This is a genomic window from Nocardia niigatensis NBRC 100131 (assembly GCF_000308655.1).
Lineage (GTDB): Bacteria > Actinomycetota > Actinomycetes > Mycobacteriales > Mycobacteriaceae > Nocardia > Nocardia niigatensis.
Window position 1 is genome coordinate 115343 of record NZ_BAGC01000044.1, and the last position, 56885, is coordinate 172227.

Annotated in this window: 58 protein-coding genes, 1 tRNA gene and 1 pseudogene (2 of these 60 running past the window's edge); 26 read left to right on the forward strand and 34 right to left on the reverse strand. The window is 68.2% G+C overall.

Going from position 1 to position 56885, the window contains the following annotated elements; genetic code table 11:
* From ON33_RS21300 to ON33_RS44275, 4 genes are all read right to left on the reverse strand, one after another.
* Window positions 1-318, reverse strand: the 5' portion of a protein-coding gene (locus ON33_RS21300; protein ID WP_040860770.1) for a DNA polymerase domain-containing protein. It extends 645 nt beyond the left edge of the window; 318 of the gene's 963 nt are visible here — the first part of the coding sequence; its start codon is at window positions 316-318; the stop codon falls past the left edge of the window.
* 71 nt (window positions 319-389) lie between these two features.
* Window positions 390-1619: a vWA domain-containing protein gene (locus ON33_RS21305; RefSeq protein ID WP_040860771.1), complete on the reverse strand. Its 1230-nt coding sequence runs from the start codon at window positions 1617-1619 to the stop codon at window positions 390-392.
* Entirely contained in the window at window positions 1616-2860 is a 1245-nt protein-coding gene (locus tag ON33_RS21310) for an AAA family ATPase (protein WP_051152590.1), read from the reverse strand. The genes ON33_RS21305 and ON33_RS21310 overlap by 4 nt, the downstream gene beginning before the upstream one ends.
* 38 nt (window positions 2861-2898) lie before the next feature.
* On the reverse strand, window positions 2899-3510 hold the full coding sequence (locus ON33_RS44275) for a hypothetical protein (RefSeq protein ID WP_306307521.1): 612 nt from the start codon (window positions 3508-3510) through the stop codon (window positions 2899-2901).
* Window positions 3511-4934: 1424 nt separating this feature from the next.
* Here ON33_RS44275 and ON33_RS21320 point away from each other — a divergent pair.
* The 6 genes from ON33_RS21320 (at window position 4935) to ON33_RS21345 (ending at window position 12908) form a co-directional block, all read left to right on the forward strand.
* Entirely contained in the window at window positions 4935-5444 is a 510-nt protein-coding gene (locus ON33_RS21320) for a hypothetical protein (protein WP_083869165.1), read from the forward strand.
* Window positions 5444-6820, forward strand: coding sequence for a hypothetical protein (locus ON33_RS21325; protein WP_040860772.1), 1377 nt, complete (start codon window positions 5444-5446; stop codon window positions 6818-6820). The genes ON33_RS21320 and ON33_RS21325 overlap by 1 nt, the downstream gene beginning before the upstream one ends.
* Window positions 6817-8181, forward strand: a complete 1365-nt coding sequence (locus tag ON33_RS21330) for a vWA domain-containing protein (protein WP_040860773.1) — start codon at window positions 6817-6819, stop codon at window positions 8179-8181. Before ON33_RS21325 ends, ON33_RS21330 begins: the two co-directional genes overlap by 4 nt.
* 9 nt (window positions 8182-8190) lie before the next feature.
* Window positions 8191-9309, forward strand: a complete 1119-nt coding sequence (locus ON33_RS21335; RefSeq protein WP_040860774.1) for an ATP-binding protein — start codon at window positions 8191-8193, stop codon at window positions 9307-9309.
* Window positions 9306-12122, forward strand: coding sequence for a DUF5682 family protein (locus tag ON33_RS21340; RefSeq protein WP_040860775.1), 2817 nt, complete (start codon window positions 9306-9308; stop codon window positions 12120-12122). Before ON33_RS21335 ends, ON33_RS21340 begins: the two co-directional genes overlap by 4 nt.
* Before the next feature lie 156 nt (window positions 12123-12278).
* Window positions 12279-12908 (forward strand): hypothetical protein, encoded by a 630-nt coding sequence (locus ON33_RS21345; protein ID WP_157184654.1) that lies wholly within the window; start codon window positions 12279-12281, stop codon window positions 12906-12908.
* A gap of 1366 nt (window positions 12909-14274) precedes the next feature.
* Here the strand turns inward: ON33_RS21345 and ON33_RS21355 are convergent.
* Entirely contained in the window at window positions 14275-14958 is a 684-nt protein-coding gene (locus ON33_RS21355; protein WP_040860777.1) for a hemerythrin domain-containing protein, read from the reverse strand.
* A 104-nt stretch (window positions 14959-15062) separates the two neighbouring features.
* On the opposite strand from ON33_RS21355, the gene ON33_RS21360 reads away from it, so the two are divergent.
* Complete coding sequence (locus ON33_RS21360; RefSeq protein ID WP_040860778.1) at window positions 15063-18356, forward strand: ATP-binding protein; 3294 nt, start codon at window positions 15063-15065, stop codon at window positions 18354-18356.
* A 73-nt stretch (window positions 18357-18429) separates the two neighbouring features.
* On the forward strand, window positions 18430-18885 hold the full coding sequence (locus ON33_RS21365; RefSeq protein ID WP_040860779.1) for a nitroreductase family deazaflavin-dependent oxidoreductase: 456 nt from the start codon (window positions 18430-18432) through the stop codon (window positions 18883-18885).
* Window positions 18886-19076: 191 nt separating this feature from the next.
* Here the strand turns inward: ON33_RS21365 and ON33_RS21370 are convergent, their stop codons facing one another.
* The 3 genes from ON33_RS21370 to ON33_RS21380 all read right to left on the reverse strand — a co-directional run bounded on the left by ON33_RS21370 (window position 19077) and on the right by ON33_RS21380 (window position 19915).
* On the reverse strand, window positions 19077-19520 hold the full coding sequence (locus tag ON33_RS21370) for a type II toxin-antitoxin system VapC family toxin (RefSeq protein ID WP_051152592.1): 444 nt from the start codon (window positions 19518-19520) through the stop codon (window positions 19077-19079).
* A complete protein-coding gene (locus ON33_RS21375; protein WP_040860780.1) occupies window positions 19517-19747 on the reverse strand; it encodes a ribbon-helix-helix domain-containing protein in 231 nt (76 codons plus the stop codon). Before ON33_RS21375 ends, ON33_RS21370 begins: the two co-directional genes overlap by 4 nt.
* Window positions 19748-19842: 95 nt before the next feature.
* Window positions 19843-19915, reverse strand: a tRNA-Ala gene (locus tag ON33_RS21380).
* Window positions 19916-20044: 129 nt separating this feature from the next.
* Between ON33_RS21380 and ON33_RS21385 the strand changes: the two genes are divergently transcribed.
* Both ON33_RS21385 and ON33_RS21390 read left to right on the forward strand, forming a co-directional pair.
* A complete protein-coding gene (locus ON33_RS21385; RefSeq protein WP_083869167.1) occupies window positions 20045-21841 on the forward strand; it encodes a DUF222 domain-containing protein in 1797 nt (598 codons plus the stop codon).
* A 231-nt stretch (window positions 21842-22072) separates the two neighbouring features.
* A complete protein-coding gene (locus ON33_RS21390) occupies window positions 22073-22393 on the forward strand; it encodes a hypothetical protein (RefSeq protein WP_040860782.1) in 321 nt (106 codons plus the stop codon).
* 26 nt (window positions 22394-22419) lie between these two features.
* Here the strand turns inward: ON33_RS21390 and ON33_RS21395 are convergent, their stop codons facing one another.
* The 7 genes from ON33_RS21395 to crcB (ON33_RS21425) form a co-directional block, all read right to left on the reverse strand.
* Window positions 22420-22854 carry a DUF4352 domain-containing protein gene (locus ON33_RS21395; protein WP_051152593.1) on the reverse strand — a complete coding sequence of 145 codons (435 nt, stop codon included), beginning with the start codon at window positions 22852-22854 and terminating at the stop codon, window positions 22420-22422.
* A 199-nt stretch (window positions 22855-23053) separates the two neighbouring features.
* Window positions 23054-23791 carry a DsbA family protein gene (locus tag ON33_RS21400; protein ID WP_040860783.1) on the reverse strand — a complete coding sequence of 246 codons (738 nt, stop codon included), beginning with the start codon at window positions 23789-23791 and terminating at the stop codon, window positions 23054-23056.
* A gap of 83 nt (window positions 23792-23874) precedes the next feature.
* Window positions 23875-25098, reverse strand: a complete 1224-nt coding sequence (locus ON33_RS21405; protein ID WP_245550644.1) for an MFS transporter — start codon at window positions 25096-25098, stop codon at window positions 23875-23877.
* A 203-nt stretch (window positions 25099-25301) separates the two neighbouring features.
* Window positions 25302-26942, reverse strand: coding sequence for a phosphoglucomutase (alpha-D-glucose-1,6-bisphosphate-dependent) (gene pgm / locus ON33_RS21410; protein WP_040860950.1), 1641 nt, complete (start codon window positions 26940-26942; stop codon window positions 25302-25304).
* A gap of 47 nt (window positions 26943-26989) precedes the next feature.
* The gene (gene crcB, locus ON33_RS21415) at window positions 26990-27352 is read right to left on the reverse strand and encodes a fluoride efflux transporter CrcB (RefSeq protein WP_040860784.1); all 363 of its coding nucleotides are present in this window, start codon (window positions 27350-27352) and stop codon (window positions 26990-26992) included.
* Window positions 27349-27693: a DUF190 domain-containing protein gene (locus ON33_RS21420; RefSeq protein ID WP_040860785.1), complete on the reverse strand. Its 345-nt coding sequence runs from the start codon at window positions 27691-27693 to the stop codon at window positions 27349-27351. Before ON33_RS21420 ends, crcB (ON33_RS21415) begins: the two co-directional genes overlap by 4 nt.
* The gene (gene crcB, locus ON33_RS21425; RefSeq protein WP_245550645.1) at window positions 27686-28111 is read right to left on the reverse strand and encodes a fluoride efflux transporter CrcB; all 426 of its coding nucleotides are present in this window, start codon (window positions 28109-28111) and stop codon (window positions 27686-27688) included. The genes ON33_RS21420 and crcB (ON33_RS21425) overlap by 8 nt, the downstream gene beginning before the upstream one ends.
* 311 nt (window positions 28112-28422) lie before the next feature.
* Here crcB (ON33_RS21425) and ON33_RS21430 point away from each other — a divergent pair, with 311 nt between their 5' ends.
* On the forward strand, window positions 28423-28632 hold the full coding sequence (locus ON33_RS21430; protein WP_040860786.1) for a lipase family protein: 210 nt from the start codon (window positions 28423-28425) through the stop codon (window positions 28630-28632).
* Window positions 28633-28900: 268 nt separating this feature from the next.
* Here ON33_RS21430 and ON33_RS21435 read toward each other — a convergent pair whose 3' ends face one another.
* Window positions 28901-30397: an MFS transporter gene (locus tag ON33_RS21435; RefSeq protein WP_040860787.1), complete on the reverse strand. Its 1497-nt coding sequence runs from the start codon at window positions 30395-30397 to the stop codon at window positions 28901-28903.
* A gap of 118 nt (window positions 30398-30515) precedes the next feature.
* Between ON33_RS21435 and ON33_RS21440 the strand changes: the two genes are divergently transcribed.
* The 5 genes from ON33_RS21440 to ON33_RS21460 all read left to right on the forward strand — a co-directional run bounded on the left by ON33_RS21440 (window position 30516) and on the right by ON33_RS21460 (window position 35324).
* Complete coding sequence (locus ON33_RS21440) at window positions 30516-31190, forward strand: TetR/AcrR family transcriptional regulator (RefSeq protein ID WP_040860788.1); 675 nt, start codon at window positions 30516-30518, stop codon at window positions 31188-31190.
* 33 nt (window positions 31191-31223) lie between these two features.
* A complete protein-coding gene (locus tag ON33_RS21445; protein ID WP_040860789.1) occupies window positions 31224-32522 on the forward strand; it encodes a D-arabinono-1,4-lactone oxidase in 1299 nt (432 codons plus the stop codon).
* Window positions 32523-32709: 187 nt separating this feature from the next.
* On the forward strand, window positions 32710-33075 hold the full coding sequence (locus ON33_RS21450; protein WP_040860790.1) for a hypothetical protein: 366 nt from the start codon (window positions 32710-32712) through the stop codon (window positions 33073-33075).
* A gap of 190 nt (window positions 33076-33265) precedes the next feature.
* Window positions 33266-33667, forward strand: a complete 402-nt coding sequence (gene mscL, locus ON33_RS21455; protein ID WP_040860791.1) for a large conductance mechanosensitive channel protein MscL — start codon at window positions 33266-33268, stop codon at window positions 33665-33667.
* A 106-nt stretch (window positions 33668-33773) separates the two neighbouring features.
* On the forward strand, window positions 33774-35324 hold the full coding sequence (locus ON33_RS21460) for an MFS transporter (protein ID WP_245550646.1): 1551 nt from the start codon (window positions 33774-33776) through the stop codon (window positions 35322-35324).
* 390 nt (window positions 35325-35714) lie between these two features.
* On the opposite strand, the gene ON33_RS21470 is transcribed toward ON33_RS21460, so the two are convergent.
* Window positions 35715-36401: a GAF and ANTAR domain-containing protein gene (locus ON33_RS21470; RefSeq protein ID WP_051152594.1), complete on the reverse strand. Its 687-nt coding sequence runs from the start codon at window positions 36399-36401 to the stop codon at window positions 35715-35717.
* 117 nt (window positions 36402-36518) lie between these two features.
* Window positions 36519-37886, reverse strand: a complete 1368-nt coding sequence (locus tag ON33_RS21475) for a YhgE/Pip domain-containing protein (protein ID WP_083869168.1) — start codon at window positions 37884-37886, stop codon at window positions 36519-36521.
* A 76-nt stretch (window positions 37887-37962) separates the two neighbouring features.
* Here ON33_RS21475 and ON33_RS21480 point away from each other — a divergent pair, with 76 nt between their 5' ends.
* Complete coding sequence (locus ON33_RS21480) at window positions 37963-38583, forward strand: TetR/AcrR family transcriptional regulator (RefSeq protein ID WP_051152634.1); 621 nt, start codon at window positions 37963-37965, stop codon at window positions 38581-38583.
* Window positions 38584-38660: 77 nt separating this feature from the next.
* Window positions 38661-39260, forward strand: a complete 600-nt coding sequence (locus ON33_RS21485; protein ID WP_245550647.1) for a TetR/AcrR family transcriptional regulator — start codon at window positions 38661-38663, stop codon at window positions 39258-39260.
* A gap of 61 nt (window positions 39261-39321) precedes the next feature.
* On the opposite strand, the gene ON33_RS21490 is transcribed toward ON33_RS21485, so the two are convergent.
* A complete protein-coding gene (locus ON33_RS21490; protein WP_245550648.1) occupies window positions 39322-41430 on the reverse strand; it encodes a prolyl oligopeptidase family serine peptidase in 2109 nt (702 codons plus the stop codon).
* A gap of 22 nt (window positions 41431-41452) precedes the next feature.
* The gene (locus tag ON33_RS21495) at window positions 41453-41644 is read right to left on the reverse strand and encodes a hypothetical protein (RefSeq protein WP_040860794.1); all 192 of its coding nucleotides are present in this window, start codon (window positions 41642-41644) and stop codon (window positions 41453-41455) included.
* An 89-nt stretch (window positions 41645-41733) separates the two neighbouring features.
* On the opposite strand from ON33_RS21495, the gene ON33_RS21500 reads away from it, so the two are divergent.
* Window positions 41734-42909, forward strand: coding sequence for a DUF4132 domain-containing protein (locus ON33_RS21500; protein WP_157184655.1), 1176 nt, complete (start codon window positions 41734-41736; stop codon window positions 42907-42909).
* Here the strand turns inward: ON33_RS21500 and ON33_RS21505 are convergent.
* Genes ON33_RS21505 through ON33_RS21520 form a run of 4 tightly spaced genes read right to left on the reverse strand, consistent with a single transcriptional unit; the run spans window position 42885 to window position 46241 of the window.
* Window positions 42885-44342: an FAD-binding protein gene (locus ON33_RS21505; RefSeq protein WP_040860796.1), complete on the reverse strand. Its 1458-nt coding sequence runs from the start codon at window positions 44340-44342 to the stop codon at window positions 42885-42887. The genes ON33_RS21500 and ON33_RS21505 overlap by 25 nt on opposite strands.
* On the reverse strand, window positions 44339-44839 hold the full coding sequence (locus ON33_RS21510) for a VOC family protein (RefSeq protein ID WP_040860797.1): 501 nt from the start codon (window positions 44837-44839) through the stop codon (window positions 44339-44341). Before ON33_RS21510 ends, ON33_RS21505 begins: the two co-directional genes overlap by 4 nt.
* Before the next feature lie 57 nt (window positions 44840-44896).
* Window positions 44897-45556: a TMEM175 family protein gene (locus ON33_RS21515; protein ID WP_063711048.1), complete on the reverse strand. Its 660-nt coding sequence runs from the start codon at window positions 45554-45556 to the stop codon at window positions 44897-44899.
* Entirely contained in the window at window positions 45549-46241 is a 693-nt protein-coding gene (locus ON33_RS21520; protein ID WP_040860798.1) for a VC0807 family protein, read from the reverse strand. The genes ON33_RS21515 and ON33_RS21520 overlap by 8 nt, the downstream gene beginning before the upstream one ends.
* Window positions 46242-46673: 432 nt before the next feature.
* On the opposite strand from ON33_RS21520, the gene ON33_RS21525 reads away from it, so the two are divergent.
* Entirely contained in the window at window positions 46674-47465 is a 792-nt protein-coding gene (locus ON33_RS21525) for a VOC family protein (RefSeq protein WP_040860799.1), read from the forward strand.
* Between the two features lie 122 nt (window positions 47466-47587).
* Here ON33_RS21525 and ON33_RS21530 read toward each other — a convergent pair whose 3' ends face one another.
* From ON33_RS21530 to ON33_RS21560, 7 genes and pseudogenes are all read right to left on the reverse strand, one after another.
* Complete coding sequence (locus tag ON33_RS21530; protein WP_083869194.1) at window positions 47588-47761, reverse strand: fumarylacetoacetate hydrolase family protein; 174 nt, start codon at window positions 47759-47761, stop codon at window positions 47588-47590.
* Window positions 47762-48039: 278 nt separating this feature from the next.
* Window positions 48040-48591: pseudogene (gene pucL / locus ON33_RS21535) on the reverse strand (factor-independent urate hydroxylase); the annotation flags it as partial.
* 6 nt (window positions 48592-48597) lie between these two features.
* Window positions 48598-48942 (reverse strand): hydroxyisourate hydrolase, encoded by a 345-nt coding sequence (uraH, locus tag ON33_RS21540; protein ID WP_218001490.1) that lies wholly within the window; start codon window positions 48940-48942, stop codon window positions 48598-48600.
* Window positions 48930-49427, reverse strand: coding sequence for a 2-oxo-4-hydroxy-4-carboxy-5-ureidoimidazoline decarboxylase (gene uraD, locus ON33_RS21545; protein ID WP_040860802.1), 498 nt, complete (start codon window positions 49425-49427; stop codon window positions 48930-48932). Before uraD ends, uraH begins: the two co-directional genes overlap by 13 nt.
* Window positions 49428-49633: 206 nt before the next feature.
* On the reverse strand, window positions 49634-49873 hold the full coding sequence (locus tag ON33_RS21550) for a hypothetical protein (RefSeq protein ID WP_040860803.1): 240 nt from the start codon (window positions 49871-49873) through the stop codon (window positions 49634-49636).
* Between the two features lie 95 nt (window positions 49874-49968).
* Complete coding sequence (locus ON33_RS21555; protein WP_218001483.1) at window positions 49969-50340, reverse strand: helix-turn-helix domain-containing protein; 372 nt, start codon at window positions 50338-50340, stop codon at window positions 49969-49971.
* Between the two features lie 10 nt (window positions 50341-50350).
* Window positions 50351-50590 carry a thiamine-binding protein gene (locus ON33_RS21560; protein WP_040860805.1) on the reverse strand — a complete coding sequence of 80 codons (240 nt, stop codon included), beginning with the start codon at window positions 50588-50590 and terminating at the stop codon, window positions 50351-50353.
* 98 nt (window positions 50591-50688) lie between these two features.
* Here ON33_RS21560 and ON33_RS21565 point away from each other — a divergent pair, with 98 nt between their 5' ends.
* Window positions 50689-51453, forward strand: a complete 765-nt coding sequence (locus ON33_RS21565) for an IclR family transcriptional regulator (RefSeq protein WP_040860806.1) — start codon at window positions 50689-50691, stop codon at window positions 51451-51453.
* Between the two features lie 25 nt (window positions 51454-51478).
* On the opposite strand, the gene ON33_RS21570 is transcribed toward ON33_RS21565, so the two are convergent.
* Window positions 51479-51898: a hypothetical protein gene (locus tag ON33_RS21570; RefSeq protein WP_040860807.1), complete on the reverse strand. Its 420-nt coding sequence runs from the start codon at window positions 51896-51898 to the stop codon at window positions 51479-51481.
* Between the two features lie 128 nt (window positions 51899-52026).
* Between ON33_RS21570 and ON33_RS21575 the strand changes: the two genes are divergently transcribed.
* Together ON33_RS21575 and ON33_RS40605 are read left to right on the forward strand one after the other, a co-directional pair.
* On the forward strand, window positions 52027-52422 hold the full coding sequence (locus tag ON33_RS21575; protein ID WP_245550649.1) for a CD225/dispanin family protein: 396 nt from the start codon (window positions 52027-52029) through the stop codon (window positions 52420-52422).
* 206 nt (window positions 52423-52628) lie between these two features.
* Window positions 52629-53294, forward strand: coding sequence for a hypothetical protein (locus ON33_RS40605; protein WP_157184656.1), 666 nt, complete (start codon window positions 52629-52631; stop codon window positions 53292-53294).
* A 20-nt stretch (window positions 53295-53314) separates the two neighbouring features.
* On the opposite strand, the gene ON33_RS21585 is transcribed toward ON33_RS40605, so the two are convergent.
* Window positions 53315-53497 (reverse strand): winged helix DNA-binding protein, encoded by a 183-nt coding sequence (locus ON33_RS21585; RefSeq protein ID WP_040860808.1) that lies wholly within the window; start codon window positions 53495-53497, stop codon window positions 53315-53317.
* Between the two features lie 225 nt (window positions 53498-53722).
* Here ON33_RS21585 and ON33_RS21590 point away from each other — a divergent pair, with 225 nt between their 5' ends.
* The 3 genes from ON33_RS21590 (at window position 53723) to ON33_RS21600 (ending at window position 56283) form a co-directional block, all read left to right on the forward strand.
* Window positions 53723-54877, forward strand: coding sequence for a serine hydrolase domain-containing protein (locus ON33_RS21590; protein ID WP_040860809.1), 1155 nt, complete (start codon window positions 53723-53725; stop codon window positions 54875-54877).
* Window positions 54878-54975: 98 nt separating this feature from the next.
* On the forward strand, window positions 54976-55500 hold the full coding sequence (locus ON33_RS21595; protein ID WP_040860810.1) for a phenolic acid decarboxylase: 525 nt from the start codon (window positions 54976-54978) through the stop codon (window positions 55498-55500).
* Window positions 55501-55593: 93 nt separating this feature from the next.
* Window positions 55594-56283 (forward strand): DUF899 domain-containing protein, encoded by a 690-nt coding sequence (locus ON33_RS21600; protein WP_040860811.1) that lies wholly within the window; start codon window positions 55594-55596, stop codon window positions 56281-56283.
* A 489-nt stretch (window positions 56284-56772) separates the two neighbouring features.
* Here the strand turns inward: ON33_RS21600 and arsA are convergent, their stop codons facing one another.
* Window positions 56773-56885, reverse strand: the 3' end of a protein-coding gene (gene arsA, locus ON33_RS21605) for an arsenical pump-driving ATPase (RefSeq protein WP_051152598.1). 1666 nt of this gene lie beyond the right edge of the window; only the last 113 of its 1779 coding nucleotides appear in the window; its start codon lies off the right edge, out of view; it ends in the stop codon at window positions 56773-56775.

The following is a 56885-nucleotide window of genomic DNA, read 5'->3' on the forward strand; positions in this document are numbered from 1 at the left end:
CCGCTGGTTCCCGAACCACAGCAGTGTCCGCACGTCCTCGCACAGCGCGTAGGACACCTCGCGTTTCGAGCTGCCCGCCCACAGCGTCACCCGCGGCACCCAGTCCGGTGTGTACTTGGGCAGGTTCTTCTGCATGAACGATTCCTGCCCGGGCCGCACCCGCACCACCGATAGCGGCCGCTCGCGCAGCGATGGCACCATTCGGTCCCCGACCGCCTCGAGGTAGGCGATCAGATCACCCTTGGTGGACTCGGCCCCGTCGAACAAGGGACTGTCGAGACTGGAGAATTTCAATCCGGCCCGCACGTCATCGCCCATCGGCCCACCATGCGTCACACCGGTACCGGCGTCAACCGTCACCGCCGTAGGGGCCCGCGCCGGGTCCGCCCTCACCCGATGTCGACGACCCGCGCCCAGGCGGGCGGGCGGTCCGGGACGTAATCCGGATCGTCCTCCCGCACCAGGGGCGCCCGGCGGAACAATCCCACCACCGTTCGGCATCCGGGTCGGGCGGAGGGCCAGGGGGTCTGGCCGTCGGTCAGGGCGACGATCACGTCCGGGCGGGGTTGCGCGCGTAGGGCTTTGGCGAATCCGGTGCGCAGATCGGTTCCGCCGCCGCCGATCAGCGGGATCCCTTCGGCACGGCACAGTGGATCCGCGATCCGGGCGGCGGCGTCGCAGGAGAGCACGGTGACGGCGTCGCGGCGGCCGCCCACGGTCCGGGAGATGGCGGCGGTTTCGAGCAGGGCGCTGCCCAGTTCGGCGTCGCTGACCGAACCCGAGGTATCGATGATCACGCTGACCCGGGGTGGGGTGCGCCGCAGACTCGGCAGCACGACGCCGGGCAGCCCGGCCGAGCGTCGTGCGGGCCGGCCATAGGTGTAGTCCTCGCCGACACCGGGAGCGGAGGCCGCGGAGCGAATCGCGGCGCCCAGCAGCTCCCGCCAGGGCTGTGGCGGGTGCACGGCGTCCTCCGCCCATCGGCGCCACCCCTCGGGCGCGTTGCCCGGATGGCCGATGATGCCCTGCGCCACGCGGAATCGGACGGCGTCGCGTTCCTGCTCGCTGAGGCCGTCCGCGCCGTCGGGGCCCAGGTCCCAGGCGCGGTCGAGGCCGTCGGCGCCGCTGCCGCAGTCCAGCCAGGCCAGCTCCTGGGTGCGTGGGCTCAGGCGGAACTGACGCAGGTAGTCCTCCATGAGTTCGCCCGGGCGCAAGCCCAGTGTCGTCGGTGTGACCGCTCCCTCCGGCAGGACCAGGCCGTCGCCGAACGCGTCATCGTTGATCTCGGCGTCCGCGGCGATGTTCATCCGCAGTCGCTCCGCCTGGCCGGACAGGTCGTGCTCACGCGCGAATCGGTCACTGCGGCTGTGGTGTTCGCGCAGCAGATGCGACACCTCGTGCACGAGAACAGACGCCAGTTCTTCGACCGGCGTGTAGTTCACGAACGCCGGCGACACGTAGCACCGCCAGTATCGGTCCACGCCCATGGTCGGCACTCGCTGAGACTCCACTACGTGCAGGGCGTAGAGCGCGGTCGCCAGGTAGGGCCGGGCCCGGACGGCCAGGAGTCGGGCGGCGCAGAGTTTGTCGAGGTCGAGGTGTGCGGTGTCCGCTGTCATCGGGCCACCTGCGCGGCGACGCGGGCCGCGGCGCGATCCGCGCCCTGCGACACCGACACCATGCCGGCCAGTCGTTCGATGGACGCGGGTACGTCCCAGTTGTCCCGGCGCAGGGTGGCGAGGGTCGTCGCGGGGACGACCACCAGGTCCGGTGCACCGGTGTCGACGGCCTTGACCAGCAGCGCCCAAGCCGCATCCCAGCGGGATCGCTCCGGGCGCTGCCGCACCGCCGCCACCACGCTGTCGAGCACGGCCTGACGCAGATCGCCACGCTCGGGCAGTTCGGCGGTGTCCGGATCGGCGAGCAGCGCTTCCGGGTCGGGCAGGTCCATCCGGTCGATGCTGGTCAGCAGTTCGAAACCGGGACCGTCTCCGACCGCGCCCCGGACCAGCAGGGACAGCACATCCCGACCGGCGCCTGCCGCGGTGGCGAAGGCGATCAGCCGAACCGTCATCTCCCAGCTGCGCGGTGACGGCCACGCGCCACCCCGGCGCGTTTCGGAGTTTGGCAGTTGGTGCACGAGTTTGGGTCGGGCCGCCAGCAGGATGCATACCGCGCGGCGAGCGAAAGAGACTGCCTCCGTCAGCTTTTCGGGCGCGAGTACGGGCAGGGTCGCATGTGGCCAGGTGCCGCCGAGGCCGCGGACGACCACGTCGTGATCGTGGGTCCACTGCAGGTGCACGAAGCGGTTGGCCAAGGGCGGGCTCAGCTCCCAGCCGTCGGCCGCCGAGGAGCGCGGGTTGGCGGCCGCGACGATGCGGACCCCGGGCGGCAGGCGCAGGGCGCCGATCCGGCGTTCCAGGACCAGGCGGAGCAGGGCGGCTTGCACGGCGGGCGGGGCGGTCGACAGTTCATCGAGGAACAGCAGACCGCGACCGGCGCGCACGAGACGCACCGCCCAGTCCGGCGGCGCCATCGGCACGCCGTGTGCGGCGGGGTCGTCGCCGATGATGGGCAGGCCCGAAAAGTCCGATGGCTCATGCACACTCGCGATCACCGTGGTCAGTGGCAGATCCAGGGACTGGGCGAGCTGGGTCAGGGCCGCGGTCTTGCCGATCCCGGGCTCACCCCACAGCAGCACCGGCAGGTCGGCGGCCACCGCGAGCGTCAGCGCCTCGAGTTGGATGTTGGGGCGGGGCTCAGTGGTCACCGTGCCCAGCAGGTTGAGCAGTTCGGCGGCAACGTCGAGCTGGGAAGCGGTGTGCTCGGCGGTCGGGGCGCACAGAGTTTCGACAGACATGCGTGAATCACCTTCGGGTGTCTAGGAATTGGGAAGTATCAGCGAAATGCCGCGTTGCGTGGATGCGCGCGGACACCACTACGCCGGCGGCGGGAGTGATCGCGGCCGGGAATCGGAACCAAGGCCGGTGTGGTCAGTCCGGCCCGGAACAGGCCGTAGTCGATCCGGCGTTGCGCGGATGCCTCCAGTTCGTCGCGCAGCGCTCCCGCACGCAGCAGCGCATCGGGACCGAGCAGGCCCTCGACAATGGCCAGCGCACCGGCAGTGTCGCCATGGGCCAGCCGTTCGCTCACGCCGGCAAGACAATCCGGGTGACGATGGGCCTGGTCGATGGCCTGTAGGCAGGGCAGCGGAGTGCCGGTCAACGCGACCAGCAGCTCCTCGCGCCTGACCTCGGCGGGGTCGTGGTCCAGGGCGGCCAGCACCCCGTTCACCAGTCCGATTCGGTGCAGCTCGCCCCGGCATTCCACCAGGTGTGGCCGACCTGCGGAGTCGGCAGTCGGAGCCGAAACAGGGCGCGCCCGGTCCCATCCACATGCCGACGCGACAAGTGGATGCAGCCTATCGGCCGTAATGGCGCCGGCCCGGATCAATTCCAGATCGGGCAGCACCCAGGTCGCCGCATCGGGCAGCACGGGCAGCGCGGACATCCCACTCCGCGGAGGCGCCACCCCGATTCGCAGCAACGGCGAATCATCCTCGGGCGCAGCCACATCGACAACAATTCGCCGACGCGCTCCGCACCGAACGAGGACAGGACCGGCCCGACGCCCGTGGGCGTGCAGCAATATCCCGGCCTCCGCCGCCCACCTGTCGATGGCACACCCGTGCGGCACCAGCTCGGACCACGTGGGATCGGACACCGCATTGTCGAATTGCGCTGCGCCCGAACGTATCCACAGCTCATCACTGCGACTCGCGTCCCACAGATGACGGTGTAGATCGAGCCGGAACCGCCGGTCGGGGCGGGGATGCGGGTGCAGATCGGCACCAGGCCCGGATATCGACCCGTCCCATAACGCGAGGCTGATTCGTTGCCCGGCATCCGCCCAAGCAGGCGCGGTCCGGACGACGAGATACACGGAATCCGCACTACCGCAATGACTTCCGCAATCAGCAGTACGGTACCCGGCCAAGGCCATGGTCAACCCAGGCCGCAGCAGGCCGTCGGGAGCAATCCGAGGCATGTGCCAGCGCAGGAGATCCGGTGCCAGATGACGAAGATCAGCTCGCACCCGGGCGGCAAGTCCCCGGCCGTAGCGCCGCGTCAGCGACCGCAAATCGATATCGACATCGAAACCCGCTGCGGCACAAGCGCCGGCCCAGTCCCCGACTTCACGGCGGGCGGTAGCGGTCTCGATCATGGACGGCGGCACAGCGAACTCACGCACGCGCAGCCAGAGGGAAAGGCGGGAATCATCCCTATTCGTACTCGAAGTGCGCATCAGCACTCACCTGGCACGAACGGGACCCCCAATCTTTGATCGGAAGGAGTCGTCACCCGCCCGAGCGTATCGCCTTCCGCTGATCCGGTCCACCCGCATTCCGCCACACCCAGGTTTCGCCGACGAATTGCCCCAGCTCGCCAGGTGCCGATCAGCCAGGCAAATCGAACGCACCCTCACCGATCCGGGCAGCCAAGGCATCCCACTCACCAGGGGCGAGCACCAGCGCCGGACCGGTCGGGTTCTTGGACACCATCTTCGACGGCACCGAAACGGCTCATGACGGCGAATCCGGGCGACCGGTTGACGAGGTTATCAGGCGACACATGGCGAATTCAATTGCATCTCACGACCGGAGTCGAATTGACCGCATCGGCCTCGGCCCCGGTCACACCGAGCAGTATCGGATATTTCTCCGATCGGGCGTTGGCGTCAATCACGTTGCAGAGAGCAGTAATACGACCGACTGGTTCTCGGCGGGGTTCGGTCCATGGGGCCGCCATGACCCTCGGACGGGCTTGGACAGTCGCCGCAAAAGTAGCTTTCACCAGCAGTTTCTTGGTCGGGTCGGGACTTGTCGGTGGCGTCACATACCTTGGCTACATCGTGATCGACCGGGAGGGAGAACGATGGTCTCGAATCCGAGTGCCATGCCGGATGAACCGGCTTGGGAAAGCGCTTCTGTGGTGCGGGTTTTGCCTGCTGTCGCACCGCGGAAATTGAACAAGGTGCCCTTTGTGGAGCTGGCCGACGGCCGGTTGCAGGGGGTGGTGTCGAGTGGCTCCGATATTTCACGGGTATATGTGGCTTCGGTGACCGCGGGGACGCACGGATTGAGTTGCAGCACCAATAACAATCGGCCGTGTGGCGGGTTGAATCAAGGGTGGGGTTGCAAGCATCTGGACGCGCTCATCGATGAGGCGGTGCTGCAGTACGGGCAGGATCGGGTGGCGCGGTTTCTGCGGGTCGAGGTGCCGGAGGGCGGCCGACTTGCCGTCTTTCTCAAGGGAACTCGCGATCCTGCTCCGGCTGCGGCCGTCTTCAGCCGGTTCCTGCGGCATCTGACCTACCTGGAGCTGCCGGGTAGCGCGACACCGATCCCCGAGCTGCACTGGTTTCCGGCGGGGGTGGGTCGCTGATGCAGGCAGTACAACTGGCCGCGCTGGCGGATGCGCCGGCCGGCGTCGAGGCGGCCCTGGATGCGGTGAGCGGCTTCGACACCGCGCTGGTCAACGGCTTCGCCCGAGTATCCGAACCGCAGAGCGTGGCGCTGACGGCGTTGGCCGGAGCCGTGGCGGGTTCGCCACTGGCCGAGGCGGTCTCGGCGGCGGTGTCGAAGGTGAGCACCGGTGCGATCGGCACCGACGAACTGTCGGCCCTGGCCGCCGCACGGGCCGCGCTGCTGGGCGCGGTGCACGACGCGTTGGTCGATCAGGCCGATACAGCCCTGGGCCGCAATCGATCCGAGTGGACGACTACGGCGGACGCCGCCGCTCCGAGCCCGCTCGCGGCGGGTTCCCGGGCTTGGCTGGGCGAATTGGCCATCGCCGGATGGCGCGGTGTGGACCACGACCTGGTGGCGGCCGCGGATCAAACCGTGGAGTCGCTGCTGGCCGAACCCACGCTGCGACGGCTGGCGATCCTGCTGGACGGCTTCACCGCCGAACTGAGCGCCTCCGCGCCGATCGCCACCATGGATCGGGTGCCCGCGCGGCGCTGGGCCGACCTGTGGGCACGTGCCCTGCTGCTGTCCTGGCGTGGCGCGGAATCACCTGCGATGGAATCGATTTCGGGTCGCTTTTTGCCGCTGGGCGTGGACTTGCACGAGCACGGGACCGCCGTGCAGGCGCAGGTGCACGGCGTGCTGGAGGTCGCGGGGGCGCCTGTCCGCCTGGTGCGAGTGTCGGTGGCGGCGGCCAAGGTGGACACCATTGTCGGACCGGCGGTGTGGCAGCTCCTGGGCACGCATCACCAGTTGCTCACCGCGCTGGCCGAGCACCGCGCGCTGGAACTCACCGATATGCCGCTGATGGCGACCGGTGACCTGCTGTGGGATGACGATCGGGCGAAGGCTGGGGAGGCCGCCGATCCATTCTTCACCGCCACTGTGCAACTGCCGCAGGCGCAGGCTCCGGCCGTCGCGCCGCTGGATCGCGATCCGGTGCACATCGCCGAACCGGTTGTGCTCGAGGGGTACCGGTTCCGCGAGGGCGCACTGGAATTGGGCGATCAGCGGATTCGGGTCGAGCTGGACGCGCTGCCGTCGTCCGGTCCGCTCACCGCGACCGGAGTGACCGGTTCCAGCAGCATGATCGGGCTGCTGCGCTGGGAGGCCGGTGGCTGGTCGGTGCGGCCGTTGGCCGTGCAGCGCAAGGTCAAGAGCGTGCTCACCGCCTTCCACAACGGCGACTGGGCGCTCGGTCCCACCGATCCGAAAGTCGCCAAGGCACAGGCCAAGTCGGGCGACGCGGTGGCGGTACTGCGGGAACGCGCGGGACGGTTGCTGCGCAAATGACGAATCACGAGACCCGACGCCAGATCCTGTACTGGCGTCTCCTGGCCGGTGTCTTCGCCGGCGATCAGCAGCCGACCCTGGAACAGGCGAGCGCGGGCATCGTCGGTGATCTGGGACTGCCGCTGGCCGTGCTCGATCCGGGCATCTCCATCGACAATGTGGTGCAACGCTATCCGGAGATGAAGGACGAGTTCGAAACCCTCGACTTCTCCGAAGCCGAGGATTCCACTACCGCGCCCGGTGACTCCGCGACCGAGCTGGGCGCCTCCACGCCCGACGACACCGAGAACGAGGCCGACGCGTCGCCCCGGCCCATCGGCGCGGCCGATGTCCGCACCGCCGCATTGGTTTCCAAGCTGCTGCTGAACGTCTTCGCCACCGGCTCCGGCCAGGTCAGCGCGACCCAGCTGGCGGGCTGGCAATCCGATGCCAACTGGCTGCGCCGCTGTCTCGGTGAGGAGCAGGCAGGCGCCGTGCAAGGCGTGCTCACCGGTCTCGAAGGCGAACTGGTGTCCCGCATGCGGCTGCGCGAGGTGCTGGCCGATCCGCACCTGGCCGCCCAGCTCACCCCGAGCATGTCGCTCATCGAACAGTTGTTGCGCGACAAGCACAATCTGTCCGGTGTGGCCCTGGCCAATGCCAAGCGCCTCATCCGCCGTTACATCGACGAGGTCGCCGAGGTCCTGCGCACCCAGGTGCAACAGACCAGCGTCGGCACCATCGACCGCTCGGTCCCGCCCAAGCGCATCCTGCGCAATCTGGATGTGGACCGGACCATCTGGAAGAACCTGCCCAACTGGAACCCTCAGGACGAGCGCCTCTACGTCGACCGGCTCTATTACCGGCAGACCGCCAAGCGCACCGTCCCCGCCCGCATGATCGTGGTGGTGGACCAGTCCGGTTCCATGGTCGACTCCATGGTGAACTGCACCATTCTGGCGTCGATCTTCGCGGGCCTGCCCAAGGTGGATGTGCATCTCATCGCCTACGACACCCGCGCCCTGGATCTCACCCCGTGGGTGCACGACCCGTTCGAGGTGCTGTTGCGCACCAACCTCGGTGGCGGCAACGACGGCCCGGTCGCCATGGCCATGGCCCAGCCCAAGATCACCGACCCGAAGAACACCGTGCTGGTGTGGATTTCGGACTTCTACGAGTTCGACCGCTCCCAACCGCTGTTCGAGGCCATGGAGTCGGTACACCGCTCCGGGGTGAAGCTCATCCCGGTCGGCTCGGTGAACAGCTCCGGCCATCAGAGCGTCAATCCGTGGTTCCGCGAGCGCTTCAAAGCCCTCGGCACCCCGGTGATTTCCGGACGCATCCAGAAGCTCGTGCACGAGCTCAAGAACTTCCTCGACTAGGAGACAACCATGAACGACGTTTTGCGCGCCCCCGCCGAGGTCAAGTACGCCGCGGAACTGGATTGGCTGGAGTCCATCGACGACGGCCCCAAGCCGTTCGCGTGGCGGCTGAGCCCGAAGATGGTGCGGCTGTTCATTCTCGGCTCCGAACGCGCCGACGGACTCGACCGCGAGGTGGAGCAGAAGTGGTTCGGCGACCGCAGCTTCGTCGAGCGCAGCATCGTCACCCTGGCCTCGGACCGGGGTCTGCTGCTCATCGGCGATCCCGGTACCGGCAAGAGCTGGCTGGCCGAGCTGCTGGCCGCGGCCATCAGCCGCAATTCCACGCTGGTGGTACAGGGCACGGCCGGCACCACCGAGGACCACATCAAGTACTCGTGGAACATCTCCATGGTCATCGCCAAAGGCCAGTCGAGGGAATCGATGATCCCGTCCCCGATCATGACCGCCATGGAGCAGGGCGTGATCGGCCGCTTCGAGGAGCTCACCCGCTCCACCAGCGACGTGCAGGACGCGCTCATCTCCATCCTGTCGGAGAAGTACGTCTCCATCCCCGAGCTCGACGACGACAATGTGGTGTTCGCGCAGCCGGGCTTCTCCATCATCGCCACCGCCAACAGCCGCGACCGGGGTGTGAACGATCTGTCGTCGGCGCTCAAGCGGCGCTTCAACTTCGTGCGAATCCCGGTGGTGTCCAACAAGAAGAGCGAGGCGGAGATCGTGCGCTTCCGCACCGCGGAACTGCTGCGCCGCCACTCCCTCGAACTGGAGCTGCCGCCCACGCTGCTCGACATCCTGCTGGAGAGCTTCGCCGATCTGCGCGCCGCCGCGGCGGCCGCCACCAGCGACGACGACAAGCTGGAATCGGCGCTGTCCACCGCGGAGCAGATCGGCGTGCTCGAGGACGCCATCCTGCACAGCCAGTTCTTCGGTGAGAAGGAATTGCGCGCCGAGACTCTCGCCGGTTCGCTGGTCGGATCCCTGGCCCGGCGCACGCCCGAGGACCTGGCCATTCTCAACAAGTACCTGCACGGCGTGGTCGAGCCGCGCACCAAGGACAAGAAGGGGAATGCCGCCTGGGGCGAATTCCTGGAGGGCGGCCGGGCGGCGATCGCGAGGCTCTCGTGAACGTCTCCGGCACCGGGCTCGCGGCGCAGACTCCGGCGTCGAAAACCTTTGCCGCGCTGCGGGATCAGCTGGCGGACGCGGCCGTCGCGTTCGCCGGTGTTCCCGGGGCGGCGGGTGACATCCTGGCGGGCATGGTCGACGATGTCGACCGGGCGCTGTCGCAGCGGCTGGAGATCTTCCCGGTCTGCCATCACTCCCCCGCCTCCGGTCTGGCCATGGTGCGGCGGCTGCGCGAGAAGCAGCCGAGCGTCATCTATCTCGAACTGTGCGAAGATCTGCGGCCGCTGCTGGACGAACTGCGCAACTGCCGGCTGCCGGTCGCCCTGCAGGCCTTCGCCACCGATATCGAAGGGTTCCCGGCGGAATGGGCGCCGCTGTCGGTGGTCGCGCCGATCACCGAGTCCTCGGCCGAATACCAGGCCATCGCCTACGCGCTCGATACGCCGGGCGTCGAACTGGTGCTGGTGGATCGGTCCACCGATCACGTCTTCCAGTGGGCCCCGCAGGAAGCCCGGTCGGCGACGCCGGCCGACGACGACCAGCCCGAGGACGACGGCCTGCACGGCGAAGCGGTCGGCATCGAAATCGGTGATCTGCGACCGCGTTTCGCCGAACTGGAAGAACACCTGCTGCACCACGGCAAGGTCCGGCACTGGTCGGAATGGTGGGACCAGTACGTGGAACAGCCGCTGGCGGACGCCGACTACGACACCTACCGCCAGGTCATGGTGATGATCGGCAGCCTGTTCCGACGGCTGCGGCGCGGCAGCACCATCGAGGACGAGGATCGCGAACGGTACATGTGGACCCGCATGCGGGAACACCTGTCCGCCAACGAGATCGACCCGGCGCAGGCGATGTACGTGTGCGGCGCGGCCCATGCGGCCAGCCCGGTCGAACAGTTCGGGCTGGAGTCGGAGGCGACGTTCGAGATCTCGCCGCGCTCGGCCACCACATGGCATTACGGACTGATTCCGTCCAGCCACTCCGCCATCGAGGCGCAGTTCGGGCTGGCCGGCGGCGCGGTGTCGATCGCGGCGGCCACCTGGGCCAAGGGATTGCGGCGCGGCAAGCTGCAGTCGTTCCAGCTCGAAGGCCAGCAGGGAGCGAAGAAGCGCGCCAAGAAGCCATTGCTTCCGGCAGTGCCGGAAGCCGAAGTGACGGACCAGCTTTCGGGGTTCCTGTCCCGGCCGCCGGTGCTGGACGCCCTCGACGAGGCCGAACTGCTGGAATGGTCGGTGGACATCGTCCGGCTGGCCCGGCGCAACGGCTACCTGGCCAGCACCGCCGACGCCATCGCCATCTTCGAGCACTCGATCCTGCTGGCGGGCCTGCGCAATCGCGCGCGCCCGACGCCGTACGACTTCCAGGACGCGGCCGTCACCTGCCTGGAGAAGGACCGGGTGCCGGGGCGCCGCGATGTGCGGCGGCTGTGCGAGATCCTGCTCGGCGGCGACCGCGTCGGCCAGGTCGGCTACGCGGCGCTGCCGCCGCTGGCCCGCGACGCACTCGACCGGCTGGCGCCGCTGGGACTGGATCTGTCCAAGCGGACCCTGCAACGCGCGCTGCTGGACCTGAAGGCGAACCCGGACCTGCGGCCGTGCTCGGACCTGCTGTGGCTGCTGCGGCGGCTCTTGCCGCAGGACGCGTTGCGGCCCATCATGGGTTCGCGTGGACTGGGTGAGACCTCGATCCAGGAGAGCTGGGACATCGGGCTCGGCAAATACCAGCGATCCCTGGTGGAGCTCGGCTACGAGGGCGTCTCGGTGGAGCAGGTGCTGGAGCAGCGGCTACGACGGTCGGTCACCGCACCGGACGCGACGGCGGCCGTGGCACTGGGCGCGGTCGAGGACGCGCTGGTCTATCTGGGATCGGTCCGGCTCGCCGACGAACTCGGCAATCGGGCGGTCGAGCTCCTCGCCGCCGAACGGACGGTGGACGACGCGCCGATCGTGCTGCGGCGGATCCGCTTGCTGCTCAACTACTTCCGTTCCACCGAGGCCGGCCTGCCGGCCTGGTGCGAACGATTCGTGACAGCCGGATACGCGCACTACTGCACCCTGCTGCCCACCGCCTTCGCTTCCGAGGAGACCGGACCGGCACAGGTGGCGGCCATGCTGGGCTTCCTGTTCGGGATGGAGAACCTGGCGCTGTCGCTGGGTTGCGACCACACCCAGCTGGAACTGGCGGTGCTGCAATCACATCCGGAGGCGCCGGCCAAGGTGGCCCTGCTGTGGGCGGCACGGTTCCAGCTCGGTCTGCTGTCCATGGCCGACCTGCGCGAGCGGTGCGACGGGATGCTGGCCAATCCGCTGGTGCTGCCGACGGTTCCGCAGTACGTGAGCGGATTCGTGCAGGCCATCGACCCGGCCCCGGCATTGAAGCCCTTCGTGGTGGAGGTGTTGTCGAAGGCCTTCGGCACGCTGCCGGATGCGGTGCTGCTGCCGTGGCTGCCGAAACTGATCACCACCCTGAAAGATCAGGCGGGTGACCTGATTCCGGGTCTGGTCCGGGAAGCCGGCCGTACCTTCCCTGGCGCGCTGCCCGCCGTGGACGCGTTCGTGCCGCCCTGGTCGGCCGAATTCACCACGGCCACAATGCCGGTGGTGGCGGCACTGGGCGGGCCGGTCACCGAACTGCTCGCCGCCCACCCCGCCGCCTGCGACGCGCTCGCCGGACTGCTCGGCATCGAGGGCGGCTGGCAGGCGGCCGGACCGGTCGGAAACCGCGAGGTAACCGGCTTGCTCGAGCGGTTCCCCGCCACGGCCGCCGCGCTGGCCGCGCGGCTGGGAATGCCGGACGCACCCAGCTGAGACGGGCCCGGCCGGTTCGTCCCCAAAGGGGCGACCGGCCGGACCGCCATAGATACCGTGCATTGCTGGTAGGCGGGCGGACATCACAATTCAACGGTTCGGTCTCGAATTCGAGAGCGCCTCGCGAATGGCGCGAGAACACGTTACAGTCCGCCCGTGAAATATCTTGTGGGATGCGCAATGGCCCTGTCGTTCGCGACGGGTTCGCCGGTAGCGCAGGCGGATTCCGCACCGACCTGTACCGACACCCCGAACTCCTATACCGCCGGATGGCAAACCGGCTGGGCTTCGTATCAGGCCGCGCAGAAGAGTCCGTCGTCCGGCACGGCGTCGCGGACCGCCGATCTGCCGATCACCATCAACGCGCCGATCTCCCACGTCTGGACCGTGTATTCGAACCTGCGCAACGACATCGGCCGGCACCCGTTCCTGCAGGACATCATCGTGCACCGCACCTGCACCGACGGCGTCACCGAGACCATAGATTTCACCGCGCTGGAAAACGTGCCGATGGGCTCGGTCGACTATCCCGCGAAAACCCAGGCCGAACAGCGTCTCTACCCGGCCGACCACTACTACCTGACCGACAGTTACGACTCACCCGGGGTCATCACCCATCAGAAGGTGACGTTCGTCGACAACGGCAATGGCACCACGACGGTGAACGAGCACCTCACCTTCATCGCGAATCCGCTGCTCATCAACTTCACCGTCGACAACGGCGTCTCCTCCCACCAGGCGTACCAGGCGGCATTGAAGCGGGATATCGAAAACGGCACCCTCTGAATGCCGAAAAGGCCCGGTCCCGATGGACCGGGCCTTTCGCGTTACTGACACGACCCGCTGGCGGCGCGATCGAACGCTTCGGCCCAATCGCCCGGGGACATGTAGAACGGAGGCGCCACCTGCGCTCGCATCGCCGGAAGGCCGCCCGGGAATTTGTCCACCTGATTGAGAAGACCTTGACAGGACCCGCGAATGAGAGCGTCGCGCGTGTCCTTCGGCGGCGGGGGCGGCTCGGGTGAGCTGGGTTCGACCGGCTCTTGGGCACTGGGTTTCGCTGGGGGCGGGGTGGTTCGCACCGTCGTGGTCGGCGCCGGCTCGGGGCTGGGTGTGGTGGTATCCGGCGGAGGCGGAGCCGGTGGCGAGGTCGGGTTCGCGGCAACGGTCACGGGGACCGGGGTGGTGGCCGGCAAGGAGGTGGCCGGGCGCTGCGTCGTGGATCGTGTTGTGTCCGCCGCGGCGCTGGCAGTGTTGTCGCCGCGCGTGATCAGGATGACGGCAGTCGTTGTTCCACCGGCGATTACGAGGACAACGGCAAGCACGGCCGCCCAGATCCAGGCCGGTCGTCCTGATGCTGATGTCGTGCCGACGCGCGTCGGACTCCGCGGCGGATCCGCTCGGCGCGGAATATGATTCGCGGGGGCCGGACGATTCGCGATCCGAGCGGCGGGGGCCGGACCACTCGCGATCCGAGCGGCAGAGAACGGACCACTCGCGATCCGAGCGGCAGAGAACGGACCGGTCGCGGCGAGTAGTACTCCACGTGCAGCCGCCGAGGCCGGATTATCCCCCGGATAGCTCACCGCATTGAGCTCTGCCGCAACCGAAATCGGTACCAGACGAACCAGATTCGCCGAATACCCAACGGCCGCCGCCGCCTGCGCGATCACCCCGACCTGCTGCGGCACCCACTGATCCGGATACGCCAGCGCCAATCCCGAAGGCGGCGGCCCATTTCGAGTGAACAGCGCGGCATCCAACACCGCCCGCAGCACCGATTTCGCGCCCTTCGGATCCACCAGAACCCCGGCCACCCCACTGGGCAACCCCACCGGCATGACCCGCCGGTCCGAAAGCTCCAGGCTCGCCGCCGCAGTCGCATTCACTCCGAACGCAACCCCCAGCAGCCAATCGCCCCCCACCACATGCCTCCTGGACGCGCGTCAAACAGGGGTCAGTATAGGCGGCCCGCACCGATCGTTCGCGCGCTCCGGAAATTGGAAACAAGCACTACGCCCGGGCGCGTAAATGTGATGCGCGCCATGTCGTTTCATCGATTCGCCGCTTCTCCGTAAATCGAGCTGTCTGGCATGCCTGTCGCCTCGTGCCCGGTGGGGAGGCTACCGGGCAGCACGGGCTTCGATTGTCGTCAGCGGTCACCACTGGGATCAGCGCGGTAGATCTCACGATATTCCTTGGCGAAGGTGCGGCGGCCGAGCAGACGCCAGGCGAGCCGGGCGGGGAGCGGCAGCTCGGCGAGGACTTTCCGGCGATCGGTGTCGGGGACGCCTTGCAGAATGAAGCCGAGGAAGATCAACTGACGGTCCCTGGGCAGGTGCTCGCGGCCGCGTTCGCCGAGAGCCTGCCACTCGAGCTCGGTCATGACGTTCTCGACCACGGGCAGGATGTGCCGCTCCTCCTCGGTCATGTGCTCGTCGAGGACGTCGGAGAGCGCCCGCAGCGTGGCTGTGAGCCGGTCCCGAACCAATGAGTCTGCGGCGGTGGCGAACTCGGACCCTTCGCGGTGGGCGCGCTCTGTGAGGTCGGAGATCCGCTCATGCTGTTCCTCCATACGCAGCACCAGGGTCGAGTCTGCGGGGGCGCGCTCGAGCAGGATCGGCCACATGAGCTCGTCCTCGCCGGTGTGGTGGTGGTGCAGGCCGGTACCGAGTTCGCCGAGGAAGGCCATCAGGCGGCGGGCGCGCTCGACGTCTCCGGACGGCACTGCCGCGACGAGGCCGGGTAGAGCGTCGAAGTGCCTGCGGAAGGCATTGTGCACGACGATCATGTCGTAGGTGTCGGGGCGGCCGGGTGCGGTGCCGGTAGCGCTCATGCTGTGCTCCTGTTGCTGTCGGGGACCGAGGCGACTGTGTGGCCCCCGACTTGCAGCCCACTTGCAAGCCATTGCGCTGGGGCCCGTCCTAGACTTGGCCCGTCATGATTCGGATTCGGGTACTCGGTGCGCTGACCGCGGCGGACGGGCGTGGCGAACTCGATCTCGGCGGCCCTCGGCAACGCGGCGTGCTGGCGCGTCTGCTGGTCGCGCGGGGTGAGGTGGTGCCGATCGACCGCCTGATCGATGACCTGTGGCGAGGTGAACCGCCACCGCGGGCGCTCGGCGCATTGCAGGCCTACGTCTCCAACCTGCGGCGGTTGCTGGAGCCGCAGCGGGCGCCGCGCATGCCCGCCACCGTTCTGATCAGCCGGACCCCGGGCTACGCGGTGCGTTTCGCCGCCGAGGACGTCGATGCGTGGCGCTTCGTCGCCGAACTGGAAGCTGCTGGGCGGCAAGGCAATCCGTGCGAGCGACGACAAACGCTGGAACGCGCGCTCGCCCACTGGCAGGGTCCCGCTTACGCCGCCTTCGCGGCCGAGCCGTGGGCGACCGCGGAAGCGGCGCGGCTGGAGGAATTGCGGCTGGGCGCACGCGAGAAGCTCGCGGCCGCCCTGCTCGAGCTGGGCGAGCCGACGCTCGCCGCGGCCGAGGCCGAGGTGTTGAGCAGGGAGCACCCGCTCCGTGAGGAGGCGTGGCGGCTGACAGCGCTGGCTCGATATCGGGCGGGCCGCCAGGCCGACGCGCTGAGCGCCCTGCGGCAGGCCCGCGGCGTTCTCGCGACCGAACTCGGCATCGATCCGGGTCCAGCTTTGACACGGCTGGAGTCGGACATTCTCGCGCAACGAATCCCGCTGTGCGAGCCGGTAATTCCACTCCAGGAGACACTTTCTGCGGCCATCATGACCGGAAGCGCCCCACCGGCCGAACCGGGTTCCGAATTATTCGGCCGCACAGCGGAACTCGCCGCGTTGCGCGAAGCGGCCGCCGGCGCCGGCCCGCGGTCGGCGACGGTGGCGGGCGAAGCGGGCAGCGGGAAATCGACTCTGCTGCGACACTTCGACGCCGCCTTGCGCGCGTCGGGGCACCGGGTGGTGATCGGCCGCTGCCCGGAGGACGACTCCGCTCCGTCGGCTTGGCCATGGGTCGAGATCCTGCGCGCCCTGGCCCGTGAGCACGATCCCGGAGGCTTCGCGCCCGCCCTGGCGCCGCTGCTCACCGACGGCGACGGCGCACCGGACTCCCGCCACGCCCACGGCCGCTTCCTGCTGCATCGAGCGGTGTGCGGATACCTCACCGCCGTCGCCGCCGACGCTCCGCTGGCGATCCTGCTCGATGACGTACACCGGGGAGACACCGAGACAGCGGCGCTGCTCACCGCGGTGGCAACCCAGGTGCCGGGGCTCGTCGTGATCGGCTACCGTCCCGACGAGGTGCCGCCGGCGTTGGCCGACACGCTCGCCGTCCTCGCGACCTCCGTCCGCGCCCGGGTTCACCTGCGCGGCCTCGGCGTCGAAGACAGCGGTCGCCTGATCACCGCCCTGACCGGCAGCACACCGGCGTCCGCCGTGGTCGCGACCCTGCACGAGCGCACCGGCGGAAATCCGTTCTATCTCGTCGAGGTCGCACGGCTGCTGCAGAGCGAGGGCGAGCTGGTAGCCGCGTCGGAGGTTCCGGCGGGCGTGCGGGATGTATTGCGCCGCAGGTTTTCCCGGCTTCCCGAGACCGGGGTGACGCTGCTGCGCCTGGCCGCGGTGATCGGCCGGGAGTTCGATGTCGCGGTGCTGGTGCACGCGGCCGAGGTATCCGAGGACGAGGTGCTGGACGCGGTGGAGGCGGGCGTGCTGGCTGGGCTCTTGGACGAACCCGCCAGCGGCCGAGCGCGTTTCACACATGTGCTGGTGCGTCATACACTGCTCGGCGATCTGTCCCGGATCCGCCGCGACCGATGGCATCGGCGGGTCGCCGCCGCGATCGAGGAGATCGATCCGGGCGATCTCGCGGCCCTGGCCCACCACTACGGCGAGTCGGTGAGCCCGGAGACGGCACGCCGGGCCGCCGACTACGCCGTGGCGGCGGCCGAACAGGCCGAGCGGCGCTACGCCCACGACGTCGCCGCAGCCGGGTACGAACGCGCGGCCGTGGCCCTCGAGCGCCACGCGGGCGCCGATACCGTCGAGGAACGGGTCGTGATGCTGTGCCGGGCGGGTCGCAGCCATCTCGCCGGTGGAGCTGGGCTCGCCGCTCGAAGCGCTCGGCATCGGGCCGCGGCGCTGGCCGAGGAGGTCGGCCGGACCGATCTGCTGGTACGGGCGTTCACCGCCTGGGAGACACCCACCCCGTGGATGAATCGACTGTGGGGCGTGGTCGAGCACCGGGTCGTCGGTTGGATAGAGGACGCGCTGCGTTCTCCCGGCCTCACTCCCGCCGAGCGGTGCCGGCTGCTGGTGACCCTGGTCGACGAGATCGGCGGCGAGGCAGGCGAACCCGCGGCGGTGGCCGCCGCTCAGGCACAGGCCCTCGCCCGCGAACTCGGTGACGACGCCCTGCTCGCTCCCGCACTGCAAGCCATGGCCTCGCTCTACGACTCGCCGGACCGCAGCCCGCTCGGGGCCGAGCTGATCGAGGTCGGGCGGCGCACCGACCGCGGCGATTACCTGCTCCTCGGGCATACGGTCGCGATCCAGGCCGCCGCATCCACGGCCGACATCGCCACCGTCCGCGAGCATCTCGAGGCGGCCACCGTGCTGGCCGACCGTTACCAGTGGCGGCAGGCGCAGGTGGCGAACACGATGGCACGCGGGCTGGTGGCCCTCACGACCGGTGATCCCGACACAGCCGAGCAGCACTATCTACGAGCCAACGAAATGCTCACCCGCGCAGGCATTCTCAACGCGGGCGGAATCCTTGGCATGGCGCTGTTCGTGGTGCGGCTGCACCAGGGCCGCGTCGGTGAACTGGTCGAGATGATCAGAGAATTCGCCGACAGCGCCGTCCCCGCGACCGTCGACGCCATGGTGGATTTTCTGGTGCTGGCCCTGCTTGCGGCCGGCGACCGGACAGAAGCGGCGCGGGTCCGGCGACGGGCCCGGCCGATCCGCGACAACCTGTTCCGATCGCTGTTCCTCTCACTGCGCGGCATGGTGGTCGCGACGCTGGGCACGGCCGACGAGGCCGCCACGCTCTACCGCGATCTGCTTCCCTTCCGCGACCGGCTCGGTGGCGCGGACACCGGTTCCTACTCGGTCGGTCCGGTCGACACCGTCCTCGGTGACCTGGCGGCCCGGCACGGGGATGCCGGGCTCGCCACCGAGCACTACCGGGCCGCGCTCCGCGTCGCCCAACGCTGTGGCAACCCGACCTGGATCGCGGCTGCGGCCGAACGCCTCGAGCGCTGACGCTTCACTGGTCGTTCACAAGCCGGACCCGGACCATCACTTCCGACGATCCCGACCGACCGAGGAGTACCCCGTGCCGCATACCCGCCGCTTTCGCGCGGTCACCGATCTGTACCTGAAGACCGTGACCACCACGCACCGCAAACTGCTCGACCTCAGCGGCGGCCGCGTCGGCACCCGATTCAAGAAGATGCCCACCCTGGCCCTCACCACCACCGGACGGCGAACAAGGTTGCCGCGCACCGTGATTCTCACCGTCCCCGTCGTGGAGGACGACAGCTATCTGATCGTCGCCTCGCGCGGCGGAGACGATATCTCCCCGGACTGGTTCCACAACCTGCGTGCCGATCCCGCGGTCGAGGTGTCGTTCCAGCATGGCGTGAAGCAACCGATGACCGCCCGCGTGCTCAGCCCGCAGGAACGCGACCAGCGGTGGCCACAGGTCGTCGCGGCGTACCCGGGGTACCAGACCTACCAGAAGCGGACCACCCGACAGATCCCCTTGGTCCTGCTCCGCCCACGCGAGTGAACGACGTCGCCGCAGGAGCCCAGACTTGCGGATTGGCGCATCGCAGGAAAAGCAACAGAGCCGCAGGTCATTGACCTGCGGCTCTGTTGTTCTGTGGACCTGACGGACCAGCATACGAACCGGGCGGTGCTGGTCGACGGGCCGGTCATCGTGATTCGGGTGGTGGGTACCCGACCGCGATCGTCGGCGGTTCAGTCGCCCTGGAGCAAGAGCCGGAACGACGGATGAACGGGTGTCAGGGGTCGGACGGCACGAAAGTCCTTCTCATCCAACGTCAATACATCATTGGTGAGGTAGCGCTCGGCGAGCACGACCGTGACTGCGTCGGCCAGGTCAAGGCGGAGGCCGCGATACTGCTCGATGATCTTCTGGGCGACTCGGAGGTCGTCACGGTCCACATGCGGAATGAGCACCGCGCCCTCCTCGGCCGAAGTGAGCAGGTCATCGAGAACGAGATCGGCTGTGCGGCGGTCCTTTCCGAACCGGGCCACGAGCAGGTGATCGACCTCATCCAGCACCAGCGGCGAGACAACCGCAACAGACGTGGAGAGGAATTCGCGCGCCCGCTCATGCAGTTCCGCGGCACGGTCGTACGCGGCGATGATGGCCGAGGTATCGGCGATGAAGAAGCTCACTCGCCGTATGCCTCCCCGAGCAAGTCCTCACTGTTGGCGGCAAACCCGGGATCGCCGGAATCGAACGACGGCCACGGCCGGGTACGGCGGGTCCGGTGCGACCGCAACAACACCAGCTCGATCCCCTCGCGGATCAAATCAGCTTCCGATCGTCCTGCCGCTTCGGCCGCCTCCTTGAGACGGGCAGCCTGCTCGGGATCCAGGTACACGCTCGTTTTGGCCTTCATAAACGTAGGGTACTACGTAGGGCACCTCCCGGGTTCGCGCATTGCCCGAAAAACAAGAGAGCCACAGGTCAATGACCTGCGACTCTGTCGTGGAGTGGAGCTAAGGGGACTCGAACCCCTGACCCCCACACTGCCAGTGTGGTGCGCTACCAGCTGCGCCATAGCCCCGTGTTCACTTCTGTGCTAGCGGGGCGTTGCCCTGCTTGCTTGAACGAAGTTACACGACCGGTGTCGAACAAACCAAATCGCCTGGATACAGGCTGGCGGTGACGACCTCCTGGATGTAGTCTCGAACGCATGTTCGATAGCCGAGAGGTGGAGGCGATGGGCGAGGAAGAGCTGATCGACGCGCTGCGGCGGGCACATGGAGCAGCGGCGTTCGCACAGGCGGCGGAAATCACAGCGGTGCGGGAGGTGTATCGGCGGCATCGGGCCGCGAATGCCGCGCCGGGGGCGGGCGGGGTGCGTGCCGGGGAGTTCGCCGCGGCGGAAATCGCCGTGGCGGTGCACGTGTCGGAGGCGGTGGCGGCGGCCCTCATCGATATCGGGTTGGCGCTGGATTCCCTACCGCAGACCAAGCACGCCTTCGCGGCCGGCCGCATCGACCTTTCCCGGGTGCAGGTGATCGCGGACTGCCTGCGCGGGCAGCCGCACGAAGTGCGAGAAGTATTGGAGCCCAAGCTGATCGAGGCGGCTCTGCGCTCGGATCCGGCCCGGCTGCGTCAGACCGCACAGCGCTGGGTCACCCGCCTGGATCCCGAGGGCGAGACCCGCCGCCGCGAGGAGCGCGAACAGGACCGCGACGTCCGCATTCGCGCGGTGCAGGACGGCATGGCCGTCTTCGACGGCCTGCTGCCCGCCGCCGGCGCCCAGGCCCTCGCCATGCGGCTGCGGGAAATGAGCCTCCAGGTCTGCGAAGCCGACCCGCGCAGCATGTCGCAACGCCGATCCGACGCCCTGATCGCACTCGCCGACGGCTCCGGCCGGCTGCGCTGCGGCTGCGCCCAGGGCCTCGACTGCCCCCAGGCCGATGCCCCCACCACCCCACGCCGCCCCCTCATCCAGGTCGGCGTCTCCGCCGAAACCCTCCTCGGCCTGCGCGACGACCCGGCCTTCCTCGCCGGCTACGGCCCCGTCGACGCCGCCCTCGCCCGCACCCTCGCCGAACACGCCCGTTTCCAGGTCATCCCCGAGTACTTCCCCGACGACGCCACCTCCGGTTCTCAGGAGCCGGACGACACAGTGGTAGCTCGCACTGCCACGGCCGCCGACCCAGCCCCGCGCGAGGCGCCGATAACGGCCAAGGCCGCCCCGGACAAATCGCCAACGACCGCGGGACACATCGCTGCGAGCGCCCCGAAGGCTCCACGGCCGCGGCGGAAGCACGTGCCGGCCATCGCACCCGAAGCACCCTGGGAACGCGCGGGCGCCAATCGGAGCCGTGCGGGACAAGACCCATCCGAGCCCGCGCCGGGTGTGGATCGCGGGCAGCTCATCCCTGCCTCCGCATCCGCGCGGTCCATTGCCGAACCGTCTCCCGCACCCGCCGGGCCGCCGTCCAAGCGCGCGAAAGTCGTAGCGGTGCGGCCGTTCTCGGGCGCTCCGGCTCGCGAGGTCCGCGCCATCGACGGGTTGTGCCGTTTCCCGAATTGCACCATGCCCGCCGCGGAAACGTCCCTGGTGCAATTCGCCCCGCAGCCCAACCACCCCGCGCCCCAGCCGAATACCGCGTATCGCGCTGTGCTGTGCACGCATCACCACCGTCTGAAGCTCTTGGCGGACAAGGGAAAACACCCCTGGCGCGTCTATCTCGCGGACACCGACCGCATGCGCTGGATCGACCCGAGCGGCGAATCCCACGAGACGGTCCGCGAGGGCGCCCGCTACCTGTTCCCGCACACCGACATCGACGCCCCGGTACGCCCGCCCCAGCTCCGCGCGGTCCCCGACGCCGAACCCGCCACGCCCGGCCGCATTTTCAACGCCGACCTGGCATACCCGATGGAGAACCACATCCTCATCCACCCCCAGTTGTCCCGCACCACCGCCGACAACGACATCCCCGAATCCCCCACCCGAGCCGTTACCCGCTGACCGTCGAGTTCTCCCCCGAACCCAGGGCCCGGGCACCCAGCCCGGTCCCCTCCCCGGGGTGCGGCTCAATTCTCCGTTCCCCCGCTGGGCCGCACCCCACCCATTCCCTCAACATGCGCTGGTGCACAAGAACTTCCGAGCTCCGCCGCACCACCACATGTTTCCCAAGGCACCACGAAGATGTTCGCGCGGATCACCGCACCTTCTCACGCGCCACTGCATGCTGGTCGAATGAACGACCACGAACAGAACGCCGAAGCCGACCTCCGCGATCCGCTCCTGCTGGAGCAGCGGCGCCAACTGCTGCAGGACCGGCTACAAACCCTCCGAGCCGACCTCGCAGACCTGACCGCCGCCTACCGCACCCTCCCCAACTCCGGCCTCCTCCTCGACACCCCGGGCACCGGCGCCCTCACCACCCCGGCCTACTGCGTCGCCGGCGCCGCCGAGGTCTTCGACGAGGCCCTCATCGAACTCGCCGCCGCCGACGACGCCCTGAGCCGGGCGGCCGCCTATACATCCCGTTTGCGCCGGCCGGTCCTCGATGTGTGATCGGTTGTCCACCAGGATGTTCCGTCTCAGGAAACGTCAGCACGGACCTTGTCGGTCATGTTGTCGAACACCACTGTCTTCGGCGTGAAGGTGCCCTTCGCGGCGACAGCGCCGGTCACTTTTTCGCCCGGCTGAAGCTCCACCGTGGCGATCTGGTTCTCCTCCACACCGAGTTCGGCCGTGTGCTTACTCCCACCAGTGTCGGTGATCGCGAAATACAGCGGGTTGACGCTGATCGCCTTGTCCGTGCGGTTGTTCGTAACTGTCACAAGCACACTCGTGTATGCCCCACCATCGTTCAGGACGCTGGGCGTGAAGGCGGTGGGCGCGGCCGTCAGTTGAACGACCGAGTTCGCCGACGATGCCGGAGCAGGCTTGGACGGGTCGCAGGCGGCCACGATGCCGGCCCCGACAACGATGGACGCGACGACTGCGAGCATCCCGATCATCTTGCGAATCATGAATTCCCCCTGGAGTTCATCGTTTCGAAGGTTTGACCGCCACGAATTGGGCAATCAGTCGGCTAACGATAGGACCCAAGGACGGCCGGGCACGGGGAATTTCACCGAAGGGCTGTTCCAGCTCACAAGTTGGCACGAATAGGGGGCCGATAGGTGCTCGCGCCTACCGACCCCCGGTTAGAACCGATCCAACGCTTAGCTATTTTGCGGCGTCGAGGACCCAGTTCTTGTTGTTGACGTCGATCTTCTTGCCGTCGATGAAGACGGCGGGGGTGGCGGCGCGGTTGTTGAGGGCCTCGTTGAGGGCCTTCAGGGCTGCTTCGGCGTGGGCGCGGCCGGTGTCGGCGCGGTCGCCGGAGGTGATGCACTTGGCGATGTCGTCGCCGGCGCCCGCCTCCTTGGCGATGGCGGCCAGTTCCTTGTTGTCGTGGTCGGAGCCGCCTTCGGAGGGCTGCTTGCTGGTGAAGAGCAGGGAGTGGTACTTCGAGTAGATCGGGCCGTCACCGGCCTGGGCGACGCACTCGTTGGCGGCGACGGCGCGGGTGGAGTAGTCCTTGCTGCGCGACTTCGAGTCGAGGAAGTTCACCAGGCGGTACCGCACCGCGATCTTGCCGAGGTCGACCTGCTGGGCGATCTCCTGCCCGTAGATCTTCTCCAGCTGACCGCACGCGGGGCACAGCGGATCCTCGTAGATGTCAATGGTTTTCGCGTTCGGCTTGCCCAGCACAATGGCTCCGTCGGAGTCCAGCGCCACCGATACCCCGGGGTCGTGCACCGGACCGTATCCGTCGTTGCGCACCTCGTCCCCGCCGCCACGATTCCACAGGTAGAGGGCCGCCACGATCACCGCAACCACGACAACGGCCAGACCAGCCAGCGCATAGGTGGTCTTGCTCGAGACCGGCGACGGTGTGTGCTTCGAAGTCGGTTTGCTCACCCGCAACACTCTGCCCGAAGCCCCCGCCCCCGCAACACCCACCCCGCCCACCAAAATCAACACGCTCCGCCGAAGTCAGAACGCTAGGCGACGGAGGGGGTGGCTTCCCTGCGGTGCAGGGTTTCCGGCACTACCAGCCATACCAGCGATGCGGAGGCCAGGAGTACGCCGGTCACTCCGAGTGCTGCGCCGTAGGAGAGACGGTCGGCGAGGGTGCCGATCGCGTAGGGGCCGAGGAAGGTGCCGAGGTCGGCGGACATCTGGTAGCCGGCGAGGACCGGGCCGCCGCGGGTGCCCGGGCCGATGATGTCCGCGACCGCCGCTTGCAGGGCGGGGGTGAACATGCCGGAGCCGATGCCCGCGACGCAGGAGGCGGCCAGGAGCCAGACGAGGGTGGGGGCCAGGCCGATGCCCGCCGTGCCGACGGCGCACACCAGGGTGCCCGCGATGAGGAAGGGCTTGCGTCCCAGGGTGTCCGACCAGCGGCCGGAGAGGAACAGCACCGAGGCATTGCCGAGCGCGAAGGCGGTCAGCGCCACGCCCGCGAGGGCGGCGTCCTGCTTCAGCACTTCCACCACGATCAGCGGCACCAGCGCCATGCGCACACCGAAGACGGCTGCGCCATTACCGAAGTTGGCCCACAGCGCGGCCCGGTAGGCGGGCCGGGCCAGCCCCTCGCGGAAGGTCATGATCGGCGTGCCGTTCACCTTCTCGGGCAGGGCGAGCGGGGAATCCCGCAGTGCCACATACACGATGAGGCTGGCGATCAGCAGCGCCACGCAGTAGATGAGGAACGGCGCGCGCAGCCCCAGGAAAGACAGCGCACCGCCGACCAGCGGCCCACTGATGGACCCGATCAGGAAGCTGGTCGAGTACACCCCCGACACCCGTCCCCGTTCGGCGGGCGGCGACATGCGAATCACCAGCCCCAGCGAGGACACCGTGAACATCGTCGACCCGATGCCGCCGAGCGACCGCAGCACCAGCAGCTGCCAATAGCTTTGCGCCAGCGCACAAGCACCGGTCGACACCGCCACGATCAGCAACCCGGTCAGATAGACCGGCCGCTCCCCAAGCCGCTGCAACAGCCGCCCCGCCAGCGGCGCGAAGATCAACCGCATCAACGCGAACGCGCTCACGATGAACGAGGCCGCCGCCACCCCCACATGGAAACTCCGCGCGAACTGCGGCAACGCCGGCGCCACCAACCCGAACCCGATGGCGATCGTGAACGCCGACCCCACCAGCACCCAGATCTCCACCGGCAGCCGATGCCGTCCACCCACCGGCACCCCGGACTCACTCACCACAACGCACCACCCGCCGAAGCCAACCCGGATTCATTACCCCCCGGGCCGCGCCGGCCACCACGTTTCGCCCACACCGAGTCTGACGGCCCGCGTCAGTCTCGATGCCACTGGCGCACCCCACCGCCGATCCCATCGGCAACGCCGACCCGGCTGACGCGCACACCAATTCATTCATTCGCCACACCCGATCGAAGATCGCGCTACTCACCGGACAGCGCGTGTCCGACGATCTCCTCGGCGGCGGCCTGGACCTGGGCGAGGTGCTCGGGCCCTTGGAAGGATTCGGCGTAGATCTTGTATTTGTCCTCGGTGCCCGACGGGCGAGCGGCGAACCAGGCGTTCTCGGTGGTGACCTTGAGGCCGCCGAGGGCCGCGCCGTTGCCGCGGGCGCGGGTCTGAATGCCGGCGATGGGCTCGCCGGCGATTTCGGTCGCGGTGATCATGTCCGGCGTCAACGCCGCCAGGCGGGTCTTCTGTTCCGGGGTGGCGGTGGCATCGATGCGGGCGTAGGCGGGTGAGCCGTACCGCTTTTCGAGTTCGGCGTAGCGGGTGGACGGGCTCTGCCCGGTGACGGCGGTGATCTCCGCGGCCAGCAGGGCGAGCAGGATGCCGTCCTTGTCGGTGGTCCACACGGTGCCGTCCATGCGCAGGAACGAGGCGCCCGCGGATTCCTCGCCGCCGAAAGCCAGGCTGCCACTGAACAATCCGGGCACGAACCATTTGAATCCGACCGGCACCTCGTACACGTCGCGGCCCAGCACGCCGACCACCCGGTCGATCATGGAAGACGTCACCACCGTCTTGCCGATCTTGGTCAGCGCGTCCCACCCCATCCGGTTGGCGATCAGGTATTCGATCGCCACCGCCAGGTAGTGGTTCGGATTCATCAGTCCCGCATCGGGAGTCACGATCCCGTGCCGGTCCGCGTCCGCGTCATTGCCGGTGGAAATGTCGTAATCGTCGCGAATCGCCACCAGCGAGGCCATGGCGTACCGCGACGACGGATCCATTCGGATCCGCCCATCGGAGTCCAGCGTCATGAACCGCCAGGTCGGATCGACGAACGGATTCACCACCTCGAGCTCGAGGTCGTACCGCTGCCCGATCTCCTCCCAGTAGTCCACCGAGGCCCCGCCCATGGGATCCGCGCCCAGCCGAATCCCGGCGCCCCGAATGGCGTCCAGATTCAGCACATTGGGTAGGTCCGAGATGTAGCGGTCCAGATAGTCGTAGCGCTCGACATTGGCGGCCAGCGCCTGCGCCAGTGAGGTGCGCCTGACGTCGGCGAGTCCCGTGCGCAGCAGCTCGTTGGCGCGCGCGGCGATGGCGTCGGTGGCGATGGTGTCGGCGGGCCCGCCGTGCGGCGGGTTGTATTTGAATCCGCCGTCACGCGGCGGATTGTGCGAGGGCGTCACCACGATGCCGTCGGCCTGATGCCGGGTCCCGCCCCGATTGTGCCGCAGCACTGCGTGACTCAAAGCCGGTGTGGGCGTGTACCTGTCACGCGAATCGATGACGGCGGTGACGCCGTTGGCGGCGAGCACCTCGAGCGCGGTGGTCCAGGCGGGCTCGGACAGCGCGTGCGTGTCGCGAGCCAGGTACACCGGCCCGGTAATGCCGCGTGAGGCACGGTATTCCACGATGGCCTGGGTGATGGCGAGGATGTGCGCCTCGTTGAACGCGCAGTCCAGGCTCGACCCGCGATGCCCGGAAGTACCGAAGGACACCAGCTGCGCGGGATCCGACGGATCCGGAATCCGGCTGTAGTAGGCCGTCACCAGGTGCGCGATGTCCTCGAGGTCCGTGGCCCGCGCCGGTCGTCCGGCTCGATCGTGGGCCATGCCCGCACCTCCCTTCCGTATCGCCTGTGCGCGACTGGTCATGAGCATCACGGCCACACCCACTGCCCGAGGAAGGCACCGAGGTACGCCGCGGCCAGACTTGCGCCGACGCCGATCACGACGTTCGCCACCGCATAGCTGTACGCGCCCTCCTCGGCCAATCGAACCGTTTCGTACCCGAACGTACTGAACGTGGTCAGCGCACCGCAGAAACCCGTTCCCACGGCAGCGAGGAGCCAATGATTTGCTCCCGCACCGATCAACGCGCCCAGCACGGCCGAACCGCCCATGTTCACCGCCAGTGTGCCCAGGGGGAGAACACTATCGAATCGATGGGCCAACGCGCGATCCGCCAGATACCGGACGGGCGCTCCGAAGAGCGCGCCGACGATCACCAGCAGCGCCGTCAATGCCGCACCCCGGTGAAGACTTCGACGGGCGAGAGCGCCACGGTGACCGAATCCAGCAGGTCCGCATTGTTTTCCACGAAGGCCCGCAGGCGCGCGGTGTCGTCGATGATCATCACCAGCACCGGCAGCCGCTCGGCGAGATCGAGCAGCCTGGCGGTGTGAATATGGGAGGACACCCCGTAGCCCTCGACGCCGCGCCACACGCTCGCCCCTACCAATCCGGCATCACGGGCACGCTTCACGATCTCGTGATAGCGGGGCCGGTGCCGATACGTGTCGTCCTCGCCCAGCAGCACTGTCAGCCGCGACGCCGGTACCCACTGCCGAACCGCGTCACTCATCGACTCTGTACTCATCGCCTGCCCCCAATCGTCGTGCCGTTACCGATACCCACCGTGTCGCACTCACGCCGAGCACGACCGAAATCAGCCCTGTCATCACCGTTCCCCCGAGGTAGGCGAGCCCTGCGCCGACCCGACCTGATTCGAGCAGTGTACGAACCTCCACGGCGTAGGTGGACATGGTGGTGAAACCGCCGAGGACGCCGACACCGAGGAACGGCCGCAATAGCCGGTGCGCCACCCAGATCTCGGTGATACACACCATCAATACCCCGATGAGGAAACAGCCGAACACGTTGACCGCCAGGGTCTGCCATGGAATCGCGCCCCGGTGCGGCACCCACAGGCTCACGGTGTATCGAGCCTCCGCGCCGATCGCGCCGCCCACCGCGATGACACCGAGCAGGGCGGCGTCCACGCCCGAAACGTTCGCCACCACCCCCTCCTCTCCACGTAGCCGAATAGTTGCTGCTCGGCGTGTTGCTGAGGCCGAACAATAGCCCGGAACTGCGAGGATAGTGCCGCTTGCCCGGTGTTGTCCCATCGGCCTCGAGGAGCCAAGTTGGCGGTCCGCCAATCGATCAGAAAGATGCTGGTCCAAAGCTTCGGAATCGCCGTCGCGCTGCTGGCCGTCATGGCCGCCGCCCCCGCACGGCGCGGCCCGCATGGGCGAGCACATCACCCTCGACGGCATTCGCGCGGTCGAGCGCTTCGCCCCAGCGGGACTGGGTGATTCGCCGGTCGGCCTGGCGGCTGTTCGGCTGGCGCGGTGGCCATCGGTTCGCGGCCGCGCTCGCCCCCGACTACACGCCGGAGCTGCCGATCGTCGGCGTCATTGAAGGCGGCGTACCGGTCAATACGGGCAAAATTGCCATCCCGGCAGGGAATTCGCCGCAGCCACTGTTCGGATTGGGCTTCGCGGTCGCCGAGGGCATGTAGGGCGAATACCACGCCGAGATCCAACTCGACAGCTCGCTCAACCCCTTCGGCTTCTCGGCACCGCCATTTTCCCCGGCTCCCTCACCGCCATGAACCACCCGTCCACCGGTGCGCGGGCCTGACCCCGCCCTCCAACTGCCGCTGACCGCGGTAAGCCGAAAAAGAAGCGGCCCCAATCACTTTCGTGAGCGGGGCCGCTTCCATTCCGGACCTCACCGTCCGGTTCCGGGACGGCCGGCGGGAACCCGCCGGGACAGGAGCGGGAAACTCAGTGCGCCAGAACGGGTTCGCCCTCGGCCGGGACCGGCACCTGGTTCGGCATGATCAAGCCGGTGACCACCGCGCCGACCACGAAGATCGCGGCGGCCCACCAGAAGGTGGTGGTGTAGCTCTTCACCGCGGCCTCCGCCAGCACCGCCGCCGAGGGCGGCACGTGGCTCGAGGCGTAGTTGTCGAATGCCGTCGCGGCCAGCGTGCTCAGCAGCGCGGTGCCGATGGAACCGCCGACCTGCTGGCTGGTGTTCACCATGGCCGAGGCGACACCGGCGTCGGTGTGGTGCACGCCCGAGGTCGCACCGCTGAAGGCGGTGGACATCGCCATACCCAGGCCCAGGCCCATCAGCACCAGGCTCGGCAGGATGTGGCTCGCGTAGCCGGTGTCCACGCCGATGCGGGTCAGCAGCACCATTCCCACTGTGGCGAACAGGAATCCGCTCACCACGGTCACCTTCGGGCCGACCCGGGGGATCAGCAGGGCGGGCACGGTGGTGGAGGCCGCCACCATGCCGGCGACCATGGGCAGGAAGGCCACGCCGGTACGGATCGGCGAGAACCCCAGCTGCTGCTGCATGTAGTAGGTGAGGAACAGGAACATGGCGAACATGCCGATGCCGATGGTGAACACCGTGACGTAGGACGCGCCGCGGGTCTTGTCCAGCACCACGCGCAGCGGCAGCAGCGGATGCGCGACCCGCTGTTCCAGCCACGCGAACACTCCCAGCAGCACCACGCCGCCGATCAGGAAGGACAGGGTCAGGCCGTTGGTCCAGCCGTCGGACTCGGCGTGCGAGAAGCCGTAGACGATGGCGAACAGCGCCGCGGTGACCGCCAGGGTGCCGGGCAGATCCAGCTTGGGCCGCTCGGTGGCGGTGTGCTTGGCCAGCAGCAGGATCGCGCCGACGAGCGCGACGGCCGCGAAGACCAGGTTCACGTACATCACCCAGCGCCACGAGGCCCACTCGGTGAGCGCGCCGCCCAGTAGCAGGCCCAGCGCGCCGCCGGCGCCGGCGATGGCGCCGAAGATGCCGAAAGCCTTTGCACGCTCGGCGGGTTCGGTGAAGGTAACGGTCAGCAGCGACAGTGCGGCGGGCGCCAGCAGCGCCGCGAACACGCCCTGCGCGACGCGAGAGCCGACCAGCACCTCGAAGTTGCCGGCCGCGCCGCCGACGGCCGAGGCGACCGCGAAGCCGACCAGGCCGGTGATGAAGGTGGCGCGCCGGCCGAACAGGTCGGAGAGCCGGCCGCCGAGCAGCAGCAGGCTGCCGAAGGCGAGTGCGTAGCCGGTGATGACCCACTGCCGTTCGCCATTGGAGAAGCCCAGATCGGCCTGCGCGTGCGGCAGCGCGATGTTCACGACGGTCGCGTCCAGCACGACCATCAACTGGGCGACGCCGAGTACGGCGAGCACCCACCAGCGCATGGCGTGCGAGCCGCGGCGCGACTCCGCGGCCGGTGCCGCGACCTCTTTCTCGAGAGCTGTTGTCATGGTGGTTTTCCTCGTCCCCTAGGATTAGTGGAGAAGCCGTCTCCGCTTACCGGTAAAAGCTACCAGCAAAACGGAGATAGTTCCTCCGGATAATCCCGATTGCTGTTAGGATCAGGGTGTGAATCACGTCACCACCGCGCCCCCACCTCGGCGTCTGCGCGCGGACGCCGCCCGCAATCAGCAGCGCATCATCGCGGCCGCCCGCGAGTTGTTCGCCGATCGCGGGCTGGAGGTCACTCTCGACGATGTGGCCGAACACGCCGGCGTCGGCGTCGGCACCGTCTACCGCCGCTTCGCCAACAAACAGGAACTCATCTCCGAGGTCTTCGACCAGATGGTCACCGGTCTCGCTGGAGCCGTGGATGTGGCACTGCACCATCCAGACCCGTGGCAGGGCCTGGTCGATCTGTTCGATTACTCGTGCCGGCACATCGCGCTCAACCGCGGGTTCGGCGAGGTGATCCTCGAACTGCACGACAGCATGGATCGCTTCGTGTGCATGAAGGATCAGATCCGGCCCGGCATGCAGGCAGTCATCCAGCGCGCCAAGGACGCCGGGGCGCTGCAGCCCGACATCGAGGCGGGCGACTTCTTCGCCATGGTCAATATGGTCGACGGCATGGCCGGATTCGCCCGGCCCGTCAATCCCGACGTATGGGAGCGCTATATGGCGCTGATCCTCAATGGCGTGCGCGGCGACGGCGTGCCCCGACTGGCCCTGACGCAGCCGCCGCTGACCGAGGAAGAGGTGGAGCGAGCCAAGGCCGCGGCATATACCCCGCGCAAACGGTAGCGCACATCACACTCGCGGTTTAAAGTTGGTCGCATGACCAACTCTTGGGTGAACTGGGCCGGGGATCAGAGCTGCACCCCGGAAGCCATCACCGAACCGAGCTCGCCCGAGGACGTCGCGGCAGTACTCGCACAGGCCGAAGCGAATGGGCACACCGTCCGGGTCGCCGGATCGGGACATTCCTTCACCGAGACCGTGCTCACCGACGGCACGCTCATGCGCCTGAACAAACTGGACCGGATCCTGAACGTGGACCGCGAATCCGGACTGGTCCGGGTGGAAGCGGGCATCACCCTCAATGCCACCAGCAACGCGCTGCATCCGCTGGGCCTGGCCTTCCCCAACCTCGGCGACATCGACGTGCAGTCCATCGCCGGCGCCACCGCGACCGGCACCCACGGCACCGGATCCAAGCTCCAGAATCTCTCAGCCGCACTGCATTCCGTCGAACTCATGCTCGCCGACGGCAGCCGGGTCGAACTCAACGAACAGACCGACCCCGACGGCTGGCGCGCCGCCCGCGTGAACGTGGGCGCCCTGGGCGTCGTCACTGCCGTGACCCTGCAGATGGTGCCGTCATTCGTGCTCGAGGGCATCGAGCGACCGGTCCCGGTCGAGGATGTGCTGGCCGATCTCGACACCTACGTCGAGGGGAATGAGCACTTCGAGTTCTACATGTTCGCGCACAGCCCGCTGGCCATGACCAAGCGCAACAACCGGGTCGAGCTGCCCGAGCGACCGCGCGGCAAGGCCGTGGACTGGTTCTCCGACATCCTCATGACCAACTACACCTTCGACGCCCTCTGCCGGCTCACCCGCCGCCGCCCGAGCCTGATCCCGATGATCCAGCGCAGCGCGGCCTACGCGGGCAGTTACCGCCGCCAGGTCGAGCGCTCCTACAAGGTCTTCGCCAGCCCCCGGCTGTTCCGCTTCACCGAGATGGAATACGCACTGCCGCGCGAACATTCGGCCGACGCGATCCGCGAGATCAAGGAGGTGGCCAAGCATTTCGACACCCCGATGCCGATAGAGGTGCGCTGGGTCGCCCCCGACGACGCCTTCCTTTCGCCCGCCGGCGGCCGCGAGACCTGCTACATCGCCGTGCACCAGTACCAGGGCATGAACTACGAGCCCTATTTCCGGGCCTGCGAACGCGTCTTCGACCGCTACAACGGCCGCCCGCACTGGGGCAAGCGCCACTTCCAGACCGCCGAGACCCTGGCCGAGCGCTATCCGGACTGGGAGAAGTTCGCCGAGGTCCGCCGTCGTTTCGATCCGAAAGGCCGCTTCACCAACGCCTACATCGAGCGCGTCCTCGGGCCGGTGCACTGAGAAACCGAGGCCGCTGCCCTGACGAACCGACTAGTATCAATTGCTGAAAGATCGCTGCTCTTCCTGGTGTGACTACCACGTAGGAGGTTCCGATGACTTCACTCAGCGACAACGGGAAAGCCGCCGGCCGGGCAGGCAAAGTCGAGTCGATGTCCGACGGTGGATCGAAGTAGGAGACGCCGAGACCATGCCTAAGAATGACGATTCCGACGACAAAGCCGAACGCCTGGCCGACGACCTGCGCACCACCGCCGACGATTTGAGCACCGACCTCGGGGTCACCGCCTCCGACCTGCGTGAGCGGGCCGAATCGGCGGCGGGCCAACTGGCCGAACGGGCCAGCGGAGCCGCGGCCGAACTGGCCGAACGGGCGCAGAGCGCGGCCGCCGATCTCGCCGATATGGCGAAATCCTTCGCCGACAGGATCACTCCCGAGGATCTGCAGAGCACCCTGGAAACGGTGCGGGCCAATCTCGACCACGCCGCACAGGATGTGCTCGCCGCGGTCAACGAGATTGTCACCGCGCTGAAGAACAGGGGCGGCGGAAAGTAGTCCGGCCAACCCCGGTTCCGGGCCGACACGGCCTGGAACCAGGGTTGCCCATTGTGCGCCAGACCCCGACCGACCGTCCGGAGTGATGCGCGTCAAGGGGGATATGCCATGGAGACCCGGCACCCCGACCAGCCCTTAAACTCCCATTCGAAACATAACGAAATCGTCTCGGATTGGATCTGCGCGCATCATGCTCAAGGGCTTCAAAGACTTCCTGATGAGGGGCAACGTCATCGATCTCGCGGTGGCCGTCGTCATGGGTACGGCCTTCACCGCCATCGTGACCTCGGTGACCAAGGGTGTGATCGAACCACTGCTCGCGACTCTCGGCGGCAACAAGGAATACGGTCTGGGCTTCCAGCTGCTGTCCGACAAGCCGTCCACCTTCGTCGCCCTCGGGCCGATCATCAGCGCCGGCATCAACTTTCTGTGCGTGGCCGCGGTCCTCTACTTCGTGCTCATCCTCCCGATGAACACCATCAAGAACCGGCTCAGCAAGCCCACCGCGGTGAAGGCCGACCCAACCGAGCTCGAGCTCCTCACCGAGATCCGCGACCTGCTCGCGAAGCAGAACGCGAACGCCGACAAGTAAGTGATCTCTCCCCGGTCAGCGGCCGGGCCGTGCCGCAGCGCGCGGGTAGGCTTAGCCAGGTTGTTGCCAGCAGCTTGACCTACGCCTAATCGAGGAGGCGGAAACCGTGGGCCGCATCCCACCCCGGGAACAGTCGAACGATCTGGTGGACCGGGTGGTGCCCGCGCCCGCGAGCAGGTGGGCCATGCTCGCCGTGCTGTGCGCGAGCCTGCTGCTGGTGGCGATGGACGCGACGATCCTCAATGTCGCGCTGCCCTCGCTCATCGATCACATGGCACCCAGTCCCATGGAACAGCTCTGGATCGTCGACCTGTACGGGTTGGTGCTGGGCGGCCTGCTGATCACCTGCGGCGCGATCGGCGACCGCTACGGCCGCAAGCGGCTGTTCCTGTCCGGCTTCGTGCTCTTCGGCCTGGCCTCGGTGGTGGCGGCGACCGCGCACGTGCCGGCGCAGCTCATCGCGGGCCGGGCGCTGCTCGGTGTGGGTGGCGCGATGGTGATGCCGTCCACGCTCTCGCTGATCCGCAATATCTTCACCGACGACAAGGAACGAACCCTGGCCATCGGCATCTGGGCGTCGGTGGCCGGTGCGGGCGCGGCCATCGGACCGCTGGTCGGCGGTCACCTGGTCGAGGCGTTCGGGTGGTCGGCCGCCTTCTGGCTGAACGTGCCGGTGGTGATCATCACCGTGGCCGCCGGACTGTGGTTGCTGCCGGAATACAAAGCGCCGCAACACGGCAGCATGGACTGGGCGAGCGCGGCCCTGTCGGTGGTGGGCGTGGTGGCGCTCGCGTGGGGCATCAAGCATGTGGCCAAGGGCAATCCGGCCCCGATCGATCTGGTGATCATGGTGGTCTCGGTCCTGCTGCTGGGACTGTTCGCCTATCGGCAGCTGAAATCGACGGACCCGCTGCTGGATGTGCGGCTGTTCCGCAATCGCGCCTTCACCGCCGCGGCGCTGGCGACGCTGCTGGCCATGCTGGCCATCGGCGCCGCATTGTTCCTGATCTCGTTGTGGCTGCAGTACATTCACGGCTACTCGCCCTCCGAGGCGGGGATGCGCACGCTGCCCGCGGCGCTGGCCACCCTGTTCGGTTCGCTGGCCACGCCGTGGCTCATGCAGCACGTGAGCGTGCGTGTGCTGATGGGTGTCGCGCTGGGCGCGCTGGCCTCGGGTTTCGCGGTGCTGGCGGCGGCGCCGGACACCACGTATCCGATCGTGGCGCTGGTGCTGGTGTGCCTGGGCATCGGTGACGGCATCGCCATCACCACCGCCGCCGCGGTGCTGGTGTCGGCGGTTCCGGCCGAGCGCGCCGGGCAGGCGGGTGCGGTCGAGGAGACCAATTACGAGCTGGGCATCGGCCTGGGAGTGGCGCTACTGGGCAGCATTCACGGCCGCCTGTTCACCAGCCATATGACCGGATTGCCGCTGCAGGGTGACGATCTGGCCGATGCGCGGGGCTCGGTGGGCGGCGCGGCCTACGTCGCCGAGAAGATCGGCGGGCCCACCGGCGACGAGGTGCTGCGCATCGCCCAGCACGCCTACGATGCCGCGCTCACCACCACCTCCTGGATCTCCACCGCCATGGTGGGCACCGTCGCGGTGCTGACCGTGATCCTGGTTCCGCGCGGCTTCAAGGCCACCGCCGCGCACTGACGTCGAGTCGGGCTATAGCGCCGACGTCGTATCGGGTTATGCGAGTGACACTTTGAGCTGCGTCAGCCTCGAGCGGATGCGGGCCTCGACCGCCGGCAACCCGATGCCCGGCCGCGCCGCGACCTCCGGGTAGGCGAGACCGCCGTAGAAGGCGAGCACCACCGACTCGCGCTGGTAGGGGGGTGAACGTGGCCTGACCGCGGCGGATGGCGCGCGCCTCGTGGCGGCGCAGGATCTCCTCGGCCACCCCATCGGTGGCGGGCCGGTAATCGCAGAAACCCCAACGGTGTTCGTGCCCGGCCGCGCTGCATTCGCGCCGCACCCCGGTCCACCGCCTGATGATGCGCCAGGGTGGTGCGCCAGGTCCGGGTTACCACGGAACAGTTGCGCTCATTCGGCCTCGATCCGAATATCGCACTCCACCACCCGGCGGGCCACCTCCACCAGCGAAAGCCCATGGGTGAAGGCGTATCCGCGCAGGCGGGCATAGGCGTCGGCGATCTCGATACCGAGCCGGGCGCTGGTCATCCCGGCCGCCTGGTGGATCCACCGGCTGGACAACGGCTGTGCCCACTGCCGGGCGTCGTCGCCGGTGGCCAGCATCAGGCTGGCGGTGACCAGATCGGCGATGTGCAGCGCCGCCGACAGCAGTCGCGGCCCCGGCCGCCCGATCGAATCCCGGTACAGATCCACCGCGCCGAGCCGGATCGCGCCCAGCCGCAGCGGCACCGCGAACAGTGAACCCGACACGGGCTCCCCCAAGAGGGCCTCGGCGAAACCGGGCCAGTGCTCGCAGTCCGCGCTCAGATCGGTGACGATCACCGGCACCCCGTCGGCCACCGCCGTCACCGCGGGCCCCTCGCCGGCGGTGGCCTGCGCCAGCTCCACCCGCTCGGCGAATTCGTCACTCGCGCACCAGGGCTGCATGCCCGCGTCGCGCTCCTCGAGCACGATGGCGGCGCGCCGTACCGGTAGCACCTGTACACACGCGGTGCACACCGCGCCCAGACCGCCGCCGGCATCTCGCACGGCACGCAGGAACTGTCCTGTCAGCTGATCGAACTGCGATGAAGCCATCACCATCGAACCGCCCCACAATCATCGCCCGGCGATGAGTAATTCGGTGCCCGGCGCCAGTATCACCGTCACAGCTCGACAACGAACAGGGTCGAAAGTCACTGTGACCGAGAGCGGTCAGAGCTGATGTGACACACCGAGCCGGGACAGGCCCCGCAGATCGTAGGTGTGAGTGGCGACCGCGCCCAGCAGCAGACCCAGGCCCAGGCCGAACAGCGTCATCCAGATGCCGGTGCTCAGACCCGCTTCCAGGTGCCCGTCGAAGAACAGGATGGCGCGCACCGACAGGTAGATCTGGTGCATGGGCTCGAAGCTGGACAGCGACGCGATCCAGCGCGGAATCGCCTCCACCGGAATCGAGCCGGAGGACGAGGGCAGGCCCAGCACCACGAAGACGATCATGTTGACCAGCAGGCCCGCGGTGCCGAAGGCGGCCAGCACCGACAGGCCGGTCACCCCCACCGCGATGACGGCCAGGGTGCCGTAGAGGAACAGCGGCAGCGGCTGATCGATCGGCATGCCGAAGATTCGGGCGATGCCCATGAACATGCCCGAGAGCACCGGTGCGGTGATGATCGTGATGGCCCACTTCACCAGCAGGGTATGCCAGCGGCTGATGGACGCCGGTTCCGCCGCACGGAACCAGGGACCGTATTCGGCCGGGGCGTAACCGAGCACGTTGTCGATCATGGAGTGGATGATCATGGCGCCGCTGAAGCCCGCGAACAGCAGTACGAGGGTGTAGAAGAACGCGGACAGGCCCTGGCCGGTGCCCGCGGGCAGCGGGCGGTACGGGCTGACCACGATGTCGATGGGCTTGGCCAGCTGCAGCCGTGCCACACCGGACAATTCGGTGACGGGCGCGCCCGCGCGTGGTGCCAGTTTCGCCTTCACCTGATCGGTGAGCTGCGCACCGACAGTCGTATTGACCTGTGCCATGGCACGATCGGTGATGCGCTGCATGATCGAGGACGCGTAGGTGCCCGCGCGCGGATTCGTCTGCACGGTGATCACCGGGCGCTCCACGTCGCCCGGAACAACCGAGGCCGCCGCCAGAATGGACAGCCGCTTGCTGAAGTCGCTGGGAATGATGATGGCGCCGTAGATCTGGCCGTTGCTCAGCTGCTGGCGGGCGTCGTTGATGCCGGCCAGCCGCAGGTCGATCTTGTCCCGCGGGATCTGCTTGGTCAGCGCGTCGGTGATCTGGTCGCCGACATTGAGGGTCTTGCCGTCCATCACGTCGCCCACGTCCTGATTGACGAGGGCGACCGGGAAGTCGTGCAGATTCTTCTCCGGGTCGGAGGTGTAGCCGAGGTACATGGTGCCGATCAGCGCCGCGAGCAGCGTGAGCACCAGCATCGGGCCGATCCAGCCGCGCAGCGGCACGGTCGGCCGGGACGGGGTCGCCGCCGGGGTCACCGTGGCCTCCGAGCCCGTCGCGGAGGTGGCGTCCGGGCCGGTCGGGGAGGCTTTGTCATTCGCCATGCGACCGAATGTAGGCAGCGACAACAAAGTAGTCAACGCCAACATCCCGGAGTGTGTCCGATATCCTGCTCTCACCATGAGCATCGCCAAGCGCAAGGCCCGCGAGGTGGTGGAGCGCACGCGGTCCTACCACCATGGAGACCTGCGCGCCGAACTTCTTCGCCGCGCCGAGGAGACCCTGCGCGGCGCGGGCGTCGACGGCCTCTCGCTACGGCAGCTCGCTCGCGACACCGGCGTCAGCCACGCCGCGCCGAGCAGGCACTTCCGCGACAAACAGGCCCTCCTGGATGCGCTGACCGTAGCCGGATTCGAGCGGCTGGGAGCCGGATTCGAGAAGGCCGCGGTCACCGGCACCTTCCCGGAACGCCTGCGCGCCATGGCCCACACCTACCTGCGTTTCGCCATCGACAGCCCGGCGCTGCTGGCACTCATGTTCGCGCGCAAGAACAGTCCCACCCCGGCCATCGGCGAGGCCGCCGCCCGCGCCTTCACCGTGCCGATCGAAATGGTCGCCGACGCGCAGGCGAACGGCGAGGTGGTGCCGGGCGACGCGCGGCGCATCTGCCTGTCGGCGGTCGCCGCGCTGCACGGACTGGCCGCCATCCTGGGTTCGGGCCTGGTCGACGCCGAGGAGGCGGACGGCCTGTTCGACGAGATGGTGGCCCACATGATGAACGGTTTGCGTCCGCGTCGCTGAGGCACCCGTAACCTTTCGGACGTGACGATCGAGAAACGACAGTGACGATCGAAGGCAGGCAGTACGGCGGACGCGCCGTGACCGAACGAAAAGCCGAACGCCGGCAGCGATTCCTCGACGCGGCCATCCAGATCTTCGGTGAGCGTGGCTACGCCAACTGTTCGCTGGCCGATGTGTGCGCGGCCGCCGGACTGTCCAAACGCCAGTTCTACGAGGAGTTCCAGACGCGCGAGGACGTGCTGGTCGCCGCGTACGACCAGATCCAGGATCAGGCCGGCGCCGCGCTGGCCACCGCCCTGAGCGCGATGGGACCGGACCCGGACCCGACCGACACGGTAACGCGGGCGCTCTCGGCCTTCCTCGACTCGATCGGCGCCGACCCGCACCGCGCCAAGGTCGCCTTCGTCGAGGTCGTCGGCGTGAGCGAGCGCATGGAGCAGCACCGGCGCGCGCGACGGCACGCCTGGGTCGCGACCCTGTATCAGGCGGTGGAGCCGCTGGCCGGTTCGGGCGCGCATATCCGCGGCACGGGCGAACTCGCGGGCAGCGCCCTGATCGGGGCGATCAACGGCCTGGCCCACGAGTGGCTGCTCTCCGAGCCGCGTCCGCCGGTGAGCGACCTGGTGGAAGTGCTCGTCCCCATGGCGGTTTCGCTCATTGTGCAGGACCCGGAGTAGGCGGCCGCCGCACGCCGAACCTGTCACCGCACGCCGCACGTGTCCGTTCACACGGAACCGGTCACATCAGCTGCCGCATGAAGTAGGTGTACTCCAGCGCGCTGGTGTGCGCCTTCTCGTCATTGTTCGCGCCCGACCCGTGGCCGCCCTGGGTGGCCTCGTAGAACAGGTACGGATCGCCGAACTCGGCTAGTCGGGCGGCGAATTTGCGTGCGTGCTGAGGCCCGACCCGGTCGTCCTTGGTGGTCGTCCAGATCAGTGGCTCGGGATAGCGGACGCCCTTCTTCAGCTGCGCGTACGGCGAAATCGACTCGAGGAAGACACGTTCGTCGGGATCGGACACCGATCCGTACTCCCCCACCCAGGACGCGCCCGCTGCGATCTGCTCGTAGCGGACCATGTCCAGCAGTGGCACCTGGATGTCCACGGCGCTCCACCGCTCCGGATGCTGCGTGAATTCGACACCCATGAGCAGCCCGCCATTGGAGCCGCCCTGGATCCCCAGCCGCCGCGGCGAGGTGATCTTGCGCGCGACGAGATCGTCGGCGACGGCCGCGAAATCGTCGAAGGCCTTCTGCCGGTGCGTCTTCAGTGCCGCGTCGTGCCAGGCGGGCCCGTACTCGCCGCCGCCGCGGATATTCGCGATGACGTACGCCCCGCCGTGCTCGAGCCACGACTTGCCGAGGAGGCCGTTATAGCCGGGCGTGGACGAGGAGGCGAAGCCGCCGTACCCCCACAGGATCGTCGGGGTGCTGCCGTCGTAGGGCAGCGCGGCCGGGTGCACGATGAAGTACGGCACGGTGGTGCCGTCGGGCGAGGTGGCCTTCAGCTGCTCCACGACGAACCCGGATGAATCGAACCGTGCCGGTGCGGCTTTCACCTGATTCAGCCGGCCGGTCGCGGTATCCAGACTCCAGATGGTGGCCGGGGTGAGCATCGAGGTGACCGACAGATACGCCGTCTCCCCCTGGGAGTCGGCGTCCACGCCGGAGACGGTCGCGTTGTCGGGCAGGGCGACGGGTGCGGAGGTCCAGCCGCCGTCGGGCTGCGGGGTGTAGACGGTGGCGCGGCCTTTCACGTCGTAGAGCGAGGTCACCACGATGTGGTCCCGGGTCGTCATGACCCCCTCGAGGGTCTCCTGCGGGCCGGGCGCGTAGACGAGGGTGACCTTCGGCTGATCCGGGTGCGCAGTCAGGTCGTCGGCGTCGAGCGACACCAGCGAACCGGACTCGAAGGTGGTTCCGCCGGTGGTCCAATCCTGTTGCAGCGCAACGAGGACCCGATTGCCGACCATCCCCTCGAGGCCGGACTTCGGCGGCAGGCCCAGCCGCGCGGGCTGCCCGCCGGTGAGCAGGCTGACCTGCGACTCGTAGAACGACGGCCGCCGTTCCACCAGGTTCATCCGCCGCCCGGCCCCGTTGTCCAGCAGCACCGCCGCGGTGGCGAGCCCGTCGCCCTGGTCGCCGCGCGCGACCTCCACCGCCTGGTCGAGCGTCTGCCCGCGCCCCAGGCGCTTCACCACGTAGGGATAGCCCGAGGTGGTCTTCTCCCCCGCCTGCCATTCCCGCGACACCAGCAGCGTGTCGGTGTCCACCCAGGAGGCGTACTGCTTGCCGCGGTCGAGCACGAACCCACCGGCCACGAACGTCCCTGTCCCCAGATCGAATTCGCGCAGCGTGACCGCGTCCTCGCCGCCTTCGGACAGTTCCACCAGGCAGCGCCGGTGGGTGACCGGGTCGCAGGACATGCCCTTCCACACCCAGTTCTTGCCCTCGTCGCGGGCCAGGGCGTCCAGATCCAGCACGGTGCGCCACTGTGGTTGCGGCGATTCGTAATCCGCGACCGTCGTCTCCCGCCAGATGCCGCGCTGATGGTCGGCGTCCTGCCAGAAGTTGCCGATCCTCCCGTCGTGGAACTCGGGGACCGGCAGGCGATCGGCCGCGTTCGCCAGCGCCTTCGCCTGGGCGAAGTTGCCGGCGTAGCGCGGGTCCTGCTCGAGCACGCCGAGGGTCTTGGCGTTCTCGGCCGCCACCCACGTCTGCACACGGGGACTGTCCAGCTCTTCGAGCCACTGATACGGATCGCTCGCCGCACTCGATCCCCCGCACGCGGCCAGCAGCACGGCCGCCAGCCCCACGACCGCGGCCCGGATCCGAATCTTGCTCCCCACCATGAAATCCCCCATCCCATGATCACGAGGCGACCCCGATCGGGGCGTCAGCGAGCCACCCTACCGCCGCCCACCGACAATCCGCCGGTGCCGCCTGCAGCCAATCCGCCAGCACCACCCACAGCCAATCCGCCAGCACCACCCACAGCCAATCCGCCAGCACCACCCACAGCCAATCCGCCAGCACCGCCCGCAGCCGATCCGCCGGTGCCACCCACCGACATCCCGTCAGTGCCGCCCACCGACAATCCGCCAGCACCGCCCGCAGCCAATCTGTCGGTGCCGGGCGGCAAGATCACGGGTATGACCGACGAGGGCCGGCGCTGGGCCGATCCGCACGCCACCGAGGCGCTGCGGAAATTCCTGCGCCGTCATCGCCGCGCCATAGAGACCGTGCTGACGGCCGCCCGGCTGGACGGGCTGCACGAACTGGCCGATACCGCAGCCGAATACGCCGCCGCGCCGGAGCGGGCGGCCACGCCGGAGGGTGCGGCGGTGGTGTTCGCCATCGCCCAGCACGCGGCGATCGCCTATCGGACCGGGGTGCAGCGGGAGCACGAGTTCCTCGATCGGTTCATCGACAGCTGGCTGAACGACCACGGATACGCGTTCACGGCGGCGGTCGCCGAGGCCCGACAGGGTCTGCGGGTCGAGGAGCCGGAGCCGCGCGCGGGCCGGATGACACCGTGGCTGCGTGTGACGACGCCCGGCGAGGAGACCGAGCCCGCCGCACAGGCACTGAGCCTGCGGGTACGTGCCCGGCTCGGGAACGGGACGCCGCCTTCGGATGCGGCCGCCGCACGCACCATCACAGACCCGAAATCGGTGACCACGGACCAGATTCGGCGGCTGGAGGCGGCCATGGTGGACGGCCGCCGCTGGCGAGCGACGGCCCATCGGCGGCTGGTTCTCGACGATCCCGCGCTCGGCCGGCCGGCCCGGTGTCTGGTGTGGGCGAGCTTCGACGGCCGTGGCACGGTGACGGGTACCTTCCGGATCGATGCCGAGGGCATGCTCCGCGCTGCGGACGACGGCCCCATCGACCTGCCCGGTGAGACGCTGGTGGGTGTGGCCCACCCGCTCCACCTCGCGGAATCCCTTGGCGCCTGGCGTAATTCGTTCGACGGCAATCGCCTGCGCCAGCCGTTCGAGCAGCTGGAGCGGCAGACGTATGCTCCGACCCCGGAGGAGGCGGAGTCGAATCGCCTCTCCCGCTTCACCGATCGGCAGATCCACACCGACCGGGTGTTCGGGCTGCAACAGCTGGGCTGGGAATTATCGCGGGAGGCCCTGTCCCGCCGGTTCGGCCCGACGCGGCAGGTCACCGTCACGCTGGACCCCGGACTCGAGGGCGGTTACCGGTACGAGCCCGAGCTACAGCGGATTCTGGCGGTGGAGCTCCGGGGCGGCACGTTCGGGCAGCTGGATACCGTCACCGCCTCGGAGCTGATCCGTCAGTTGACGCGGCTGGCGGCGTGACGCCCGGCTCGGCGGCCGAAGAAGGAGCCCGCGCCGAGCTGAGTGCCGCTCGAATACCCCTTGCCATCCTGGGCCAGGGTCGAGGCGGTCGCGCCCGCCGCGTACAGCCCGGGGATCGGTGATCCGTTGTCCCGCAGCACTTCCGAGTCGGCCGAGGTGCGCAGCCCGCCCAGGGTGAAGCCCGCGTACAGGGCCTTGCCCAGCGTCAGGTCGAAGGCCGCCCACGGCCCGTGATCCTGCGGCTCGAGCCATTCGGCCGCCTTGTGGAAATCGGGATCCTCGCCGCGCGCCGCGTTCTCGTTGTAGCGGTCGAGCGTGGATCGCAGTGCCTCGTAGGGGATTCCGAGCGCGGTCGCCATTTCCTCGACGGTCTCCCAGCCGTCGATGAACGGCGCGAGCGGGAACATGGGCCGTTCCATGTGCTCGGAGTCCACGATCAGGTAGGCCGCCGCGCCGGGCTGATCGAGCACGTAGGCGGAGGTCCGCGCGTGATAGGAATCCTCGGCGACGAAGCGTTCGCCCCTGTGGTTCACCACGATTCCGGTCAGCAGCTTCGCGGGCGGATACACGGGCGCGGTGACGAACGCCTGGTCCATCATGCGGGTCACGCCGCCGGCGGAGACGCCCAGCCGGATGCCCAGCCCGTCGTCGAACGGCGTCCCGAGCACGAAGGGCTTCTCGGTCAGCCACGGCACGTGCTCGGCCACCATGTCGGTGTTCATGACGAAACCGCCCGCGGCCAGCACCACCGACTTCGCCCGCACCACACCGGTTTTCCCGAGGTGCTTCCAGCTCACGCCGACCACACTGCCGTCGGCCTCGGTGATCAGATTGGTCACGCCGGTCTCGTAGCGCACCTCGACGCCGAGGGCGGCGGCCCGCTTCACCAGTAGCTCGATGATCATGGCCGCGCCCTGGGTGTCGCCGGGCACCGGAACCTTGTGGCCGCGCGGCGCGGGCGTCGCCTGATCCCGGTAGGGCCAGACCTTTTCGTTGCCGGTGTACATCAGCCCCTGGGTGCCGGGCTGAATGACCGCCTTCTCGGGGTAGTAGCTGCGCTCGAATTCGAAGCCCAGGCTCTCCAGCCAGTCGAAGTGCTCGACGCTGCCGTCGCAGTAGGCGCGGATCTTGTCCGGTTCGGGGTCGCGCGCCACCGACACCAGGTACTTGTACATCTCGTCGGCGGAATCGTCGTGGCCGGTGGCGCGCTGTACGGCGGTGCCGCCGCCGAGGTAGAAGTGCCCGCCGGCCAGGGCGGTGGTGCCGCCCGCGACGCCGGCCCGCTCGAGGACCAGCACGCGGGCGCCGTGCGCGGCCGCCTCGACCGCCGCGCAGCCGCCCGCGATGCCGAATCCGGCGACGACCACGTCGAACTCATCGGACCAGTCGGTAATCGAGTCCGCGGCGAGGGTTTCCGGGATTTGTGTGCTCACTGCGCATCCTTTTTGATCTGCTCGAAGAACAGCCGCATGTTCGGCCCGATCTCGGCGAGTTCGATGAACGGCACGCCCGATGACGCGCCGTCGAGGTAGGCGAAACGCATCTGCCCGCTCATGTCGCCCTGCTGGACCACCGGAATTCTCCGCGCCGCAGCGTCTTTCAGGGCGGCGTCGAAGTCGTCGGGTTCCAGGCAGACGTGGTGCAGGCCGGGCCCGCCACGTTCGAGGAATTCGGTGTAGATGGAGCGGCCACGCACCGGCTGGATGAGTTCGAGCTGGGTGTCGCCGCTGTAGGACAGCGAGATGTGCGCGGTGAAGTCGGCGGGCTCGCCGCGGTAGACGCAGCTCTCGGGCCCGAAATGGACCTCCGGCATGCGTGTCCAGGCGCCCGCACCCATGGTGGTCTTCAGGAACTGTTCACCGGCTTCGATGTCCTCGACCACCCACGCGATTTGGGTCACCGGGCCCCGGGCCACACTTGTGCTGTCCACCCCGGCAGTTAATCACAATCGCTTAAAAGGGCAAGGGCTAGCCGGAACGGCCCCGGGCTATTCGGCGTCCGGATCCGGCTCGGCCGGGGACGTCCAGCCCTTGTTGCTCAACCCGTAGAACGTCGAGACCAGCAGATACAGCACCAGCGCGGCGACCGGCGACAGGAATCCGACGCCGATGGTGACCGCGTAGACCAGGATCCCCGGCCAGGCCCGCCAGCTCTCGCGTCGCGCGTACTCCGCGCCCAGCCCGGCCTTGAGCATCTCCGGCCGCTTCGCCAGCCGCCACCACATGGGCGCCCACGGCACCGTCATGAGCACTCCCACGATCCCGTACAGCGCCACCGCGACGACCGCATCGCGGCGCGTCCCGTGCACCAGGTTGTCGGCCACCACGATGGTCGGGAACGGAACGAGCGAAACCCCCAGCAGCAGCATCAGATTCCACCACCGCAGCACGTGGTCGATGCGCCGTAGCCGCCCGAAGAAGGTGTGGTGGTTCATCCACACCACACCGATCGTCATGAACGACGCCAGATAGGCGATGTACGCCGGCCAGATGCTCCCCAAAGCCTGCAACAGGCGCCCCGGATCATGCTGGGGCACCTGGATATTCAAAATCAACAGGGTGATGGCAATCGCCATTACCCCGTCGCTGAACGCTTCTACTCGAGCGGTTCCCGTCAGTGTGCTCTTCGGGACCGGACCGTCACTCATGCACCGCAGCGTAGCCGGGTTCGATGGCCGGTTCGGATGCCTTGACCCGCTTGACAGTTCGGACCGTGATCGCCATCAGCACGACCGTGATGCCGATCATGAGCACGCTGGACAGCCACGCCATGGTGTGAATGGGCAGCCGGTAGGCGAGCACCACCCGCAGCACCGACTCACCGATCAGTCCCACACCCCACATGCCGGAGATCCGGTTGTGCAGGCGCCGCACCATCGGGATGGTGGTGAACTTGTATTCCATGTCCGCCAGCTTCTGCGGCGAACCCGAGAACGCCTTGCGCGCCGCCACATACGTCAGCGGTTTGCCGAGCACGGCGCTGATCCCGAACGCCAGTCCGATGACGGCGGTGGTGAGCGAGTCACGCACGATGATCATCCGGGCGTCACCGCTGATCAGCGAGCTGACAATGCCGAAAACGAAGCCGGCCAGGATGAGCGCGGACATGGCGTCGACCCGCCGGGCCCGGACCACCTCGACGAGGACCATGACCCCGGAGATCACCGCGCCGGCCAGCAGTGCGGAGAAATCGGAGTACCCGGCGGCGTGCAGGAAGTAGTAGGCGGCGAGGGGCACCGCGATGTCGCGGATGGTCGGTGCGAGCATGCGCAACAGATTCGGACGAGTCTCCGCCCCCTGCGGCGCGTTCACAACGGTGGTGTGGTCGGCCATTTCGGAACTCCTGTAATCGGTTGATCGCTACAGGACATGACGCTACGGAGCCGCGCGTCACGCCGAATCTGCCAACCATCACCTCTCGGCCATGACAGTTGTCATGCCGGTCCAGAACCGAGAGCGCCGACCGGAACCGGCACCGCGGCAGCCGATTCCAGATTGCGGCCCCTGGTCTCGGGCGCGCCCGAGAGGCAGATGAGCAAGCCGGCGGCGGCGACCACGGCTCGCAACCCGGGCAATCAGACCGAAGCAAATGAGCGGCGATCCCCTCGGACATACCCGCGCGCCGCGACCGCAGTCCTGGCTGACACGCCGTCCGCCGCCATCCCGGCGCGGGGCGGAGCAGCGGCGATGATTTCCGGAGGCGAACGTCGTCTTCATTCCCAGCGGCCGAGATACCGAATCGAAAACCGATACGAGGAGCTGACCATGTCCTATGTCACGCAGCCGGGTGATCCGGTCTGGACCGATCTCTTCACCACCGACACCGACGGCGCCATCGCCTTCTACGGCGAACTGTTCGGCTGGACCGCCGATGTCGCGCCCGAGTACGGCGGCTACATCACCTTCCGCAAGGACGGCAAGGCCGTCGCTGGCGGGATGCGCAACGACGGGAACGGCGGGCCCGACCAGTGGACCGTCTACCTGGCCAGCCCGGACGCCGACGCGACCGCCGCGGCGGTGACGGCGGCGGGCGGGATGACCGTGGTGCCGGTGACGGCGGTCGGCGACCTCGGCAGGTTCGGAGTTTTCGGCGACAACGGCGGCGTCGGGATCGGCGTGTGGGAGGCCGGTGCCATGCCCGGGTTCGAGCAGCGCGGCGTGGCCGGGGGCGGACAGTGGGAGGGCCACGTGGGCGCGCCCTCGTGGTTCGAACTGCACACCCGCAGCTACGACGACGCGCTGAAGTTCTACCGCGAGGTCTTCGGCTGGAAGGATCCGTTCACCGTCGCCGACACCCCCGAATTCCGGTACACCACAATCCATTCCGTCACCCCCATGCTGGGCGGCGTGATGGACTCGAGCAGCTTCCTGCCGCCGGGCGTGCCCGGATACTGGACCGTCTACTTCGGCGTCGAGGACGTGGATGCCGCCGTGCGCAAGGTGGCCGAACTGGGCGGCAGCGTGGTGCGGCCCGCCGAGGACACTCCCTACGGCCGGCTCGCGGCGGTGGCGGACCCGTCCGGTGTGCGATTCAGCCTGGGCGGCAACAAGTCCTGACCGGAAGTACCGGCAGAGTATGGGACGAACGGCCCGGTCCCCACAGTGACCTGGCCGTTCGGATCATCCCGCGGCGACGTGGTCGGCGCCCCAGCAGCATGTCGACGCAGCCGCGGGAAGTTTCAGCCGGCGAGGGCGTCGCGCACGCCGGTGGCCAGAGTCTGCTGCCTGCCCAGTCCGGCGACCTCGACGACCACGACATCGCCATCGCGCAGATAGGGTTTCGGCTCCGGCCGGCTCACCGCGACGCCGGCCGGGGTTCCGGTCAGCACCAGATCGCCTGGCTCGAGCGTCATCAGCGTGCTCAAGTAGCGGAGCAGTTCGCGCTCAGCGCCGCCGGATCACCCAGCAGCCGGCCGTCGACATCGGCGGTCAGGGACGACAGATCGCGCAGCGCGCCCTGATCATCGAGGGCCACGGGACGCTCGGCGTCCCTGGCCCCAACGCGCAGCAGTTTCATACGTCGCCTCCCGATTGTTCGCCGGCCATCGCGGCCACTTCCGTACCGCCCGGCAGGTGTTCGTTCGCGATGCGAACACCCAACTGCTGCCGGCCGCGAGGGCGGCGGCGACGGTGCCGTCACCGCCGTGCGGTCGTTGGTCGACTGCAGGGTGGTGTACTTGTCCTCGAAGAAGCCGTGGAACTCCGAGCCCGTGGTCTTCAGCAGCGTCAGGTCCCGCACGCCGGACACCACGTGTGCCTTGCGATCCGGTCCGACACCATCGACGTTCACCACGGTGGTGCGCACGCCCTGGCCCGACTTCACGAACGAATGATCATGGCCCGAGCCGTCGACCTCGATGCGGTGCCAGGCGTACTCCTCGATCTCGACGCGCGCGCCGGTGGCGGTGGGCGCCCGGGAGATGAAGTGGTCGGCGAGGGTGAGGCCGAACTCCTCGATAGCGTGGATGCCCTTCTCCTTGGCGAAGGAGAAGGCGGTGCTCTTCTGGGTGTCGGTGGGCAGCACGACACCCTGGTCACCGGTGATGTGCGCGTCGGAGAAGTCACCGCGCAGCGCCGAGGAGACGTTCAGGTCGCGGATCTGATGGCGCGGGGTGTCGCGGTAGACGCGGACGACGCGGTTCTCGGCCTTCCCGTACTGGTTCTGTCCCAGCTCGATTGCCATGTGAGTTCAGCTTCCTCGGTAGGTGGAATAGGCGAAGGGGCTCATGAGCAGCGGCACGTGATAGTGCTCGCCCGCCTCCCCGGCGACCTTGAACGTGATGGAGACCGACGGATAGAAGTAGGTCTGATTCGTTGCGGCGGCATAGCTTTCGATGTCGAAGGTGAGCCGGTAGATGCCGGCCGCGAGCCCTTCGGGGCCGAGATCCCGGATCCGGCCGTCGTCATCGGTCTTGCCCTCGGCCACTGCCCGGGCGTCCGGGCCGACCTGTTCCAGCCGCACCTCGACACCGGCCGCGGGCTTGCCCAGCGCGGAGTCCAGGATGTGCGTGGTAATGGTGCTCACTGCCCGAATACCTTTCGCAGGCGCAGGACGGCGATCTTGCGCAGCTCGTCGGCGACCACGGCCGCCTCGGTGGCGTCGTCGTTGGTGAGGCGCCGGTGCAGGCTCGCCAGGATCTGTTCGGCCGACAGGCCGGTGGCGCAGATCAGGAAGACCCGGCCGAAGCGCTTCTCGTAGGCGCGGTTGCCGTCGAGCAGCTGGGCGGCGATGGCCACGTCCTGGCCGACCCCCGCCTGCTCCTGACGTGACCACGCGGATCCGGTGTCGGTGCCGGACACCCGATCACCGATGCGGGGGTGCGCGGCCAGCGCGCGGTCCACGTCGGTACCGCTCAGCGCGCCGGCCAGCTCATCGGCCCGGGCGAGCACGCCCTCGATATCGGCGTAGGGCCGGTCCGCCAGCACGCCGTCGGCCCATGCGGGCACGTCACAGCAGGTCAGCAGGTCCGGCCGGAGTTGTTCACCGGCAGTCGAATTGAATTCGCTCAACGTCACCATCGGCGCTACCTCTCTCGGATGGTGGAAGGGTGATTCCGCTACTCGAGAAGAGTGTCATGGGCCACAACAACACGTCAACATTTTGTTGAAAATATACAGAGCCCGCAGGTCAGCGTACTCGCGAAGCGGGCACACCGACGGCCCCGAGAGGCCCGGGAACGACGACAGCGACCGATGCCCGACCACGATCGGCCATCCGTCGCCGATCATCGCACCGGCGATGGCCATGAACTCTGCGGCGCAAGCGTCAGGGCGGCACTGGTGCGAGATCGGAACATTTGATGGAACACCAGAGCCTTCGGACAGCCCGCACTGATTCCGGGCGGCATGACGATCGACACCGATCCCGGCAGACCCGCGTAGAACGAGGGTGCGACCGCCGGGGTCATGCCGATGAACAGCGAGACCCCTACGATCAGCGGCGGCGCGACGACTCCGGCCACCATTGCGGCGATGTACTGCAGGCCGCCGGCGAGCAGTTGTCAGGGCGGCGGCACGCCGTCAACAATTCGTTGAATATCTCCGTCGGCCGACAGTCGCGTCACGCGCGTTCGCGGTTGAGGTAGTTGTAGACGGTGAAGCGGGTGACGCCCAGCGCAGCCGCCACCGTCTCGGCGGACTTGCGAAATGTGAAGGCGCCCCGCTCTTCCAGCAATCGGACAGCACGCTGCTTGTCGACCCGCGGCAGCTCCGCCAGCGGCCCGCCCAGCTCCGCCGCCACCTCGTCCAGCAGCCGCTCCAGGCCGCCGAGGCTGTCGGGTTCGGGCGCACCGAAACGCACGCAGGCCAGCGTCACGCCCTCCCAGATCACGGGGACGTCGTCGGCGGTGGCCTCCCGCGCGGGCACCAGGCGGCCGCCGGTCCGCTCCAGCAGCGGGGCGAGCGTCACCAGCACGGGGTGTGACTCATCCATAGGCGAAGGCTCAGTCATCCTGCTCGACCTGCATGGTCACCCGGGTGGCGCCGTGCGCGAAAGCGGTCACCATGATCTGGCCCAGCACCGGCAGCAGCTGTTCGTCGGTCCCGGCCACCGAGGTGCCGAGCGGACCGAAATCGCAGTCCAGACCGGCCGATTCCGCGAGTTCGAGGGCCGCCCTGGCATGCGAGGGCGTCTCCCCTTCCCCATGGAACGGTTCGGTCGTGAACTCCGCGCGCAGCCGCATGCGCCTCAGGCTACTGGCCACAGGCCAGTTGGCGGCCGAACGGGTGATCTACCATCTCCCTAGAATTCCGGTATTCGGAAAAACTGAGGAGGACCGGGGTGGCGGCAGGTAAGGAGCCCAAGAGCGGCACCGGAGGCGTGCAATCCATCGAGCGCGCGTTCGGACTGCTGGAGCTCATGGCAGACGAGGGCGGCATGATGGGCCTGTCCCAGCTGGCCGCGCAGTCCGGACTGCCGCTGCCGACCATCCACCGGCTGGTGCGCACCCTGGTGGATCTGGGCTACCTGCACCAGGAACCGTCACGCAAATATGTGCTCGGCCCCAAGCTGATCAAGCTCGGTGAAAGCTCCTCGCAGATGCTGGCGGTGCTGGCCCGCCCGCACCTGGCCCGGCTGGTCGACGAACTCGGCGAATCCGCCAACATGGCCATGCTGGACGGCGATCAGATCGTCTATGTGGCGCAGGTGCAGTCGCGGCACTCCATGCGCATGTTCACCGAGGTGGGCCGGCGGGTGCTGCCGCACTGCACGGCCGTGGGCAAGGCCATCCTGGCCGGATCGGCGCCCGAGCTGACGCGGGAACTGTTGCAGCGCACCGGAATGCCGCGCTACACCGACAACACCATCACCGATCCGGAGGAGTTCGCCCGGCAGTTGGACGCGGCCGCGCGCACCGGATACGCCACGGACGAGGGCGAACAGGAGATGGGCGTCCGCTGCGTGGCCGTCGCCGTTCCCAAAGCGCCTGCCCGGCTGGCGATTTCGGTATCCGGTCCGGTGGGACGCATGACCGAGGAACTCGTCGACCGCGCCGCACCGCTGCTGGCAGAGGTCGCCTCGGCCCTGTCCGACGACCTCCAATAGCACCGGCCAGGGTGTCCGATTCGCGTCATGGCACGACGAATGTCGCGAAGCCGGGCGTGTAGGTTCCGCCCGGCGCGAGCATCAGCACGACCTGGCCGACACCCGTGTACAGCGTAGCGGCCGACGGGATTCCATTCAGGCCGTCGGAGAGCGTCGCCACCCCGGTCGCCCCGGTCGACAGATTGAGCCAAGTGACCGGCGTGGAGAGGAAGCATCCCCAGCCGCCCGGCTTGGACCCGGTGACCACGACGACCCCGGACCGATCGCCGACCACCGCCGCGCAGCGGGCGGGGAAGGCGTCGAAACTGCCGTTCGGATTTCCGAAGGGCGCGGCATCGATCTGAAAAGGAATGGTGACCGGATCTGCCGCGGCCGTCCCGACCGTGGGCAACCCACACAGCGCGAAAGCCGCACCGACCACAGCAATCTTGCGAGCGAACGCCATATCTCGAATCTCCTACGCAGCAATCTCACCGGCGGTTCTCGGTCGGTTACCAGACAGCGGTGCCGTAATCGACCTCATACAGATCGCGAAAAATCTCGCGAACCAGGCAATTCGAAAAGGATTCTGCCATGACCACCCCCGAACCGGCCGCAATGCCCGACGAGGCCGGAACAACCGAGATCGAGTCCACGCCCCCGACTCCCGCAACCACACGGCCAATCCTGCGGCCGCCGAACAATATCGGCTGGGCGGTCGCCTCCCTGCTGTTCTTCTGGCCTCTGTCCTTCTCCGCGTTCACTCACGCGCTCAACGTCTTTCCACTGTGGACCGAAGGCGATGCCGACGGCGCCCGCCTCGCCTCGTACCGAGCCCGCTACCTCGGCATCCTCTCCCTCTGGATCGGCGGCGCGCTGTTCGTCGTGTTCGCCATCCTCTACATCGCGGGCCTGCTGGTCCTCGTGCATCACGGTCATGGCGGCCACCACAATTGGGGCGGCCCGGGCCCGCGGATGCACCGCGGCTGACGGATCCGGGCCCGGGCACGACCAGTGCACGGGCCCCCATTTCCCCTAATCACCCCCATACCTTCCCCCCAACACACCTCGTAGCCGAACTCTGCCCACAAAGCCCGCGATCGGGACAGATCCGAATGTCCTCCAGTTTCGAATCCTGAACCGAAGCCATCGGCATTCTGATGCGAATCCATCGACAGTTCGGAATGAGGTTCTCTATGGGCACAAGTCAGCCCAGCGGTTCGGTTTTACGTCGGCGTGCGGCCCGGGCGGTCGTCGCAGGCGCTCTCCCACTCTCCCTCGTCCTGCTGGGAGTGACACCCGCGCTGGCCGAGGACGCGCCACCGGCGGTGACCACGCAGCCGGCGGACATCCCGGATTCGGCCATCCACATCGGCACGCTCCAACTCGACCGGCCGATCTTTCTGACTCCCGAGCAGACCGCGCAGATCAATACCGGGACCATCGGCGCGGAAACCGCGCTGGCGCAGTCGCTCGAAGCGGCCGGGCTCGACCACGCCCGCGCGACCAGTGTCTCGAAGGCCGTTCTCGGTGACGCGGCCATCGGCGCGGGGGTCGGGGCCACCCTGGCCAGCCCGATCGCCTGGGCCGGTGCGGTGATCGGCGTGGTGTCGGGCCTGATCGCCGGACTGCCCTTCGCCCCGATCGGCTTGGTCATCGTTCCGGTCATCGGCGCGGCCCTCGGATACGCCATGGTCGCGGCGCCGTTCGCCGCGCTCGGCGCGGGCGTCGGAGCCGCGGTCGGTGTGGCGGACGGCCTGCTCAACCCGGCCCCGGCCACCCAGCCCGCCCAGGCCCCCGCCCCGGCCCCGGCGGCGGGCGCCACCCAGCCCGGCCCCGCCGACGGCACCCAGGTCGGATGAGCAGTCAGCCTGGCTGAACCTTATTGAGAGACAACGAGTTCCAGCAGCGCATACAACTCGCGCTGCTGGTTCTCGTTCAGCACCGCCAGGGCGGGTACCGCCCCGAAGACCTCTTCGTCGAGCTGGGCGCGGAGCGCCTCCCCCGCCGGGGTCGGCGTGACCAGGCGAGCCCGGCGGTCGGTCGGGTGAATCTGCTTCCGCACCAGAACTGTGACTCCAGACGGTCGACCGAGTTCGCCGTATTCGACAGATCCGCCCCGAGCCGGGCGGACAACTCCTCGAGCGTCAGCGGTTCCGCGCGATGCCCCAGGGCCTTCGCCTGCATGAGAGCCACGTCCCCGGCGATTCACGGAAAAGAGGGCCGGAGCAGCGGCGTAGATTGTGATCCACGATGCTCGGGCCGTCTTCTTCGATGAAGGGATCCGGTGATGGGTGTGTCGACTCGATGCCGAGTGGGCGCGATCCTGGCGATCGTGCTCACCGTGGCCGCCGGTGCCTGCTCGTCGGATCGGGGCGGTGATACGAACGGGTCCGGCGGCAGTTCCCCCGACGCCGTGCGGATCGCCGACATCGTGCGGGCCAAACTGACCCAACTCGATCTCACCGCAGCCGTTTTCGGGGTGTGGCGCGGGAAGGATCCGGTCATCATCGGCGCTGCGGGCGACTCACCGCTCGGCGTCCCCGCGACCAGCGACATGCAGTTGCGGGTGGGGCAGCCCATGGAGCCGATGCTGTCCACCGTGCTGTGGCATCTGGACGCGGCCGGCACGCTGCCGATGGACAAGCCGATCGCCCGATGGCTGCCGAGCTTCCCGCGCGCCGACCGGATCACCCCGCGCATGCTCGCCGACAGCACCTCCGGAATCGCCGACTACGTCACCGACCGGGACTTCCTGAAACGCTTCGCAGACAATCCTTTTCACACCTGGAGCGCCCAGGAACTGTTCGACCTGGCCAATGCCCGCCCGCCCCTTTTCGATCCCGGTACCAGCTTCGCCTATGCGCACAGCGATCTGGTCGTCCTCGGCGAGGTGCTGCAGCTGGCCAGCGGAAAGTCGCTGGGCGACCTGATCTCCCAGTATGTGCTGGGCCCGCTCGGCATGCGGCATTCCGCCGTGGTCCGCACCGCCCGGATCGACGAGCCGATCCTGCACGGCTATACCGACGAGCGAAAGGTCTTCGAGGACGCCACCTTCTGGAATCCGACGGCCTTCCTGCACTCCGGGAACATGAACTCCACCGTCACCGACGTCGGCCGCTGGGTGCGCGCCCTCGGTAAGGGAGAGCTGCTCTCCGCCGGCCAGTTCCAGCAGATGATGGCTCCCTCCACCGCCGGGCTGGGTCCGCTCACCGACCGGAAGTACTTCGCCTTCGGCGTCCCCCACCTGGGCGACTGGCTGTTCATGAACCCCGCCTACGGCGGCTACAACGGCATCGGCCTCTACGACACCGAATCCGACACCACCATCATCGTCTACGCCACCCTGGGTCCGACGGCCAACGCCGACGTCGACAACGCCATACCCATCGGCGCCGAGATCGCCGAACTGCTGGTTCCCGACCGCCCGCCGCCCCTGCCCTGACGGGGAGCATCCGTGGGGATTGTCGGGAACGCGTGGGCAGCGGATAGGCTGATTGCGACGCCCGGGTCTTGACGCAGGTCGGCCGAGAGGAGTTAGCGATGAGCGCCGAACATGCCGCCGCACCGGCCCTGGCGGGTGACCTGTCGGGGATCGTCGGGCAGCATCTGATCTACGCGTACGAGAACGGCTGGAAGTACGACCTGTACGTACGCAATTCGCAGACGGTCGCCTTCCGCTGCCTGATGGGTCCGATGTTCGGCCGCTGGTCCACCGCGCAACCGGCCAAGATGATCCAGCTCAGTGGCGATATGTACAAGCTCGCCTGGGTGGAGCCGACCGGGACGGTCACGGTGCTCATCGTCTGGCTGCGCGAGCGCCGGGTGCACACCACGATCTGCTACCCGCAGTGGATGCTCGACTTCCCCGAGAGCACGATGGGCCACTACGAGGACGGCCTCGCTCAGATCACCGCCGACCGCGACCAGGGCCCCACCTACCCCCAGACCCTGGTCGCCTCCACCGGCCGCATCACCTTCCTCGAAACCCGGGAACCCGACGACGACACCGTCATCGACCGCCCACCGGCCAAGCTCCCCCTCCACTACGCGAATCGCACCAACTGATTCCCTCGTGTTCCGGTCACCGATGAATTCCGCGCGCCCGCGGCGTCCCTGCCTACAGCACGCATTCTGTGAAACCGGTGAGGGAGGATCCCCGTGAGCACGAACCCGCTGCCGCCTGTCGTCGACATGGACACCTGGCGGACCGAACTCGAAGCACTGCGTCTCCGCGAGAAGGCCGCGACCCGCGAGCTCGACGCCATCGCCGCCCAGCGCCGTCGCCTGCCGATGGTCGAACTGCCCGACTACATCCTGGAGGGCGAGGACGGTCCGATCCGGCTGGCCGACATCTTCGGCGGCAGATCGCAATTGATCGTCTACAGCCACATGTGGTTCCCCGGCGAGGAATGGCACTGCCCCGGCTGCACCGGATTCACCTCGCAGTTCACCCGCCTGGAGTTCCTGGACAACTACGACGCCCGTTTCGTCATCGTCACCCAGGGCCCGATCGACGAGGCTCTCGCCTACCGGCGCCGCGTAGGCAACAAGATGCCCTGGTACTCCACCGCCAACAGCCCGTTCGGGACCGACATCGACGCCCCGCCCGGCGGCGGCTTCGGCGTCAATGTCTTCCTCCGGGACGGCGACACCGTCTACCGCACCTGGCACACCAACGGCCGCGGCGTGGAACAGCTGACCCACACCTTCTCCCTCATCGACCTGCTCCCCTACGGCCGCCAGGAAGACTGGCAGGACGTCCCCACCGGCTGGCCCCAATCCCCCGCCTACAACCGCTGGCCCAGCTCCAAGGAAATCGCCGCCGCCTACGGCAACCCGAATCCGTAAGGCCGCCAGTGGAATAACTGGCACCTCGCCCGCCGTGGGTCGAGTTGCGTTTCGGTTCAACACGATTCACGGCGAACAGGTAGTTCCATTCACCATTCTGCGACAGGCGCCCGAGGGCGGGTACGCGGTACCCCCCAGTTCTACCCACCCCAATCCCCATGGCCCTGGAGGATCTCGCGCCAACCGACACCACCCGCGACCTGCAGCCTCTCGGCTAGCGCAGAAGCGGCCGCACCGGATCATCGCTCCGTGATCACATTTGCCGCTGTATGCGTCTTTGTACCTTCTACGGTTCCCGTGTGGCTGCGCGTGTGTTCAACCGGCGCAGGATGGGCGCGGAGAGGGATCGGGTCATCGATTCGTTGCAGCGGTCATTGCGTCGGGAGACCGGGGCGACACTATGACCACCACCAGTTGGCGCTCACCGGTATCGGTGAATCGTGAGGCGGACACCGGATACCGGGTTGGGGGGTCGACGATGGATTCGCGTTACGGCGTGGCGGGTACGGGACCTTGTGGCCTCGGACTACCGCTGGTCAGCGCGGTGAGGGCTGGGATGCCGACGGGTTCGGTGGCGAGTGTGGGGATGATGGCGTAGCGCG

Coding starts and splice junctions, on each gene's coding strand:
- ON33_RS21305 (WP_040860771.1), bottom strand. CDS start 1,619: ATGACAGCGGACACCGCACACCTCGACCTCGACAAACTCTGCGCCGCC.
- ON33_RS21310 (WP_051152590.1), bottom strand. CDS start 2,860: ATGTCTGTCGAAACTCTGTGCGCCCCGACCGCCGAGCACACCGCTTCC.
- ON33_RS44275 (WP_306307521.1), bottom strand. CDS start 3,510: ATGTCCGCGCTGCCCGTGCTGCCCGATGCGGCGACCTGGGTGCTGCCC.
- ON33_RS21320 (WP_083869165.1), top strand. CDS start 4,935: ATGGTCTCGAATCCGAGTGCCATGCCGGATGAACCGGCTTGGGAAAGC.
- ON33_RS21325 (WP_040860772.1), top strand. CDS start 5,444: ATGCAGGCAGTACAACTGGCCGCGCTGGCGGATGCGCCGGCCGGCGTC.
- ON33_RS21330 (WP_040860773.1), top strand. CDS start 6,817: ATGACGAATCACGAGACCCGACGCCAGATCCTGTACTGGCGTCTCCTG.
- ON33_RS21335 (WP_040860774.1), top strand. CDS start 8,191: ATGAACGACGTTTTGCGCGCCCCCGCCGAGGTCAAGTACGCCGCGGAA.
- ON33_RS21355 (WP_040860777.1), bottom strand. CDS start 14,958: ATGAGCGCTACCGGCACCGCACCCGGCCGCCCCGACACCTACGACATG.
- ON33_RS21360 (WP_040860778.1), top strand. CDS start 15,063: ATGATTCGGATTCGGGTACTCGGTGCGCTGACCGCGGCGGACGGGCGT.
- ON33_RS21375 (WP_040860780.1), bottom strand. CDS start 19,747: ATGAAGGCCAAAACGAGCGTGTACCTGGATCCCGAGCAGGCTGCCCGT.
- ON33_RS21385 (WP_083869167.1), top strand. CDS start 20,045: ATGTTCGATAGCCGAGAGGTGGAGGCGATGGGCGAGGAAGAGCTGATC.
- ON33_RS21390 (WP_040860782.1), top strand. CDS start 22,073: ATGAACGACCACGAACAGAACGCCGAAGCCGACCTCCGCGATCCGCTC.
- ON33_RS21395 (WP_051152593.1), bottom strand. CDS start 22,854: ATGATTCGCAAGATGATCGGGATGCTCGCAGTCGTCGCGTCCATCGTT.
- pgm (WP_040860950.1), bottom strand. CDS start 26,942: ATGGCCCACGATCGAGCCGGACGACCGGCGCGGGCCACGGACCTCGAG.
- ON33_RS21420 (WP_040860785.1), bottom strand. CDS start 27,693: ATGAGTGACGCGGTTCGGCAGTGGGTACCGGCGTCGCGGCTGACAGTG.
- ON33_RS21435 (WP_040860787.1), bottom strand. CDS start 30,397: ATGACAACAGCTCTCGAGAAAGAGGTCGCGGCACCGGCCGCGGAGTCG.
- ON33_RS21445 (WP_040860789.1), top strand. CDS start 31,224: ATGACCAACTCTTGGGTGAACTGGGCCGGGGATCAGAGCTGCACCCCG.
- ON33_RS21450 (WP_040860790.1), top strand. CDS start 32,710: ATGCCTAAGAATGACGATTCCGACGACAAAGCCGAACGCCTGGCCGAC.
- mscL (WP_040860791.1), top strand. CDS start 33,266: ATGCTCAAGGGCTTCAAAGACTTCCTGATGAGGGGCAACGTCATCGAT.
- ON33_RS21470 (WP_051152594.1), bottom strand. CDS start 36,401: ATGGCTTCATCGCAGTTCGATCAGCTGACAGGACAGTTCCTGCGTGCC.
- ON33_RS21475 (WP_083869168.1), bottom strand. CDS start 37,886: ATGGCGAATGACAAAGCCTCCCCGACCGGCCCGGACGCCACCTCCGCG.
- ON33_RS21480 (WP_051152634.1), top strand. CDS start 37,963: ATGAGCATCGCCAAGCGCAAGGCCCGCGAGGTGGTGGAGCGCACGCGG.
- ON33_RS21500 (WP_157184655.1), top strand. CDS start 41,734: ATGACCGACGAGGGCCGGCGCTGGGCCGATCCGCACGCCACCGAGGCG.
- ON33_RS21515 (WP_063711048.1), bottom strand. CDS start 45,556: ATGAGTGACGGTCCGGTCCCGAAGAGCACACTGACGGGAACCGCTCGA.
- ON33_RS21520 (WP_040860798.1), bottom strand. CDS start 46,241: ATGGCCGACCACACCACCGTTGTGAACGCGCCGCAGGGGGCGGAGACT.
- ON33_RS21525 (WP_040860799.1), top strand. CDS start 46,674: ATGTCCTATGTCACGCAGCCGGGTGATCCGGTCTGGACCGATCTCTTC.
- ON33_RS21530 (WP_083869194.1), bottom strand. CDS start 47,761: ATGACGCTCGAGCCAGGCGATCTGGTGCTGACCGGAACCCCGGCCGGC.
- uraD (WP_040860802.1), bottom strand. CDS start 49,427: ATGGTGACGTTGAGCGAATTCAATTCGACTGCCGGTGAACAACTCCGG.
- ON33_RS21550 (WP_040860803.1), bottom strand. CDS start 49,873: ATGGTGGCCGGAGTCGTCGCGCCGCCGCTGATCGTAGGGGTCTCGCTG.
- ON33_RS21555 (WP_218001483.1), bottom strand. CDS start 50,340: ATGGATGAGTCACACCCCGTGCTGGTGACGCTCGCCCCGCTGCTGGAG.
- ON33_RS21560 (WP_040860805.1), bottom strand. CDS start 50,590: ATGCGGCTGCGCGCGGAGTTCACGACCGAACCGTTCCATGGGGAAGGG.
- ON33_RS21570 (WP_040860807.1), bottom strand. CDS start 51,898: ATGGCGTTCGCTCGCAAGATTGCTGTGGTCGGTGCGGCTTTCGCGCTG.
- ON33_RS21575 (WP_245550649.1), top strand. CDS start 52,027: ATGACCACCCCCGAACCGGCCGCAATGCCCGACGAGGCCGGAACAACC.
- ON33_RS40605 (WP_157184656.1), top strand. CDS start 52,629: ATGGGCACAAGTCAGCCCAGCGGTTCGGTTTTACGTCGGCGTGCGGCC.
- ON33_RS21590 (WP_040860809.1), top strand. CDS start 53,723: ATGGGTGTGTCGACTCGATGCCGAGTGGGCGCGATCCTGGCGATCGTG.
- ON33_RS21595 (WP_040860810.1), top strand. CDS start 54,976: ATGAGCGCCGAACATGCCGCCGCACCGGCCCTGGCGGGTGACCTGTCG.